The organism is Klebsiella sp. H-Nf2 (assembly GCF_002806645.1).
GTDB lineage: Bacteria > Pseudomonadota > Gammaproteobacteria > Enterobacterales > Enterobacteriaceae > Klebsiella > Klebsiella variicola.
The window spans coordinates 1-57428 of the sequence record NZ_PIBL01000007.1; the positions used below are offsets into that span (position 1 = coordinate 1).

50 protein-coding genes (1 of these 50 running past the window's edge) are annotated in these 57428 nt (G+C 61.6%); 21 read left to right on the forward strand and 29 right to left on the reverse strand.

What is annotated here, in order from left to right; translation table 11 throughout:
• Window positions 1-145 precede the first annotated feature (145 nt).
• The 5 genes from CWM58_RS17175 to CWM58_RS17195 form a co-directional block, all read right to left on the reverse strand.
• On the reverse strand, window positions 146-850 hold the full coding sequence (locus CWM58_RS17175) for an ABC transporter ATP-binding protein (RefSeq protein ID WP_100681415.1): 705 nt from the start codon (window positions 848-850) through the stop codon (window positions 146-148).
• A complete protein-coding gene (locus CWM58_RS17180; protein ID WP_100681416.1) occupies window positions 837-1673 on the reverse strand; it encodes an ABC transporter ATP-binding protein in 837 nt (278 codons plus the stop codon). The genes CWM58_RS17175 and CWM58_RS17180 overlap by 14 nt, the downstream gene beginning before the upstream one ends.
• A complete protein-coding gene (locus CWM58_RS17185; protein ID WP_100681417.1) occupies window positions 1666-2499 on the reverse strand; it encodes an ABC transporter permease in 834 nt (277 codons plus the stop codon). The genes CWM58_RS17180 and CWM58_RS17185 overlap by 8 nt, the downstream gene beginning before the upstream one ends.
• On the reverse strand, window positions 2499-3521 hold the full coding sequence (locus CWM58_RS17190; protein WP_100681418.1) for an ABC transporter permease: 1023 nt from the start codon (window positions 3519-3521) through the stop codon (window positions 2499-2501). Before CWM58_RS17190 ends, CWM58_RS17185 begins: the two co-directional genes overlap by 1 nt.
• A gap of 119 nt (window positions 3522-3640) precedes the next feature.
• The gene (locus tag CWM58_RS17195; protein WP_100681419.1) at window positions 3641-5209 is read right to left on the reverse strand and encodes an ABC transporter substrate-binding protein; all 1569 of its coding nucleotides are present in this window, start codon (window positions 5207-5209) and stop codon (window positions 3641-3643) included.
• 205 nt (window positions 5210-5414) lie between these two features.
• Between CWM58_RS17195 and CWM58_RS17200 the strand changes: the two genes are divergently transcribed.
• Window positions 5415-6110, forward strand: coding sequence for a GNAT family N-acetyltransferase (locus CWM58_RS17200; RefSeq protein ID WP_100681420.1), 696 nt, complete (start codon window positions 5415-5417; stop codon window positions 6108-6110).
• A 120-nt stretch (window positions 6111-6230) separates the two neighbouring features.
• On the opposite strand, the gene betA is transcribed toward CWM58_RS17200, so the two are convergent.
• From betA to betI, 3 genes are read right to left on the reverse strand one after another with little or no spacing between them, the layout of a single operon-like run.
• Entirely contained in the window at window positions 6231-7895 is a 1665-nt protein-coding gene (gene betA / locus CWM58_RS17205; protein WP_100681421.1) for a choline dehydrogenase, read from the reverse strand.
• A 13-nt stretch (window positions 7896-7908) separates the two neighbouring features.
• The gene (betB, locus tag CWM58_RS17210) at window positions 7909-9381 is read right to left on the reverse strand and encodes a betaine-aldehyde dehydrogenase (RefSeq protein WP_012542501.1); all 1473 of its coding nucleotides are present in this window, start codon (window positions 9379-9381) and stop codon (window positions 7909-7911) included.
• 13 nt (window positions 9382-9394) lie between these two features.
• Window positions 9395-9982 (reverse strand): transcriptional regulator BetI, encoded by a 588-nt coding sequence (gene betI, locus CWM58_RS17215; RefSeq protein ID WP_082227446.1) that lies wholly within the window; start codon window positions 9980-9982, stop codon window positions 9395-9397.
• Between the two features lie 128 nt (window positions 9983-10110).
• Here betI and betT point away from each other — a divergent pair, with 128 nt between their 5' ends.
• Entirely contained in the window at window positions 10111-12144 is a 2034-nt protein-coding gene (gene betT / locus CWM58_RS17225) for a choline BCCT transporter BetT (protein ID WP_022064797.1), read from the forward strand.
• Between the two features lie 46 nt (window positions 12145-12190).
• On the opposite strand, the gene ivy is transcribed toward betT, so the two are convergent.
• Window positions 12191-12637: an Ivy family C-type lysozyme inhibitor gene (gene ivy / locus CWM58_RS17230; RefSeq protein ID WP_008805565.1), complete on the reverse strand. Its 447-nt coding sequence runs from the start codon at window positions 12635-12637 to the stop codon at window positions 12191-12193.
• 224 nt (window positions 12638-12861) lie between these two features.
• Here ivy and CWM58_RS29565 point away from each other — a divergent pair, with 224 nt between their 5' ends.
• On the forward strand, window positions 12862-14118 hold the full coding sequence (locus tag CWM58_RS29565) for a mechanosensitive ion channel family protein (RefSeq protein WP_100681422.1): 1257 nt from the start codon (window positions 12862-12864) through the stop codon (window positions 14116-14118).
• Here CWM58_RS29565 and CWM58_RS17240 read toward each other — a convergent pair.
• On the reverse strand, window positions 14115-15008 hold the full coding sequence (locus CWM58_RS17240) for a LysR substrate-binding domain-containing protein (protein WP_100681423.1): 894 nt from the start codon (window positions 15006-15008) through the stop codon (window positions 14115-14117). The two genes, CWM58_RS29565 and CWM58_RS17240, sit on opposite strands and share 4 nt — an antisense overlap.
• A gap of 253 nt (window positions 15009-15261) precedes the next feature.
• Here CWM58_RS17240 and CWM58_RS17245 point away from each other — a divergent pair, with 253 nt between their 5' ends.
• Window positions 15262-15867 (forward strand): glutathione S-transferase, encoded by a 606-nt coding sequence (locus CWM58_RS17245; protein ID WP_100681424.1) that lies wholly within the window; start codon window positions 15262-15264, stop codon window positions 15865-15867.
• Window positions 15868-15919: 52 nt separating this feature from the next.
• Here CWM58_RS17245 and CWM58_RS17250 read toward each other — a convergent pair whose 3' ends face one another.
• The 8 genes from CWM58_RS17250 to CWM58_RS17285 form a co-directional block, all read right to left on the reverse strand.
• Window positions 15920-16705, reverse strand: a complete 786-nt coding sequence (locus CWM58_RS17250; RefSeq protein ID WP_100681425.1) for an SDR family oxidoreductase — start codon at window positions 16703-16705, stop codon at window positions 15920-15922.
• Window positions 16706-16903: 198 nt separating this feature from the next.
• Window positions 16904-17701 carry an SDR family oxidoreductase gene (locus CWM58_RS17255; RefSeq protein WP_100681426.1) on the reverse strand — a complete coding sequence of 266 codons (798 nt, stop codon included), beginning with the start codon at window positions 17699-17701 and terminating at the stop codon, window positions 16904-16906.
• A gap of 60 nt (window positions 17702-17761) precedes the next feature.
• Window positions 17762-18829 (reverse strand): ABC transporter permease, encoded by a 1068-nt coding sequence (locus CWM58_RS17260; protein ID WP_044649621.1) that lies wholly within the window; start codon window positions 18827-18829, stop codon window positions 17762-17764.
• 17 nt (window positions 18830-18846) lie between these two features.
• Window positions 18847-20391: a sugar ABC transporter ATP-binding protein gene (locus CWM58_RS17265; RefSeq protein WP_100681503.1), complete on the reverse strand. Its 1545-nt coding sequence runs from the start codon at window positions 20389-20391 to the stop codon at window positions 18847-18849.
• A 1-nt stretch (window position 20392) separates the two neighbouring features.
• Complete coding sequence (locus tag CWM58_RS17270; protein WP_100681427.1) at window positions 20393-21013, reverse strand: DUF2291 family protein; 621 nt, start codon at window positions 21011-21013, stop codon at window positions 20393-20395.
• Window positions 21014-21056: 43 nt separating this feature from the next.
• Window positions 21057-21992: a D-ribose ABC transporter substrate-binding protein gene (locus tag CWM58_RS17275; protein WP_004176926.1), complete on the reverse strand. Its 936-nt coding sequence runs from the start codon at window positions 21990-21992 to the stop codon at window positions 21057-21059.
• 159 nt (window positions 21993-22151) lie between these two features.
• Window positions 22152-23672: an FGGY family carbohydrate kinase gene (locus tag CWM58_RS17280; protein WP_100681428.1), complete on the reverse strand. Its 1521-nt coding sequence runs from the start codon at window positions 23670-23672 to the stop codon at window positions 22152-22154.
• Between the two features lie 349 nt (window positions 23673-24021).
• Window positions 24022-24972, reverse strand: coding sequence for a sugar-binding transcriptional regulator (locus CWM58_RS17285; protein WP_002893602.1), 951 nt, complete (start codon window positions 24970-24972; stop codon window positions 24022-24024).
• 374 nt (window positions 24973-25346) lie between these two features.
• On the opposite strand from CWM58_RS17285, the gene CWM58_RS17295 reads away from it, so the two are divergent.
• Window positions 25347-26177, forward strand: coding sequence for a transketolase (locus CWM58_RS17295; protein ID WP_008805574.1), 831 nt, complete (start codon window positions 25347-25349; stop codon window positions 26175-26177).
• Complete coding sequence (locus CWM58_RS17300; RefSeq protein WP_046622438.1) at window positions 26170-27105, forward strand: transketolase family protein; 936 nt, start codon at window positions 26170-26172, stop codon at window positions 27103-27105. The genes CWM58_RS17295 and CWM58_RS17300 overlap by 8 nt, the downstream gene beginning before the upstream one ends.
• 34 nt (window positions 27106-27139) lie before the next feature.
• Here CWM58_RS17300 and entD read toward each other — a convergent pair whose 3' ends face one another.
• Window positions 27140-27769 carry an enterobactin synthase subunit EntD gene (gene entD, locus CWM58_RS17305; RefSeq protein WP_100681429.1) on the reverse strand — a complete coding sequence of 210 codons (630 nt, stop codon included), beginning with the start codon at window positions 27767-27769 and terminating at the stop codon, window positions 27140-27142.
• Between the two features lie 66 nt (window positions 27770-27835).
• Window positions 27836-30064 carry a siderophore enterobactin receptor FepA gene (gene fepA / locus CWM58_RS17310; RefSeq protein ID WP_032729591.1) on the reverse strand — a complete coding sequence of 743 codons (2229 nt, stop codon included), beginning with the start codon at window positions 30062-30064 and terminating at the stop codon, window positions 27836-27838.
• Window positions 30065-30323: 259 nt separating this feature from the next.
• Here fepA and fes point away from each other — a divergent pair, with 259 nt between their 5' ends.
• Genes fes through entF form a run of 3 tightly spaced genes read left to right on the forward strand, consistent with a single transcriptional unit; the run spans window position 30324 to window position 35655 of the window.
• Window positions 30324-31532 (forward strand): enterochelin esterase, encoded by a 1209-nt coding sequence (gene fes / locus CWM58_RS17315; RefSeq protein WP_100681430.1) that lies wholly within the window; start codon window positions 30324-30326, stop codon window positions 31530-31532.
• Window positions 31533-31559: 27 nt separating this feature from the next.
• A complete protein-coding gene (locus CWM58_RS17320) occupies window positions 31560-31763 on the forward strand; it encodes an MbtH family protein (RefSeq protein WP_004178967.1) in 204 nt (67 codons plus the stop codon).
• A gap of 10 nt (window positions 31764-31773) precedes the next feature.
• A complete protein-coding gene (entF, locus tag CWM58_RS17325; protein WP_100681431.1) occupies window positions 31774-35655 on the forward strand; it encodes an enterobactin non-ribosomal peptide synthetase EntF in 3882 nt (1293 codons plus the stop codon).
• A 64-nt stretch (window positions 35656-35719) separates the two neighbouring features.
• Here the strand turns inward: entF and fepC are convergent, their stop codons facing one another.
• The 3 genes from fepC to fepD are packed head-to-tail and all read right to left on the reverse strand — an operon-like array spanning window position 35720 to window position 38507.
• Window positions 35720-36514, reverse strand: coding sequence for an iron-enterobactin ABC transporter ATP-binding protein (fepC, locus tag CWM58_RS17330; protein WP_002893737.1), 795 nt, complete (start codon window positions 36512-36514; stop codon window positions 35720-35722).
• Window positions 36511-37503, reverse strand: a complete 993-nt coding sequence (gene fepG, locus CWM58_RS17335) for an iron-enterobactin ABC transporter permease (protein WP_165785817.1) — start codon at window positions 37501-37503, stop codon at window positions 36511-36513. The genes fepC and fepG overlap by 4 nt, the downstream gene beginning before the upstream one ends.
• Window positions 37500-38507, reverse strand: a complete 1008-nt coding sequence (gene fepD / locus CWM58_RS17340; protein ID WP_004176917.1) for a Fe(3+)-siderophore ABC transporter permease — start codon at window positions 38505-38507, stop codon at window positions 37500-37502. The genes fepG and fepD overlap by 4 nt, the downstream gene beginning before the upstream one ends.
• Window positions 38508-38619: 112 nt before the next feature.
• Between fepD and entS the strand changes: the two genes are divergently transcribed.
• Entirely contained in the window at window positions 38620-39861 is a 1242-nt protein-coding gene (entS, locus tag CWM58_RS17345) for an enterobactin transporter EntS (protein ID WP_023282277.1), read from the forward strand.
• Between the two features lie 463 nt (window positions 39862-40324).
• Here entS and fepB read toward each other — a convergent pair whose 3' ends face one another.
• Window positions 40325-41284, reverse strand: a complete 960-nt coding sequence (gene fepB / locus CWM58_RS17350) for a Fe2+-enterobactin ABC transporter substrate-binding protein (RefSeq protein WP_012542488.1) — start codon at window positions 41282-41284, stop codon at window positions 40325-40327.
• A gap of 188 nt (window positions 41285-41472) precedes the next feature.
• On the opposite strand from fepB, the gene entC reads away from it, so the two are divergent.
• The 7 genes from entC to CWM58_RS17385 all read left to right on the forward strand — a co-directional run bounded on the left by entC (window position 41473) and on the right by CWM58_RS17385 (window position 49073).
• Window positions 41473-42648 (forward strand): isochorismate synthase EntC, encoded by a 1176-nt coding sequence (gene entC, locus CWM58_RS17355; protein WP_100681432.1) that lies wholly within the window; start codon window positions 41473-41475, stop codon window positions 42646-42648.
• A 9-nt stretch (window positions 42649-42657) separates the two neighbouring features.
• Window positions 42658-44265: a (2,3-dihydroxybenzoyl)adenylate synthase EntE gene (gene entE, locus CWM58_RS17360; RefSeq protein WP_100681433.1), complete on the forward strand. Its 1608-nt coding sequence runs from the start codon at window positions 42658-42660 to the stop codon at window positions 44263-44265.
• Between the two features lie 13 nt (window positions 44266-44278).
• Window positions 44279-45130 (forward strand): enterobactin biosynthesis bifunctional isochorismatase/aryl carrier protein EntB, encoded by an 852-nt coding sequence (gene entB / locus CWM58_RS17365; RefSeq protein WP_015367768.1) that lies wholly within the window; start codon window positions 44279-44281, stop codon window positions 45128-45130.
• The gene (gene entA, locus CWM58_RS17370) at window positions 45130-45885 is read left to right on the forward strand and encodes a 2,3-dihydro-2,3-dihydroxybenzoate dehydrogenase EntA (protein WP_087860262.1); all 756 of its coding nucleotides are present in this window, start codon (window positions 45130-45132) and stop codon (window positions 45883-45885) included. The genes entB and entA overlap by 1 nt, the downstream gene beginning before the upstream one ends.
• On the forward strand, window positions 45886-46299 hold the full coding sequence (gene entH, locus CWM58_RS17375) for a proofreading thioesterase EntH (protein ID WP_025714607.1): 414 nt from the start codon (window positions 45886-45888) through the stop codon (window positions 46297-46299).
• 378 nt (window positions 46300-46677) lie between these two features.
• Window positions 46678-48783, forward strand: coding sequence for a pyruvate/proton symporter CstA (gene cstA, locus CWM58_RS17380; RefSeq protein WP_100681434.1), 2106 nt, complete (start codon window positions 46678-46680; stop codon window positions 48781-48783).
• A gap of 92 nt (window positions 48784-48875) precedes the next feature.
• Window positions 48876-49073, forward strand: coding sequence for a YbdD/YjiX family protein (locus CWM58_RS17385; protein WP_002893903.1), 198 nt, complete (start codon window positions 48876-48878; stop codon window positions 49071-49073).
• On the opposite strand, the gene CWM58_RS17390 is transcribed toward CWM58_RS17385, so the two are convergent.
• The 4 genes from CWM58_RS17390 to CWM58_RS17405 form a co-directional block, all read right to left on the reverse strand.
• Window positions 49070-49474, reverse strand: coding sequence for a helix-turn-helix domain-containing protein (locus CWM58_RS17390; protein WP_002893905.1), 405 nt, complete (start codon window positions 49472-49474; stop codon window positions 49070-49072). The two genes, CWM58_RS17385 and CWM58_RS17390, sit on opposite strands and share 4 nt — an antisense overlap.
• Window positions 49449-49751 (reverse strand): type II toxin-antitoxin system RelE family toxin, encoded by a 303-nt coding sequence (locus CWM58_RS17395; protein ID WP_100681435.1) that lies wholly within the window; start codon window positions 49749-49751, stop codon window positions 49449-49451. Before CWM58_RS17395 ends, CWM58_RS17390 begins: the two co-directional genes overlap by 26 nt.
• A 183-nt stretch (window positions 49752-49934) precedes the next feature.
• Window positions 49935-50678, reverse strand: a complete 744-nt coding sequence (locus CWM58_RS17400; RefSeq protein WP_100681436.1) for an SDR family NAD(P)-dependent oxidoreductase — start codon at window positions 50676-50678, stop codon at window positions 49935-49937.
• A gap of 57 nt (window positions 50679-50735) precedes the next feature.
• Window positions 50736-51824: an oxidoreductase gene (locus CWM58_RS17405; RefSeq protein WP_100681437.1), complete on the reverse strand. Its 1089-nt coding sequence runs from the start codon at window positions 51822-51824 to the stop codon at window positions 50736-50738.
• Window positions 51825-51987: 163 nt separating this feature from the next.
• On the opposite strand from CWM58_RS17405, the gene CWM58_RS17410 reads away from it, so the two are divergent.
• The 4 genes from CWM58_RS17410 to CWM58_RS17425 all read left to right on the forward strand — a co-directional run bounded on the left by CWM58_RS17410 (window position 51988) and on the right by CWM58_RS17425 (window position 56914).
• Complete coding sequence (locus CWM58_RS17410; protein ID WP_012542480.1) at window positions 51988-53490, forward strand: sugar ABC transporter ATP-binding protein; 1503 nt, start codon at window positions 51988-51990, stop codon at window positions 53488-53490.
• Entirely contained in the window at window positions 53487-54485 is a 999-nt protein-coding gene (locus tag CWM58_RS17415) for an ABC transporter permease (RefSeq protein ID WP_012968720.1), read from the forward strand. Before CWM58_RS17410 ends, CWM58_RS17415 begins: the two co-directional genes overlap by 4 nt.
• Before the next feature lie 20 nt (window positions 54486-54505).
• Window positions 54506-55570, forward strand: coding sequence for a sugar ABC transporter substrate-binding protein (locus CWM58_RS17420; protein ID WP_008805596.1), 1065 nt, complete (start codon window positions 54506-54508; stop codon window positions 55568-55570).
• Window positions 55571-55672: 102 nt separating this feature from the next.
• The gene (locus CWM58_RS17425) at window positions 55673-56914 is read left to right on the forward strand and encodes an LVIVD repeat-containing protein (protein ID WP_012968719.1); all 1242 of its coding nucleotides are present in this window, start codon (window positions 55673-55675) and stop codon (window positions 56912-56914) included.
• 297 nt (window positions 56915-57211) lie between these two features.
• Here CWM58_RS17425 and mtnK read toward each other — a convergent pair whose 3' ends face one another.
• On the reverse strand, window positions 57212-57428 hold the 3' end of the coding sequence (gene mtnK / locus CWM58_RS17430) for an S-methyl-5-thioribose kinase (RefSeq protein WP_049155958.1). Its footprint extends 983 nt past the window's final position; only the last 217 of its 1200 coding nucleotides appear in the window; its start codon lies beyond the right edge, outside the window; its stop codon occupies window positions 57212-57214.

The following is a 57428-nucleotide window of genomic DNA, read 5'->3' on the forward strand; positions in this document are numbered from 1 at the left end:
CCTCACCCCGGCCCTCTCCCACAGGGAGAGGGGGAAAACCGGCAGTTTCAGTCGCCGCAAGTGGGTAAATTAACGGCAGGTCGCACGAATCGTAGGTCGGGTAAGCGAAGCGCCACCCGACAAAACAACGGCGCATCCGCTGACCTCACCTCATCCGGTGTTCTCCGTTGACCAGCGCTTCGCGATCGAAAAAGCGCTGGATCACGCCCTCCGCCATAAACGCCGCCCGATCGGACATATGGGCGATGACGTCGGCATCGTGGCTGACCAGCAGATAGGTCATGCCGTGCTCCTGTTTCAGGCGGTTAAGCAGATTGAGAATTTCCGCCTGCACCGACATATCCAGCGCCGAGGTCGGCTCATCCAGCAGCAGGATCTGCGGGCGCAGCAGCAGGGCACGGGCAATGGCTACGCGCTGCCGTTGCCCGCCAGAGAGCTGATGTGGATAGCGGCGCACGGCGTCGGCGGCCAGACCCACCTGCTCAAGGGCGGTGGTCACTCGGGGGGCAACGTCGCGGATGCCGTGGATCTGCAGCGGCTCCGCCAGGGTGCGCCACAGAGTATGGTTGGGATGCAGCGAGGCGTACGGATCCTGAAACACCATCTGCACGTTGCGCCGCAGCGCGCCCTGAAAGCGGGCGCCCGGCGCGATGCCCTGGCCCAGCAGTTCCACGCTGCCGCGCCATTCGCGCTGTAATCCGGCGAGCACGCGCAAAATCGTCGATTTGCCGCAGCCGGAGGCGCCGATCAGGCTGAAGGTTTCCCCAGTGTCGACACAGAAACTGGCGGCGGAGACCGCCGTCTTCGCGCCGAAAGTTACCTGCAAATCCTGAAGATTAACGATCGCCATGGGCCGTCTCCGTAAAGTCCTGGGTTCTGTCGAGGGTCGGCAGCATCTGGCCGTAAGTGTGCGCATTCGGCCGGCAGGTCCACAGGGTGCGGGTATAAGGGTGCGTCGCGCTCGGCAGCGCCCGCGCCGGCATCTCATCGACCTGTCTCCCCTGGTACATCACCAGCACGCGATCGCAATGCGCGGCCACCAGCGGCAGATCGTGGCTGATCAGTAACATGGCCATCTGCCGCTGCGCGCACTGCTCCACCAGCAGCTCGAGGATCTGGTTACGCAGGCGGGCGTCGAGGGCCGAGGTCGGCTCGTCGGCAATCAGCACTTTCGGGTTATTGAGCAGCGCGAGGGCGATCATTACCCGCTGCCCCATCCCGCCGGAGAGCTCGCCGGGATAGCGGCTGAGCACCGGCAGATCCAGACCGACGGCGGCGATGGCGTCTTTAACCGCCTCGGTGCGCGCGCGGCGGCTGAGACGCTGATGCAGGGTTAACGCCTCTTCCAGCTGCGTCTGAATGGACTGCACAGGATTTAGCGCATAGCGCGGATCCTGCAGCACCATAGCGATATCGTTGCCGCGCAGCGCGCGCCAGCCGCGGGCGCTGAGGGTTAGCACATCGCGCCCCAGCACCTCCAGCCGTTCGGCGCTCACCACCCCGGGCTTGCGCACCAGGCCCATCAGCGCCCGGGCGGTCATCGATTTGCCGGAGCCGGATTCGCCCACCAGCGCCAGCCGCTCGTTGCCGAGGGTGAAGCTGACGTTGTCCACCACCCGGGCGGTGGGGTAGTCGACGGCGAGTCCCTGCACGGCCAGTCGGATGTCAGTCATGTTGCGGCTCCATAATATCGCGCAGGCCATCGCCCAGCAGGTTAAACGCCAGGCTGGCGAGCAGGATCGCCGCGCCGGGGATGGCAGCGATCCACCACTGGTCGAAAATCACCTGCATCCCGTCAGCAATCATCGCTCCCCACTCCGCCATCGGCGGGCGGGCGCCAAGGCCGAGAAAGCCGAGCCCGGCGGCGGCGAGGATAATGCCCGCCAGATCGAGCGCCAGCCGGACAATCGCCGACGGCAGACACAGCGGCAGAATATGCCCAATCAGTAGCCGCCAGCCGCGGATGCCCAGCATCTCCGCCGCGGCGAGGTAGTCGCTATGGCGCAGGCGCTGAATTTCGCTGCGCGCCTGACGGGCGTAGGCCGGCCAGGTGGTCAGGGCTAACGCCAGCGCGCCGTTGACCAGCCCCGGGCCGAGCATCGCCACGAACGCGAAAGCGAGGATCAGGCGCGGCATCGACATCACCACGTCAGTAAACCGCATCAGTATCCGCTCCAGCCACCCGCCATAGTAACCGGAGAGGATACCCACCAGCAGCCCGACGGGCAGGGTAATGGCGGTCACCAGCGCCACCAGACCCAGCGCCGGGCGGGTGCCGTACAGCAGGCGCGACAGCAGGTCGCGTCCGTAGCTGTCGGTGCCGAGCCAGTGCCCCGCACCCGGCCCCTGCAGGCGGGCGGCGGCATCCTGCCAGTTGGGATCGTGCGGAGCCAGCCACGGGGCGAACAGCGCGGTCAGTACCAGCAGGATCACCAGGGTCAGGCCGCTGAAGGCGGCGGGTGAGCGGCGCAGACGGCGTAAAAACAGATAAGTCGGCATCAGCGCACCCTCGGATCGGTTAACCGCACCAGCAGGTCGGTCAGGTTATTGATCAGCACAAAACTCACGCCAATCAGCAGCGTGCCGCCCATGATCGCCGTGGTATCCCCGGCGAACAGCGCGGTGGTGAGATAGCGGCCGATCCCCGGCCACGAGAAGACGGTTTCGGTGAGCACCGCCCCTTCGAGCATTGAGGTCCAGGCGAGGGCGGTCACCGTCAGCAGGGTGCCGCGGATATTGGGCAGAACGTGGCGCAGCAAAATCGTCATCTCTCCGGCCCCTTTGGCCCGCGCCAGCAGAATGTACTCTTTGTTCATCTCGCTCAGGCAGGCGGAGCGGGTCAGGCGGGTGATGCTCGCCAGCGAGTAATAGGCCAGCACCAGCACCGGCAGCGCCAGATGGCCGATCGCATTTTTAAACGCCGCGGTATCGCCGGAGAGCCAGGTGTCGATCAGCGCAAAACCGCTGCGCGGCTCGACGGTGTACTGATAAATATCGTCGAGGCGACCCGGGCCCGGCGCCCACTGCAGCCGGGCGTAGAACAGGGCCAGCATCAGCAGGCCGAGCCAGAATATCGGCACCGAGTTGCCCAACAGGGTAAAGGTGCGCACCGTCAGATCCCACGGCGAACCGGCGTAACGCGCGCACAGCACCCCGGCGACAATGCCCAGTACTGCGCCGACGATCAGCGCCAGGGTCGCCAGCTCAAGGGTCGCCGGGAAGACCGCCAGCAGATCGTGGAGCACCGGCTGGCCGGTGGCGCTGGCGATACCGAGATCGCCATGGGCCAGGTTGACCAGATAGTGCCAGAACTGCACCGGCAGCGGCTGGTCGAGACCGAGCTGATGGCGAACCTGGTCATAGGTCGACTGGCTGGCATGGTCGCCGACGATCTGCAGTACGCGATCGACGGGCGACAGCGCGGAGAGCGAGAAGGTGACCAGCAACAGCCCGAACAGCGTGAGCAGCAGCGTCAACAGCCCCTGCAGCAGGCGGGTAAGGTGAGTGGAAAACGATGGCATGGAAAATGGAAATTCCTGGTATATCAGCATGGTGCCCGGCGGCGCGACGCCGACCGGGCCTGGGTGAGGAGTCGGTCATCCGGGCAGGTGAGGCCGCCGTACCCGGTGACAAAAACCGCTTACTTGGTGACGTTATCGTACCAGACCATATCGGCGTTCAGCCCCTGCTGATAGCCCTTCACGTTATCACGCACCACGATCTGGGTTTTCCCCTGGTCAATAAAGACGTACGGCGAATGCTGCAGCAGGGATTCCTGCATCGTTTTGTACAGGTCTAGGCGCTTCGCCGGGTCCGGCTCCGCCACCGCGGCGAGGGTGGCTTTATTCAGCTCAGGGATCTGCCAGCCGTTGAGCCCGGCCACGGTGCTGGATTTACCATCGTTCCAGGCAAAAGCGCTGGCGTTAGAGTGGGCATCAAAGTAGTCCGGGATCCACAGGCGGATCGCCGCCTGATGCTGTTTCGCGCGTACCCGGGCATAGACCTGGCTGCCGGCGGCCGGCAGTAGATCCACTTTCACCCCGCCCTGGGCAAAGCTGGCCTGCAGCGACTGGGCGATGGTGATAAACGGCGGTTTGTTCTCCACGTCGAGGGTGAAGTGGGCATCCTTAATACCCGCTTTATCGAGGATAGCCTTAGCTTTTTGCGGGTCGAAGGTGAACGGATTGGTCTCCAGCGCCCCCGGCAGGCCGGCCGGCAGGAAGCTTTGGTGAATAAAGTACTGGCCTTTCAGCAGATTTTTGGTGATGCCCTCATAATCGACCAGCCAGCGCGCCGCCTCCCAGAAAGCCGGGTTATTGAGCAGCGGGTTGGCGCTGTTGGCGGTATTAAACACCAGATAGTTCTGCTCGGCGGATGGGATGCTCAGCACCTTCACGCCGGGTTTATCCTGCAGGGCGGCAATCTGGTCAGCGCCGAGATCGCGCGCCACGTCGGCATCCCCCTGCTGGATCAGCAGGCGGCGGGAAGCCGGGTCGGGGACGTTTTTAATAATGATGCTCTTGATCTTCGGCGCGCCGGTGGGGGAGCTGGCGTTGGCTTCCAGCACGATGGCCTGATGCGGCTGGTAGACGCGCATTTTATAGGCCCCACTGCCCGCCGAGTGCATCTTCAGCCAGTCGTTGCCGAAGTCATTATTTTTCGCGTTCGGCGCCACCTGTTTTTCATCGACGATGGAGGCGATAGGGGTGGAGAGAATATTCAGCGCCACCGCCGGGCTGACGTCGGCGGTCCAGTGCAGCGTCAGGGTATGGTCATCAATCTTTTTCAGCTGGCTGGCGATGTTGTCCGGCTGCCAGCCGAGCACGTTGAGAATAAACGCCGGCGATTTATTCAGCGTCACCGCACGGGTGTATGAGAAAATCACATCTTCCGGGCGCAGCGGATTACCGGAGGCGAATGTGGCATCCGGCTTCAGTTTGATGGTCAGGGTTTTCGCCGCCGGATCGGCCTGCCAGCTTTCGGCGAGGATCGGTACGATTTTTTCAGGGTTGTTGCGGTCCGGCTGCACCAGACGCTGATAGAGGCTGGGGACCGTCTGAATGCTGGAGAGTTCGTTCGCTTCCGCCGGGTCGAGGCTGACGATATCGTCGAGACCCTGGGCGACCACCAGCGTGTTGGGCGGCGTAGCGGCATGCGCGGCGGCGGTGAGCGCCGTCAGTACCATTAAAGGCAACAGTTTTTTGGTCATGTGCAATCCCTGAAAAATGGTTGTTTTAATTTTTTATGCCTCGCTACGTTAGGCCGCTTGCCAAAAGGCGTAAAGTCAAAATAAGGATATCCTTATGCTAAAAACGCATATTCAAGAACGACAGGTTATTGCCGGTCGCGCAGAAGCGCCTTTCTCCGCTTCTGGCTTCTTGCTATAACAAATTGTCTATTGCAAGGAGGTGGGTGTGCCGGAAATCAATGAGTTTGGCCAGCAGGTGAACGACCTTGTTCCTGGCTGGCAGGGGGCGCAAGTCCTGCGGCGGACGGCGTTAAATGGCCGTTTTTGCCGACTGGAGCCGCTGGACGTTGACCGTCATGCGGCGGATCTGTTTGCCGCCTATGCGCTCGGCGATAACAGCGACTGGACGTGGCTGGCGTCTACGCGGCCGGAGAGCGTGGCGGCGACCGCGCGCTGGATCGCGGGCAAGGTGAATGAAGATGCTCTGGTGCCGTATGCGGTGGTTGACCTGCGTAGCGAGCAGGCGGTGGGCATCGTCAGCTATCTGGCGATCGAGCGGGAAATGGGCACGGTTGAGATCGGCCATGTCACCTGGTCGCGACGGATGAAAAACACCCCGCTGGGTACCGAAGCGGTCTGGTTGTTGCTGAAGAACGGCTTTGACCATGGCTACCGTCGGCTGGAGTGGAAATGCGATTCGATGAATGTCGCCTCGCGCCGGGCCGCCGAGCGGCTGGGCTTTAGCTGGGAAGGACGTCTGCGGCAGAGGCTGGTGCGTAAAGGGCGGACGCGCGACAGCGATATGCTGTCCATCATCGACGGCGAGTGGCCTGCGCGCGATACGGCGCTGCGGGCATGGCTGGCGGCGGAGAACTTTACTGCCGACGGGCAGCAGATCAAACGCCTGGAGGCATTTCGCTAACATCAACCTATGTGGTCAAACCCCGGAACGGCACCCCGGTCGCGCTGCGCTTACCGGGGCTACGTTACATTGCCTCAGGGTAGGCCGGGCAAGGCGTAGCCGCCGCCCGGCATTGACCCGTTAACGGCGAACCGGCGCGTCGCCAGCGACATAATACGTCGCGGTGCTGCGCGGTAGCGGCTGGCGGCCACGGATAGCGTCAGCCATCTTCTCGCCGATCATAATGGTGGTGGCGTTGAGGTTGCCGGTGATGATCTGCGGCATAATCGAGGCATCGACCACCCGCACGCCTTCCAGACCGTGGACGCGGCCCTCGCCATCGACCACCGCCATCTCGTCGTAACCCATCTTACAGGTCCCGCACGGGTGGAACGCGGTCTCGGCGTGGTTGCGCACAAACTCATCCAGCTCGGCATCGCTCTGGCATTCTGTTCCCGGACTGATTTCGCGGCCGCGATACTTATCCAGCGCCGGCTGGTTCATGATTTCGCGGGTAATGCGGATGGCGTCGCGGAACTCCTGCCAGTCCTGCTCATGGGACATATAGTTAAACAGGATCGCCGGATGGGCGTGCGGGTCGCGCGACTTCAGGCGCACGTGGCCGCGGCTGGGCGAACGCATTGAACCGACGTGGCACTGGAAGCCGTGCTCTTTCACCGCGTTGGAGCCATTGTAGTTAATCGCCACCGGCAGGAAGTGGTACTGAATGTTCGGCCAGGCGAACTCTGCGCGGCTGCGGATAAAACCGCCTGCTTCGAACTGGTTGCTGGCGCCGATGCCGGTGCCGCCGAACAGCCACTCGGCGCCGATCTTCGGCTGGTTCCACCACTGCAGCGCCGGGTAGAGCGACACCGGCTCTTTGCATTCATATTGCAAATACATCTCCAGATGGTCCTGCAGGTTCTCACCCACGCCGGGGAGATCGTGCACCACCGGGATATCGAACTGCCTGAGCAGCTCCGGGTTACCCACGCCGGAGCGCTGCAGGATCTGCGGCGAGGCAATCGCCCCGGCGCACAGCAGCACCTCTTTGTTGGCCGTCGCTTTGGACGGGATCGTGCTTTCTCCCTCCAGCCACTCGACGCCCACTGCGCGCTTGCCGGCAAAAATAATGTGATCGGTCAGCGCATGGGTGCGGATGGTCAGGTTCGGGCGCCCTCGCACCTGGTCGAGATAGCCGCGGGCGGTGCTGGCGCGACGGCCCTGCGGCGTCACGGTGCGGTCCATCGGGCCAAAGCCTTCCTGCTGGTAGCCGTTGAGATCGTCGGTACGCGGATAACCCGCCTGCACCCCGGCGGTGACCATCGCCTCGAAGAGGGGATTATTACCCGGCTTCGGCGTCGTCACACTCACCGGGCCATTGCCGCCGTGGTAGTCGTTAGGCCCGATATCGCGGGTTTCCGCTTTCCGGTAGTAGGGCAGGCAGTTGAGATAGCTCCAGTGCTCCAGACCCGGCTCTTTGGCCCAGTTGTCCAGATCCATCGCGTTACCGCGGATGTAGCACATGCCGTTGATCAGCGACGAGCCGCCGAGCCCTTTGCCGCGTCCGCACTCCATGCGGCGGTGATTCATGTACGGCTCAGGTTCGGTCTCGTAGGCCCAGTTGTAGCGCTTGCCCTGCAGCGGGTAAGCCAGCGCGGCGGGCATCTGGGTGCGGAAATCGAACCGGTAGTCCGGGCCGCCGGCTTCCAGCAGCAGGACGGTGGTGTGTGGATCTTCAGTCAGTCGTGTTGCCAGAACATTGCCGGCGGAGCCGGCACCAATAATGATGTAGTCAAATTGCAAAAAAACCTCCCGGTTAAAATATGGACTGGAATTTACCCATCTCAACCTGGATGGACTTCACCTGGGTGTAACTCTGCAGCGTCATGACGCCATTCTCGCGGCCAATGCCGGAGTGCTTATAGCCGCCAACCGGCATCTCCGCCGGGGATTCACCCCAGCTGTTGATCCAGCAGATGCCGGCTTCCAGCTGGTGGATAAGACGGTGGGCACGGTTGAGGTTGGGCGTCACCACGCCGGCGGCGAGGCCGTATTCGGTGGCGTTGGCGCGGCGAATGACCTCCGCTTCGTCGGTATAGCTGAGGATCGACATCACCGGGCCGAAGATCTCTTCGCGCACGATAGTCATCTCGTCGCTACAGTCGGTAAACACCGTCGGGGCGACCCACGCGCCGTTATCGAAACCGTCGCCTTTCAGCGCCTCGCCGCCGCACAGCAGGCGCGCGCCTTCGCGTTTGCCGCTCTCGATATAGCGCAGAACGTTGTCGCGATGGGGGAAGCTGACCAGCGGGCCGAAGTTGGTGTCATCGGCAAACAGATCGCCGGGGCGGATGCGGCCCACGCGTTCGAGGATCTTGTGCTCGAATTCCGCCTTCTGTTTCGCCGGGACAAACACCCGGGTGCCGTTGGTGCACACCTGACCGGAGCTGTAGAAGTTGGCCATCATGGCGATATCGGCGGCGAGGTCGAGGTCGGCATCGTCCGCGATAATCAGCGGCGATTTACCGCCCAGCTCCATGGTGACCTCTTTCAGCGACGAGGCCGCGGAGTTGGCCATCACTTTTTTGCCGCTGGCGACGCCGCCGGTGAAGGAGATTTTGGCGATACCCGGATGTTCGGTCAGATACTGGCCGGTCTCCGCGCCGATCCCCGGCAGGACGTTAAACACCCCGTCCGGCAGGCCCGCTTCGCTGTAAATTTCCGCCAGCTTGAGGGCGGTGAGCGGGGTGACCTCGCTCGGTTTGAAAATCATCGCATTGCCGGCGGCCAGCGCTGGCGCCGATTTCCACAGGGCGATCTGGATCGGGTAGTTCCACGCGCCGATCCCGGCTACCACCCCCAGCGGTTCGCGACGGGTATAGACGAAGGAACTGTCGCGCAGCGGGATCTGGCTACCTTCCAGCGCCGGGATCAAGCCAGCGTAATACTCCAGCACGTCGGCGCCGGTGACGATATCGACGGCGGCGGTTTCGCTGAGGGGTTTCCCGGTATCCAGCGTCTCCAGCCGCGCCAGCTCATCGTTGCGCTGGCGCAGAAGGTCGACGGCGCGACGCAGGATGCGCGAGCGTTCCATGGCGGTCATCGCCGCCCAGATTTTTTGCCCACGCTGCGCGCTTTCAACGGCGCGGTCGACATCCTCGCGTCCGGCAGCCTGAACGGTCGCCAGCACCTCGCCAGTGGCAGGGTTGATGGTCTCGAAGGTGCGACCGCTGGTGGCCGATGTATAACCACCATTAATATAAAGCTGCTGTTCTGCCATTCGGGACATAACGCCTCCTCGGTTATGGGTTCGGTAAATGCTGACGAATAAAGTGGCTGGTCAGCGACTGCGCCAGCGTCTTATCCAGCGGTTTGCCGCTGAGCGCCGCCCGCAGCCACAGGCCGTCTATCAGCGCCGCCAGCCCGTAGCCGGCCTCCTGCGCCTGCTCACGCGGCAGCTCGCGGCGGAATTCGTACACCAGGTTCGACAGCAGGCGACGGCTGCTGACCTGCTGTAACCGATAAAGCATCGGCTGGTGCATGCTGCTGGCCCAGAAGGCCAGCCAGGCCTTCATCGCCGCGCTGCTGATCTGCGTCTCATCAAAGTTGCCGCCGACAATCGCCTGCAGGCGCTGGCTGGCGCTGCCGTCCGGCAGGGCGTGCAGACGGTTGAGCACCGCGTTGCGCAGCTGGCTGGTGATGTCGCGCATGGTCGCCTCCAGCAGACCATTTTTATCTTTGAAATAGTGACTGATGATCCCCGTCGATACGCCCGCCCGTCGGGCGATCTGCGCGATGGTCGCGTCGTGCATTCCGACTTCATTTATTGCGTCCAGCGTGGCGTCGATCAGTTGCCTGCGCCGGATTGGCTGCATCCCCAGTTTGGGCATTTTTGCCACTCCATTCATCAGCGTTGGTTAACTATTAAAGCGGTTTTTGATTGGACGTTCAATATAAAATGTGTCTTAATTGTTACGTTATTGAATTTTAATAGTTACAAAAACAGTGGGGATACTGGATGACAGATCTTTCGCAAAACAGAGAAAAGGACAAAATCAATCCGGTGGTTTTTTATACCTCGGCCGGACTGATTTTGTTGTTTTCCCTGATGACGATCTTTTTTCGCGATTTTTCTGCCGAGTGGATTGGGCGCACCCTCAACTGGGTGTCGAAAACCTTCGGCTGGTACTATCTGCTGGCGGCGACGCTGTATATCGTCTTCGTCGTCTGCATTGCCTGCTCGCGCTTCGGCTCGGTGAAGCTCGGCCCGGAGCAGTCAAAGCCCGAGTTCAGCCTGCTGAGCTGGGCGGCGATGCTGTTTGCCGCCGGGATCGGTATCGACCTGATGTTCTTCTCGGTCGCCGAGCCGGTGACGCAATATATGCAGCCGCCGGAAGGGGCGGGGCAGACCATCGAGGCGGCGCGCCAGGCGATGGTATGGACGCTGTTTCACTATGGCTTAACCGGTTGGTCAATGTATGCCCTGATGGGCATGGCGCTGGGATACTTTAGCTATCGTTATAATTTGCCGCTCACCATCCGCTCGGCGCTGTACCCGATTTTTGGCAAACGGATCAATGGGCCCATCGGCCACAGCGTCGATATTGCGGCGGTGATCGGCACCATCTTCGGCATCGCCACCACCCTCGGTATCGGCGTCGTGCAGCTCAACTACGGTCTGAGCGTGCTGTTCGATATTCCGGACTCGCTGGCGGCGAAAGCGGCGCTGATTGCGCTGTCGGTGATCATCGCCACCATCTCCGTCACCTCCGGGGTGGACAAGGGCATCCGCGTGCTCTCCGAGCTGAACGTCGCCCTCGCGCTGGGGCTGATCCTGTTCGTGCTGTTCATGGGCGATACCTCCTTCCTGCTCAATGCGTTAGTGCTGAACGTCGGCGACTACGTCAATCGCTTTATGGGGATGACGCTGAACAGCTTCGCCTTCGACCGCCCTGTGGAGTGGATGAATAACTGGACGCTCTTTTTCTGGGCGTGGTGGGTGGCCTGGTCGCCGTTTGTGGGCCTGTTCCTGGCGCGCATTTCGCGCGGACGCACCATCCGCCAGTTTGTGATGGGCACCCTGATTATTCCGTTCACCTTTACCCTGCTGTGGCTGTCGGTGTTCGGCAACAGCGCGCTGTATGAGATTATTCACGGCGACGCGGCCTTTGCCGAGGAGGCGATGCTCCACCCGGAACGCGGATTCTACAGCCTGCTGGCGCAGTACCCGGCGTTTACCTTTAGCGCGTCGGTGGCGACCATTACCGGTCTGCTGTTCTACGTCACCTCCGCCGACTCCGGCGCGCTGGTGCTGGGGAACTTCACCTCGAAGCTGAAGGACATCAACAGCGACGCCCCGAACTGGCTGCGCATCTTCTGGTCGGTGGCCATCGGTCTGTTGACCCTCGGGATGCTGATGACCAACGGCATCTCGGCGCTGCAGAACACCACGGTGATCATGGGTCTGCCGTTCAGCTTTGTGATTTTCTTCGTGATGGCCGGACTGTATAAATCCCTGAAAGTGGAAGATTACCGCCGGGTCAGCGCCAGTCGCGACACCGCCCCGCGTCCGATGGGCCTCCAGGATCGTCTGAGCTGGAAGAAGCGCCTGTCGCGGCTGATGAATTACCCGGGCACGCGCTATACCAAACAGATGATGGAGACGGTGTGCTACCCGGCGATGGAAGAGGTAGCCCAGGAGCTGCGGCTGCGCGGCGCCGCAGTGGAACTGAAGAGCCTGCCGCCGGAAGAGGGCGAGAACCTGGGCCACCTCGATCTGCTGGTGCACATGGGCGACGAGCAGAACTTTATCTACAAGATCTGGCCGCAGCAGTACTCGGTCCCGGGCTTTACCTATCGGGCGCGCAGCGGGAAATCCACCTATTACCGGCTGGAGACCTTCCTGCTGGAGGGCAGTCAGGGTAACGACCTGATGGACTACAGCAAAGAGCAGGTGATCACCGATATTCTCGACCAGTACGAACGGCACCTGAACTTTATCCATCTGCATCGGGAAGCGCCGGGGAACAGCGTGATGTTCCCGGATGGCTAATCAGGGGAGCCCCCGTCGGGGAAAGGCTGACGGGGGCGACGGGCGGTTACGGGTAGTTAAAGGCGTCCGGATGGTTGTCGAGGCTGCCGCTGAGGGCGGCAAACAGCACGGTTTTGCCATCGATGGACAGGGCATCGCTGACGTTAAGCCAGGTCAGCTTCTCCTGGTCGGTTTTTTCATCGACCACCGAGTAAACGCCGGACATCTGTTGGCTTTTCTCGGACCAGATCACCGCGATACGCTCGTGGCCGCAGTCGTGGGGTTTGCAGGCGCTTAACACCTGCCAGGATTCGCTACCCAGTTTCACCGTCTGCGCCGGTGAACCGGTGCCGCCGGTGGTTACCCAGGCGGGCAGCTGATGGCCTTTGACCATCTGGTTAAACGACGCCCGGGTGGCGGCATCGTGGGCCAGACTGTTCAACGTGACATCGCCTTGCGCCATGACGCTGGCGGAGGCGGCTAAGGTGATGATAGCGGTAAGCGCTTTAAACATGTTTCCTCCTGGACTTATTCCGTCCTCATAACAAGCCTCTTTATAGTGAGCGTAGGGAATGATTAATGCAAACTCTGACATATTTTCTGTGAATGATTAGGAGCGGTGCGCGCATGGACGTTACGCTAAGCGATATGCCATGATGCGGATTGATTTATTTTCCAAATATATGCCCTTGTGATAAAGCAGTCAGCGAAATGGCATAGTTATTCAGGCGATATAGCATGGCGTATGTGAATCATCTACTGACGTTTATTGAGAGTAATCCGGCGCTGGCGGTGGGGTTTAATCTTATTCTGCTGCTGGTCTCCGGCATATTTGCCCATCTTTTATGCAAGTTCTTGCTGATTAAAGTGGTGCGTAAGGTCTTCTTTAGTAGCCACAAACAGGATGTGCCGCTGGAGAAGGATCGACGCATCGCCGAAAAACTGTCCAATTTCATTCCGGTTATTATCGTCTATTACGTCCTGCAGTTTATGCCAGCGATGCCGGCATCGCTGGTGACGGCGATTAATACCATCTGCGGGATCTTGTTTTTTATTTTTATGTCGGTGTTTTTCAACGAGATGCTGGATATTGTCAACAGCTCTTATCTGCGAAAGACCAAACGTAAAAATCATTCCATTAAGGGCTATATCCAGATAGGCAAAATCTTAGTCCACATCCTGGCGGCGATTATGATCCTCGCCGTGATGTCGAACAAATCGCCGATCATTATTATCTCCAGTCTGGGGGCGGTGGCGGCGGTGCTGATGATCGTGTTCCAGCATACCTTGCTGTCGCTGGTGGCGAACGTTCAGCTGTCGTCCAACGACGTGCTCCAGTTGGGGGACTGGATTGAAATGCCTGACAAGAACCTCAGCGGTGAGGTGACGGATATCGCGCTGCACACCATTACCATCCGCAACTGGGACAATACCATCTCCCGCATCCCGACCAAGAATTTCCTCACCGAGACCTATACCAACTGGCAGGCGATGTTCTCCTCCGGGGCGCGGCGGATCATGCGCAGTATCGCCATCGATCAGCATTCGGTGCGTTTTCTCGACCAGGAGATGCTGGCTTCGATGCTGTCCATCCGCGGAGTGAGTGAGCCTTTGAGCACGCTGCTTGATGGCAGGGATCCTGGCGGCGTGGCCGACCGCTGGTTTGTCGATAACGGGCTGACCAACCTGACCCTGTTTCGCCACTATCTGATGCACTATCTCGCCGAGCGACCGGATATTATTAAGGAGATGTACATTGTGGCGAGAACGCTGAAACCGTCGCCGTCGGGCATCCCGCTGGAGATTTACTGCTTCACCTCCTCAACGCTGTGGAAAGACTACGAAAACACCCAGTCGGCGATATTTGAGTACATTACCGCGGTGGCCGGGCAGTTCTCCCTGCGCCTCTATCAGTATCCCGCCGGGCACGATTTCTGGCGTCTTTCCCAGGAGCATGCCGCCCGGACAGGGCTGCCGCCGTCGGCTGAAGGCTAAGCAGTGATTTGCTGGCGCCAGAGGGCGATCTCCTCCTCCAGCCAGGCGATGAACCGGGCGACTTCCGGCCGGTTCTCCGCCTGCGGGGAGAGGCTCAACCAGTAGTGCCAGGGGTAGGGGACGGTGACGGCGGTGAGCTGCACCAGCTCGCCGCGGGCTATCGCCCCCGCCACCAGGGAGCGCCGCTCCAGCGCTACGCCGGCCCCCAGGCGGACCGCCTCCAGCACCAGATTGGAGTCGTTCAGACGCAGGCCCGCGGGGACGATCGGCTTTTCCAGTCCCGCCTGGCTGCACCAGGCATGCCAGGACTCCATGGAAAAAATAATATCGCTGGCGGCGATCGCCTGCGGGGTGGTCGGCAGGTCGCCGCTGCGATAGTGCGGCGCGGCCACCACCAGTTGTTCATCGGCAAACAGATGCCGGCTTTCCATCCCCTCCCAGTCGCCTTGCCCCATGCGAATGGCCAGATCGATACCCTCCTGTTGCAGGTTAACCACCGCCAGGCTGGTCAGCAGGCGCACCGCGATCTGCGGATGCCGCGCCTGAAAGCGCGCCAGTCGCGGCAGCAGCCAGTGGCAACCAAAGGAGGGGAGCGTCGCCAGGGTCACTTCCAGGGTGCGGGGTTTGATCTGCACCATGCGCGTGGCGTCGGCGATGTGCTGTAACGCCTCGCGGATTTGCAGGGCATAGAGCCGTCCTTCTTCCGTGATGCGCACCCCGCGGCCGTGGCGGATAAACAGTGTGACGCCGACCAGCGCTTCCAGCTGTTTGATATGCTGGCTGACCGCCGAATGGGTCACGCTCATCTCGTGGGCGGCCTGCGTCACGCTGCCGAGGCGCGCCACCGCCTCAAAGCTGCGCAGGCTGGCGACAGGGGGGAAATCTGCCATGGTGATCTCTCTGTCAGTGAGTCGATACGTTAACGTTACTACCGGGTTAGCGGGTTTTAACGCCGCTGCGAACAGGCTGAAAAGGGGATGTATGCTGTCTCAGTCGGTATAGCACAGGGGGGACAGGAGGGCTACCGCGAATCGCCAATCTGTTAGTTTGACTAACCATTGCGGTAAGTATCCCGTGATATTCGCGGCCTCGGTTTTCCAGTAAGGTAAAGCCGCAACCCCTTTATCGCAGGCAGGAGTGACGATGAAACTCATTGGTATGATGGATTCACCTTATGTAAGACGCGTGGCGGTTTCTCTGGCGCTCTATGGCGTGGAATTCGAGAGCCTGCCGCTCTCGGTCTTTAGCGGCTTTGACGAATTTTCCCGTATTAATCCGGTGGTCAAGGCGCCGACGGTGGTGCTCGATAACGGGACGCAGCTGATGGACTCCTCCCTGATCCTCCACTATTTCGAAACGACCAATCCCACCGGGCGCCGGCTGCTTCCCGCGCACCCTGACGCGCTGGCCCGCGATCTGCACCTGCTGGGGGTGATCCTCGCCGCCAGTGAAAAAGCGGTCCAGCATGTTTATGAGCACCGTCTGCGGCCGGAGGAAAAGCAGCATCAGCCGTGGATAGCCCGGGTGACCGGCCAGTTGCTCGCCGCCTGTCGGGAATGGGACGCCCGGCTGGCAGACCGCGCCGCCGCCGCGCAGCCGGACCAGGTGATGGTCACCAGCACGGTGGTCTGGTCCTTTATCCAGTTGATGATCCCGGCGGTGGTGTCGGCAGCGGCGTTTGCGCATATCCGTGCGCTGGCGGAGCAGGGGGAGGCGCTGCCGGCGTTTCAACAGTATCCGCTGGGTTAACGGCAGGGATGGAGAGGGGCGCCGCAGCGTGGCGCCCTGAAGCCGGAGAGGATCACCAGCAGACAAACCCGCCGTCGACCACCAGGTCTACGCCGGTGCAGAACGAGGCGGCGTCGCTGGCGAGGAACAGCGCCGGGCCAGCCATCTCTTCCACCTTCGCCATCCGCTGCATTGGCGTCTGGCTTTCAAACTCGCGGGTCTGGTGCACCATCTCCGGACGGGTATTCATCGGCGTGGCGGTATAGCCCGGGCTGATGGAATTGACGCGGATCCCTTTGCCCACCCACTCCATCGCCAGGCTTTTCGACAGATGGATCACGCCGGCTTTGGAGCAGTTGTAATGCGCCTGGTCGAGGCCGCGGTTAACGATAATCCCCGACATAGAGGCGATATTGATAATCGACCCGCCGCCGGACTCCAGCATCAGTTCCGCTTCCGCTTTGCAGGAGTTCCATACGCCGGTGAGATTGATATCGATCACCCGCTGCCATTGCTCGCTCTCCATCTCCAGCGCCGGATTGGCGTTGGCGATCCCGGCGGCGTTGACGGCGATGTCGAGGCGGCCAAAGCGGCTTTTGGCCAGCGCGACGGCGGCGCGCAGGTCGGCAATCTGGCGGACATCGCCGGTATAAGAACAAGCCTGACCGCCGATGGATTCAATCTGGCTGACCGTTTCCGCCAGCCCGCCGTCGTCGCGAAGATCAAAACAGACTACCCGCGCACCCGCGCTGGCGAGGCTGCAGGCGATGGTCTGGCCGATGCCGCTGCCGGCGCCGGTGACGAAGGCGACGCGCCCCTGCAGGTTAAACAGCTGCTGTGCAAAGTCTTTACCGATCATAGTGTTTACTCTCTTCAATATAGTGTCGAACGTCGGGAGCCCTGTTTCCCGGATGGCGGCGCGTAGCGCCTTATCCGGGCTACCCTCCGGCGGTGTTACGTAGCCCCGGTAAGCGAAGCGCCACCGGGGGCCGTCCCGCAGTGGTGGCGCCAATGGGGACGCCTTATTCGGGCGATGGGGCCCGCTAACCTGCGGGGATTACGACATAATCAAACCGCCATCGATATTGATGGTCTGCCCGGTGAGATAGCGCGCGTCGTCGGAGGCGAGGAAGGCCACCAGCCCGGCCACGTCTTCCGGTTTACCGGCGCGCTTCATCGGAATGCCCTCGACCCACTCGGCCATCAGTTCGCCCTTGCCGTAGCGTTTCTGCTCGGTGCTGAGAATTTCGCCCCACACGCGATCGTTGTAATCCCACATTTCGCTTTCAATAATGCCCGGGCAGAAGGCGTTGACGGTGATGTTCCACGGCGCCAGCTCGTGGGCCAGGCTTTGGGTAATGCCGATCACGCCCATTTTGCTGGCGGCGTAGTGTGGCGTGTAGATAAAGCCCTGTCGCCCCTGGCCGGAAGAGGTGTTGATCAGGCTGCCGTGATTCTGTTTCACCATATATTTGGCCGCCTCGCGGCAGCACAGCCACACGCCGGTGGTGTTGACCGCCAGCACTTTTTCGAAATCAGCTTTTGGCATCCGGTCGTAGTAATCGATGGTGATCACCCCGGCGTTCTGAATGGAGACGTCGATGGTGCCGAAGCGCGCGGCGGCCTGCTCATACAGCGACTGCACCTGCGCTTCGTCGGTGACATCGACCTGCAGAGATAAAATATCCGCCTGATAGCGCTGACGCAGGGTTTCGGCGGTCTCGTGAACGCGCTCGGCGATGGAGACCATCACCAGATTCGCGCCGTCGCGGGCAAAGCGCTCCGCAATACCTGCGCCGATGCCGCGGCAGGCGCCGGTGATCACCACCGTTTTGTTCTGGAAATCTCGTTGCATATTTTTTCCCTTTCGCTGAGCCGGGCACCAGGCCCGGCGGAAGATGTGAATCGTTGCCGGTTAGCTGGAGGTGGCGCCGTTGGGGGGAATGGCGGCCAGTTTTTCCTCGTGGCGGCGCATCAGGATGACCTTGCTCTGCAGCTTCTGCTGGAACTGGTCGACGACCACAGCGGTGACGATCACCACGCCTTTAATCACCATCTGCCAGAAGTCGCTAACGCCCATCATCACCATGCCGTCGGCAAGGAAGACGATGACGAAGGCGCCGATAATGGACCCGGTCACCCGACCGCGGCCGCCGGCCAGCGCGGTGCCGCCGAGCACGGTGGCGCCGATGGCGTCCATCTCGAACATGTTGCCGGTCATCGGGTGCGCGGTTTGCAGCTGTGATGCGACGATCAGGCCAACAAACGCCGCGCACAGGCCGGAGAAGGCATAGACGAATATTTTCGCTTTCACGATCGGCACGCCGGCGAGGCGGGCGGCGGATTCGTTACCGCCGATAGCGTAGATGTAGCGGCCAAGCGGCGTTTTGGTGGTCAGCCAGTAGCCCAATACCAGGAAGCCGATCATCAGCCAGATCGGCAGGTAGACGCCGAGCAGAGTGCCGGAGCCGAGGGTGGCGAAACCGGTGTTGCCCAGCGCTTCCATGCCGTTGAGATTCGGGTAGGTGCTCCCGTCGTTAAACAGCAGCGCGGAGCCACGGGCGACGTACATCATGCCTAAGGTGCAGATAAACGGCGCCACGCCGAAGCGGGTGATCACCGCGCCGTTCACCAGGCCGACCAGCACGCCGAAGATCGCCACGCAGAGGATCACCTCCGGGACGTTAAAGAAAATAACATCGCCGTTCCACAGCGGCAGGCCGTTGGTCAGCAACGCGCCCGCCACCATGCCGCAGATCCCCGCCACCGCGCCGACGGACAAATCAATGCCGCCGGTGAGAATGACCAGCGTCATGCCGATGGCCAGCAGGCCGGTGATCGCCACGTGCTGGGTCATGATCAGCAGGTTAGAGGCGGTCAGGAAGTTGGGTACCATCACGCTGAAGAACGCGATCACCAGCAGGAGGGCGATAAAGGTGCGGGCCTTCAGCAGGTACATATAAATCATATATTTCTGGTTCATGATGGATTCCAGCCTGATTAATCTTGAGGTGTTGAAGCCGCGATTAACTGTTCGCGGGTCACCGTGTGACGCGGTAGATCGGCGGTAATGCGGCCATCGGCCATCACCAGGATGCGGTCGGCCAGGGCCATCACCTCATCCAGCTCTGAAGATGAAAACATTACCGCCAGCCCCTGCTGGGCCATTTTGCCGATCAGGTGATAGACGTCGGTTTTCGCGCCGACGTCGATGCCGCGCGTCGGTTCGTCGAGGAACACCACCTGTGGCTGAGTCATCAGCGCTTTACCCAGCACCACTTTTTGTTGATTGCCGCCGCTCAGCGAGGTGATCGGCAAATTAGCGTCGCTGACCTTGATCGCCAGCTGCTGGATCATCTCTTTCACACAGGTCTCTTCTTTTTGCGGGTTCAACCAGCGCCAGGCGCGGCGGAACCCCTGCAGGCTGAAATCAGAGAGCGTCATGTTGGCCTGAATCGACATCATCTGCACTACGCCTTCGCCCTGACGGTCCTCTGGCACCAGTGCCAACCCCTTTTTCAGCCGTTGCTGAAAGCGCGTTTTGCCGATGCTTTCGCTATTGAGATGTACCTCGCCGCGCTGACAGGGCATCAGGCCGACCAGCCCTTTAAACAGCTCGGTGCGTCCGGCCCCCAGCAGGCCGTAAATACCGATCACTTCGCCTTTACTGAGGGTGAAGGTGACGTCATTGAGCTTGTAGCCGCCGCTCGGATGCAGCGCGGTCAGCCCCTTGACGTCAAGCACTGCGTTGCCTTTTGGCGCCGGTTGATAATCAAAGTGTTTTTTCTTATCACCGACCATCTGCTCAATGATCCACGGTACGCTGGCGTCGCTGACGTGCCGTTCGCTGATAAAACGGCCGTCGCGGAAAATGGTGATGTTGTCGCCGATCTCCATCAGCTCTTCGAGGCGATGCGAGATATAGATGATGGTCACACCGCGGCGCTTAAGCTGCGCGATCACCTTGAACAGCACTTTGACCTCAGACTGGCTCAGCGCCGAGGTGGGCTCGTCCATGATCAGCACCCGGGTGTCTTTCGACAGCGCGCGGGCAATCTCGACTAACTGCTGGTGGCCGATACCGAGTTCACCGAGCGGGGTGTAGGGATCGACATCCAGCTCCAGCCGTTCCAGCAGCGATTTGGCCAGCGCGTACTGGTATTTTTCGTTAATGCGTCCTTTCTGAAAGAATTCATTCGCCATGAAGATGTTGTCCATCACATTCATATTGGGAAATAAATTCAGTTCCTGGAAAATAATACTGATGCCCAGTTTTTCTGCCTGATGCGTCGACGGTAATGAAACCGCTTCGCCATCAAGAATAATTTGCCCGGAAGAGGGCGTTTCCACACCGGCAAGCATTTTCATCATGGTGGATTTACCCGCACCATTTTCTCCGATCAGCACGTTGACTTTATTTCGATAGACCCGGTAATTGACATTATCCAGGGCGGTCACGCCGGGATAGACGCGCGACAGGCCGCGGGTTTCGATAATCACTTCGGACTCAACGGGCTGGGGAGCGACGAGATCGTGCGGCGCCATATTATTGTCCCCCCGCATGAATGATTTTCGCCGGGGTAATTTCCGGGAGAGTTTGCGGAATATCCCAGGCCGAGAAGACGCCGTACACCTCCACGCTATCGCCGGTTTTGACGTTGGCTGTCTGAATCATTTTGACCGCCTGACTGTTGATATTCTTGCTGTACTCGCCGAACAGCACCTGGTCATTAAAGTCCTGATAGCTGGCGCCGCTGTAGCCGTCGCGCAGCTGGGTGCCGCGCAGGGTAGGGCCAATCTGCACCGTCACATTGCCGACGCTGGCGTCGGACAGGGTCATTTTGCCGCTGCGCGAGGCGGTATCGAGTTTGCTGACAGTGCCTGAAGCCTTGACGTAGAAGATGCAGGGGTTTTCGTCCTGCGCACGGTAGCCGAGGGTTTTGCAGGCGCTATCAATGTCTTTTGCCGCCTTGAGCGCGCTCATCAGTTCCGCCGCCGGGCGCGCTTTCGACACCACCTGCGGTACGATGCTCTGCTGCCAGGTTTTATCCATATTCGCCATATGCGGGTTGGGCGGGGATTTCAGGTCTGCCAGCTCCTGCTGCGAGACGATGCGACAGCCCCCTAGCGCCAGTACGGCCAGCGTCAGACAGGTTTTCTTAAACATAATGCTCTCCTCTGCGCCCCCGCAGGGGCGCAACCACCCGAACTCAGGACTTAATGTTGAAATCCTGGACTTTATCGGCGTTATCCTGGGTAATCAGAATGCCGCGGAACATCACGCGCTGCTTCGCTGGCTTCTCGCCTTTTTGCAGGTAGTTATCCAGATCGGTGACGCCCTGAGCGGCGATGGCCTGCGCCTGCAGCATCACGGTTGCCTGCAGGGTGCCGGCTTTTACGGCGTCGCGCTCATCGTTGCTGCCGTCGATGCCGACGACGATCACATCGCTACGGTTGGCCGCTTTCAGCGCCGCAATCGCGCCAAGGGCTACCGGCCCGTTGCCACAGATGACGCCTTTCACGTCGGGGTGCGCCTGCAGGATGCTGTCCATGATGCGTTTGCCGTCGATCAGGGTGCCTTTGGCATCCTGTTTCGCCACGCTGACCATATCCGGATACTGGTCAATGACCTGATGGAAAGATTTAGAACGGGTGACGCAGTTATTATCGGCGAGGTTGCAGGTCAGCTCGGCGTATTTGCCTTTCTCCGCCATTTTCTCCACGAAGACGTTGGCGACCTCAGAGCCGGCCTGGAAGTTATTGTGGGTAATTTGTTCCAGCGCCACATCATCAACCGGAATTTCACGGTTAATTAAGACCACCGGAATGCCGGCTTTTTTGGCTTTTTCAATGGCGGCGACGCTGGCGGTGGAATCAGCGTTATCGAGAATAATGCCCTGCACTTTTTTACCAATCGCGGTGTCGATAAGCTCATTCTGCTTTTTGACATCTTCGCCATGCGACAGCACGGTGGTTTTATAGCCGAGCGCCTGGGCTTTTTCGCTGGCGCCTTTGGCTTCCGAGGCGTAATACGGGTTATCCAGCGAGTTGACCATGATCATAATGGTGCCTTTCTCCGCGGCGTGCGCGGCAAAGGAGAAGGCGGTCAGGGTAGCAGCGGTTAAAAGGGTTATACGTAATTTCATGACTCTGTTCCTGTATTTTTATATTCGAACAAATGAGCCCCTGAGCGGGCAGGCTTTTACGGTCTGAAATTTCCCCTGATGTATTTGGGGATAGCGATATCGTTATGGGCCGGGTTTCTCCTGTGATAAGTGAATGCGTGTCGTCGCGCAGTCTGGCGGTCAGGCTGGCGAGTCCGGTTTCCATAATGTTCGGTCGACCGCATGGCGCCACTCCTGCCAGCGCGTTTGTAAGCGCTGGTGGCGGGCCATGTCGGGCTGAAAGGTGCTGTGTTCGGTTAAGAAGGCCTGCAGATCGGCGGTCGACCCCGGATGGAGCGCTTTGCGCGCCAGCAACGCCGCGCCGATGGCGGACAGCTCCGGCACGTCGCTGCGCATCACCGGGCAGCCGAGCAGATCGGCCTGGTATTGCATCAGCCAGTCATTGTTGGTCGGCCCGCCGTCCACCATCAACGCCGTCAGGGTGAACTCCTCATGCTGACGCATCGCCACCACCACGTCGGCTATCTGATAGGTGATGGACTCCAGCGCCGCACGGATCAGATGCGCGCGTTTCACCCCGCGACTCAGGCCGCAAATCACGCCGCGGGCGCTGTCGTCCCACCAGGGCGCGCCGAGACCGGTCAGCGCCGGCACGAAGTAGACCCCGAGGGTTGAGTCGACGGAGGCGGGGAGGGTATTCAGCTCATGGGCCAGCTCGGCGGCAGAGAGTTCGCTCAGTCCGGTGCTGTCCGCCATCCAGGCGACGGCATCGCCGGTGTGAGGAATATTCCCTTCCAGGCCCCACACCAGCTGGTCGCCATCGTGCCAGGCGACAGTGGTCGCCAGCGCGTCGATATCGCACTGGGCCGATTTGACCGGGGCCATGACCGAAGAGCCGGTGCCGTAGGTGGCTTTGACGCAGCCTGCCTCGCCGAGCGCGTGGCCGAACAGTGCGGCGTGGGAGTCGCCGATCATCGCCATGATCGGAATACCGTCCGGAATGGCGGCCAGTCCTTTGGTATGGCCGAAGAGGCTGCTCGACGGTTTAATGTCCGGCAACGCCGCGCGCGGAATGCCGAACAGCGTCAGCATCTCGTCGTCCCACTCGCCGCGGTGCAGGTTCAGCAGCTGGGTGCGGGCGGCATTGGAGTAGTCGCAGCAGAAGGCTTCTCCAGCGGTCAGATTCCACAGCAGCCAGCTGTCGATGGTGCCGAGGCAAATCTCACCGCGTTCAGCACGCAGGTGGCCATCGACAGTCGCATCCAGCAGCCAGCGCATTTTGGAGGCCGAGAACAGCGGGGCGATTGGCAGGCCGGTGGCACGCTTAATGTGCTGTTCCTGGCGATCGTGACGCAGTGTGTCGCAGAACGCGGCGCTGCGGGTGCATTGCCAGGTGATCGCCGCGTTAATCGGTTCGCCGCTGTCGCGATACCAGCCGATGGCGGTTTCCCGCTGGTTGCTGATGGCCAGCGCGGCGACGTTTTCCGCGCCAACGTGGGCCACCGCGCTGGCGATCACCGCCAGCGAGGCGGTAACCAGCGCTTCGCCCGATTGCTCCACCCAGCCGTCGCGCGGCGTTTGGATCGCCAGCGGCTGCGAGAATTTGACGATAACTTTGCCCCGGCTATCCAGCACCACCGCTTTGGCGTTGGTGGTGCCTTCATCCAGGGCAATGATGAACTCTTTTGCTGTCGCCTGCATCGTGCTCTCCTCGGTCACTCAGTGTCCTGGAACCGCGAAGACGAGGAATATCTCCCACCGTCTCCTGCGTCTGTGCAGGCCATGTTGTGACATTTCGTTATCATCTTTTTAATCACTGAATATATATTCGATAGTGATTATTTATTTGATACCTTAAGCCACAAACCCGGTGACGGGCTACCGGAAAAATCATCAATTGTGCTGGCAATCACATTTCGCCGATCGGCGAAAGCGGCAGTTGGCGGCTGGAGTGGTTGATTAACTGATTGAATTTAAATGCATTAACAGAGCCAGCCCTGAAGTTAAAAAAGCACGTCAGGGCGGCAGAAAGGAAAAGCAGCGCGGCAGGTTAGTCGCTAACCAGCATGCGGGCGGTAGGGTAATCGGTGATTAAAACGTCGATATAGCCGCCGGTGAGGGCGCCTTTGATGGCCGCGACTTTGTCGGTACCGCCGGCCAGCGCGACCACGTTCGGGCATTTTTTGACCTTCTCCAGCGCCATACCGATCACCGGATCTTCATCATCGCGTAACACCGGATGGCCGTTTTTATCGTAGTAGTGCAGGCAGATATCACCCACCGCGCCGCGCGCCGCCAGCACCTGCAGCATATCTTCGTGATAGTAGTTACCGGAGGTTTTCAGCAGTTGAGAGGGTTCGAGAATGCCGATGCCGACGATGGCGATATCCACTTCATCAAAGCGCGACACCACGTCAGCGACGTCTTTGCTGGCCAGCAGCCGATTGCGCTCCTCCATGGATCCCTCGATGCTCTGTGACGGCAGCAGCCAGGCGTCGCAGTTCAGGCGCTGGGCGAGGGTCTGGGTAAGAATCGTCGCCTGCACGTTACCGTTTGGCCCGACGCCGCCGAGCAGCTGGATCACGCCGCTGGCTTTCAGGTTTTGCGCATGAACTTCATCGACCATCGCGCGAATGGTTGAGCTCCACGAGGAGACGCCAATCAGATCTTTTGGCCGCAGCCGGGTTTCCAGATAGTGGGCGGCAGCGGAGCCAATCGCCCGCTTGATGGTATGATCGCTGGCCTCTTCCTCGGTATCCACCACCACCGCCTGCTTAAGGCCGTAGCGATCCTCAAGCCCTTTTTCGAGCTTCAGAAAGATGTTGGACGGCTGAACGACGCTGATCTTGACGACGCCTTCTTTCTGGCAGCGAGTAATGGCGCGGGAGACAAATGACTGAGACAGCGAGAGAAGTTGGGCGATATCAGACTGCTTTCGTCCTTCCAGATAGTAAAGCGTGGCAATCTTAACCAATAGCCGTTGTTCATCCTGCTTAGCCATATTAATCCTCGAAAATCATTTATCGCCTTTCTTCAGGCGGTTAGCTGCAGCCATTATCGTAGTGACTTTTATCATACGCGAAAAAAAATCAGACTTAAGTGTGACAGGCGTCTAACTTTTGCCAATCCTCAAAATCGACTATGGACAAAAACAAAACAGCCAGGTCATAATCGAATAAAGAATCATTATTGAATATATATTCAAGGCGATTTCGAGTCAACGTGTTTATCCGGGCTTCGCCTGGAGCGGGAGGCAGAATGTTCCTGAGTAGGGCGCTGTGGCAGAAGGCTTACCACCCGGCATGGGGATATCTGGTTTTTTTAGTCCTTGCTGGAATAAATATTCCATGCTGAAAATAAATTCAGAGGTGTGAAATGAATCCCTACAGATATGATATTCAGACGCTGGAGCGTAAAGCCCGCGCGGTGCGGCGCCATATTGTGCGCTTAAACGCCAATAGTCCGGCCGGCGGCCACACCGGGGCAGACCTTTCGCAGGTCGAACTGTTAACCGCGCTCTATTTCCGCGTCCTTAACGTCGCGCCGGACCGGCTCGACGACCCGCAGCGCGATATCTACATCCAGTCGAAAGGCCACGCGGTGGGCTGCTACTACTGCGTCCTGGCGGAAGCGGGATTCTTCCCGGTTGAGTGGCTGGAGACCTACCAGCATGCCAACTCCCATCTCCCTGGCCACCCGGTGCGGCAGAAAACGCCGGGCATCGAGCTGAACACCGGCGCGCTGGGTCACGGTTTGCCTGTTGCGGTGGGGCTGGCGCTGGCCGCGAAGAAAAGCAACAGCACCCGCCGCATTTTTTTGATCACTGGCGACGGCGAGCTGGCGGAGGGGAGCAACTGGGAAGCCGCCCTGGCGGCGGCGCACTACGGTCTGGATAACCTGGTCATTATTAATGATAAGAACAACCTCCAGCTGGCCGGGCCGACGCGCGAAATCATGAATACCGATCCGCTGGCCGATAAATGGCGCGCCTTCGGTATGGAAGTCAGCGAATGCCAGGGTAACGACATGGCCTCGGTGGTCGCGGCCATCGAGGGGCTACAGCAGAACGGTAAACCGAACGTTATTATTGCCAACACCACGAAAGGCGCGGGGATCTCCTTTATCCAGGGGCGCCCGGAGTGGCACCACCGGGTGCCGAAAGGCGAAGAGATCGCTCTGGCGCTGGAGGAACTGAAAGATGAGTAATACAGAACACCTGGCTAACGTCATGGTCGAGGCCTTTATTGCTGCCGTAGAAAACGGCGTCGATCTGGTGCCGGTGGTGGCCGATTCCACGTCGACGGCTAAAATCGCCCCCTTTATTAAGCAGTTTCCTGGTCGGCTGGTGAACGTCGGCATCGCTGAGCAGAGCATGGTCGGCACCGCCGCGGGGCTGGCGCTGGGCGGCAAAGTGGCAGTGACCTGTAACGCCGCGCCGTTTCTTATCTCGCGGGCCAATGAGCAAATCAAAGTGGATGTCTGCTACAACAACACCAACGTTAAGCTGTTCGGCCTTAACGCCGGGGCCAGCTACGGCCCGCTGGCCAGCACCCACCATGCCATTGACGATCTGGCGGTGATGCGCGGCTTTGGCAATATCCAGATCTTCGCCCCCTCCACGCCGCGCGAATGTCGGCAGATCATCGACTATGCCCTTGCTTATCAGGGCCCGGTCTATATTCGTCTCGATGGCAAGGCGCTGCCGGAGTTGCTTGACGAGTCGTATCGCTTTGTTCCGGGCGCCGTGCTGACCCTGCGCGAAGGTGAGGACGTCGCGCTGGTGGCCACCGGATCGACGGTGCATGAGGTGGTGGAGGCGGCGCAGCAGCTTGCCGACCTCGGTATCCAGGCGAAAGTGGTCAGCGTGCCGTCGATCCGCCCCTGCGATACCGCTGCGCTGCTGGCGGCGCTCCGGCCGTGTGGTTCGGTGATCACCGTCGAAGAGCATAACGTCAACGGCGGGTTGGGTAGCCTGGTGGCGGAGGTGCTGGCGGAAGCGGGGGTGGGCATTGCTCTGCAGCGGTTGGGGATCCCGGACGGGGAGTACGCCGCCGCCGCCGATCGCGGCTGGATGCGCCAGTACCACGGGTTTGATGCCGCCGCCATCGTTGCCCTGGTGCAAAAAAGAGACTGATGGCCTGAACGCCCGTTGCGTGAAGCGCGGGCGTTTACTGCTGCAATGCACAAAGCGTGATGACCTGATCCTCCGACGCTATCCAGTGCAAGGGATAGCGTTGCTCCGCAAACTCAAGCGCTAAGGTGCTTGCCGTTATGTCCACGATCTGAAAATCGGCGAATCCCAGCGCGCACTGATTTGCCACAGGCGTTGCCTTAAACCCACTCTCTTTTGCCGAAAACGCCAGGGTCAGCGCCAGCGGGAAGGGCAGGCCGCTGTGCAGCAGCACCGTTTTTTCCGCCGGACTGATAATGCTGCTCTCCAGCTCCGCCGCCAGATGTGGGGGAAACTGGCGCTCAATATCGACACCCACCGGCCGATCGGCGATCACCGCCAGCGCGCGCTGGCCGCAGTGGCTGATGCTGCCGAACCAGGGCGTGGGCCACAGCGGCTGGCGCTGGTCGCCGATGGCGGGAGGCTGTTTCTCCCCCACCTCGCGCAGGGCGTACACCGCGGCGATGCGCCCGGCCAGGTGCTCCGCCTGCCGCTTGCGGCCCCAGCCGCTCAGACTGGCGTGATAGGGCAGCCAGAACAGATCTTCAGGCTGGAAAGTCGCCGGGTCGAAGTCGATCTGCTGCAGCGTATAGCCGGCCAGCGGCAGCGTGGCGTGATGGATGCGCATAGGACAAGGTTACCGCGGTTATCCCCGCCCTTTATCCTGCAAGGGCGGGGGAGGGAGAACCCGCTATCAGAAGTGGGTGTTGACGCTCATATACCAGGTGCGGCCCGATTCGTTATAGGTCTCGGCACCGGCGCCATACATATAGCCGGTGGTGCCCCCGGTGGTCTGGGCGTTGCCCGCGCGCCAGTGACGCTTGTCGAAGACGTTATCCACGCCGCCGGTCAGACTGACGTATTTGGTGACGTCCCAGGTCGCGCTCAGGCCGAGGATGCTGTAGGGGCTGACCTCGTTCTTCTCGCTGCCGGTAACCGGTTGACCCTTATAGTTGTACTTCTTCGGCTCCTGCTTGCCGTACCAGGTAAAGGTTGACTGCAGCGAAACGTCATCGCGTACCTGCCAGCTCAGCGTAGAGTTCAGCGTATATTCCGGGATAATCGACAGACGATCGCCGGTCTCTTTGTTCTTACTCTGCAGCATGTAGGTGATGTTGTTGGTCCAGTTGACGGTCTCGCTCACCGGCACGTTCAACGTCCCTTCCAGGCCTTCCACCACCGCTTTTGGTACGTTTTCCCATTGGTAGAGGTCGGTGCCGCTGCCGTTGGTATAGACCGGGGCATAGCCCGCTTCAATCTTGTTGCGGTAGTCGTTGCGGAACCAGGTGACGCCCGCCAGCCAGCCGTCGCGTTTAAACTCGAGGCCAATCTCTTTGTTGATGCTGGTTTCGGCTTTTAAGTCGTCGTTACCCTGCAGATAGCAGCCGGATTTACTGGCATAGCAACCCTGGCCTTTGCTGTAGAGAATGTAGTTCGGGTTGGTCTGATACAGGCTCGGCGCTTTATAGGCGCGGGCGATACCCATCTTCAGTGTGAAGTCGTCCCACAGGCCCTGCGACAGGTTGAGGGACGGGCTCCAGTTATTGCCGACGATGCTGTGATGATCGAAACGCAGCGCCGGGGTCAGCATGGTGGTGTCGGTCAGCTCCATGTTGTTCTCAGCGAACAGCGAGAAGATTTCCGCCTGCGAGTACGGGCTGCGGCCGGTGCTGTCGTAGCCCGGGATGCTGCCGCCCGACAGCGCCTGGGTGTTGGAGGCGTTATCCTTCATCCGCTGCTGGTTCCACTCGCTGCCCAGCGTCAGGTTCTGATTAACCAGATAGTCGAAGGGAATGCTGACTTCACTGTGCAGCATCACATCCGACAGATCGATATCCGAGAACTGATTACTGTTAAAGATCCCCTCGGTGCCCCCGGCCAGGCCTTCGCCTTTGCGCGAGTTGCGGGTGCGCTCGTACTGCGCCCAGTTGCTGGTGGTCACCCCGTTGTCCCAGGCGCCGTTCCAGGTGACCGAGTAGGTGTTGCGATACAGACGGTTGGTCTCTTTACCGTAGTTTTCTTTCACCAGGTCGTTGGTGTTGGTGTTCTGGGTGTCGCCGGCGTAGAGGTTGCCCTGGCGGCTGTAGCCGGCTTCAAACTCCAGCGACTGCATCGGGGCGAATTCCCAGCGCACCAGACCATCGATGTTTTTATTTTGTACCCCTTCGCGCCCGGCAGGCAGGGTGTCGGCATAGATCCCGGTACGTTCGGACTGATGGCCCTGGTTGATATCCCAGGCGTCGGCCTGCGTTTTGTCGAGGTTACCGAACAGGCGGAAGCTGAAATCGCCGCCCAGCGGGCCGCTGAGGCTGAAGTTAGTGCGTTTGGTGGAGCCTTCATCCTTGTGCTCCGGGGCGTTCATATAGGTGTTCCATGAGCCGTGCCACTCATCGCCGGTTTTTTTGGTGATGATATTCACCACCCCGCCGGCGGCGCCGTTGCCGTAGCGGGCGGCGGCCGGGCCGCGAATCACTTCGATGCGTTCGATCATCTCCGGCGGCACCCAGCTGGTGTCGCCGCGGGTATCGCGCTCGCCACGCCAGCCGAGGCGCACGGAGTTGCGGCTGGTGACCGGCTTGCCATCGATCAGGATCAGGGTGTTTTCCGGACCCATGCCGCGGATATCAATCTGGCGGTTATTGCCGCGCTGGCCGCTGGTGGAGTTGCCGGTCAGGTTGACCCCCGGCATGGTGCGAATGATCTCCGAGACGTCGCGCGCTGGCGGGCGTTTGCGGATCTCATCGGCGGTGATGGTGGAGACGCCTGGCGCCTGCAGATTCTGCTCGGCGGCGGTGACCACCATGGTCTCTTCAGCCGCGCTGTTTTTATCGTCGGTGGCGGTTTCCGCTGCGCTTAACGGAAAAGCAACCCCGTAAATTCCCAGATTGACCAGCAAGGCCAGGGATTTGATCCTGTTATTCATTGTTATTCCTGCTCTTTAGTCGCCACGTTCCCCAAACGCCCCTTCCCACCGGGAGGGGAGGCGGCATAAATGTTGCCGGAAGAGGGCAAAGGCACTCCGTCGCTAGCTGAATAAGCTCTCTTCGACATGTTTTGTGAAAGACGCGCTTCCCACGGCGCGCTAATACGCTATTGCAAATGCAAATAGTTATCAATAATATTATCAATAAAGAATTACAATTAATTAAAAAAGTCACGCTATACATAGGGTTAATGACAGAATGTTAAGGACAGGAAGCGAGGAGTGGTGGCAAACCCTGCAGGGGCCGCAGTGCCGCGCAGTGGATGACGCCATCGAGGTGACGTTCTGGTGGCGGGATCCGGCGGGGGACGAAACGCACTCTCCGCGCCGTCGGGTATGGCTCTATATCACCGGGGTGACCGACCACCATCAGAATGCGCGGCCGCAATCGCTGACGCGTCTGCCCGGGACCGACGCCTGGTCCTGGCGAACCACGCTGTCGCCGACCTGGCGCGGCAGCTACTGTTTTATTCCCTCCGACCGTGACGATGATTTTTCCCCTGAGGTGTTCAGCGCTGACGCGCCCGACCGCGCGCTGCTGCGCGAAGGCTGGCGCAAACTGCTGCCGCGGGCGATAGCCGATCCGCTGAACCCGCACAGCTGGCAGGGCGGACGCGGCCATGGCGTGTCCGCCCTGGAGATGCCGCAGGCGCCCGCGCAGCCCGGCTGGGACCAGTTTAATGAGGCGCATCCTCCCGCCCGTTGCCTTGAGTGGCGCAGCGCGCGTCTGGGCAACCATCGCCGGGTCTGGATCTACACCCCCGGCGAGGCCGTCGACCCGCAAACGCGGCCCCTGGCGATCCTGCTCGACGGCCAGTTCTGGGCCGAGAGCATGCCGGTGTGGTCGCCGCTGGCCGCACTGACCCGCGAGGGGAGACTGCCGCCGGCGGTCTACCTGCTGATCGACGCGATCGACAACCAGCGCCGCGGGGTTGAGCTGCCCTGTCACCGCGATTTCTGGCTGGCGGTGCAGGAGGAGCTCCTGCCGCTGGTCCGCAGCCATGCCCCGTTCAGCGACCGCCCGGAGCGAACCGTGGTGGCCGGGCAAAGCTTCGGCGGCCTGGCGGCGATGTTCGCCGCCCTCAACTGGCCGCAGCGCTTTGGCTGCGTACTCAGCCAGTCAGGCTCCTACTGGTGGCCGCATCGCGACGGCCGCGGGACGGGCTTTATCGGCGAATGTCTCCGCCTGGGCGAGGTGTCCCCCGCCGGGCTGCGCATCTGGCTGGAAGCGGGCCAACGCGAACCCATTATTTTTCGCGCTAACCAGGCGCTGTTGGCGCAACTCACTACGACACAGCAGACGATTTTCTGGCGTCAGGTTGACGGCGGGCATGATGCGCTTTGCTGGCGCGGCGGGCTGACGGCAGGGCTTATCCAGCTCTGGCAGCCTCTGCTGTCGCACCCTTAGCACCGCGCTTTACGACAGGAGTTTGATATGCAATTCAGTAACCCCTTCGACAATCCGCAAGGGCAGTTTTACATTCTGCGCAATGACCAGCAGCAGTACAGCCTGTGGCCGGCGCACTGCGACCTGCCTGCCGGCTGGGCGGTGGTGTGCCCCCCGCAGTCGGCCGAGGCCTGCAACGCCTGGCTGGCGGCCAACTGGTCAACCCTGACCCCCGCCCATCATGCGTCATAAGGAGCTGACAATGACCACTCGTTTACCGCTGGTTGCCGCGCAGCCGGGGATCTGGATGGCCGAGCGCCTCTCCACTCTGCCAGGCGCCTGGAGCGTGGCCCACTATGTTGAACTGCGCGGCGCGCTCGACCCGACGCTGCTGGGAAAAGCGATTGTCGCCGGTCTGCAGCAGGCGGACACCCTCAGCCTGCGCTTTCAGGAAGAGGAGGGGGAAGTCTGGCAGTGTGTGGCGGCCGACCGCACCTTTGGCGAACCGTCGCTCATTGACCTGCGTACGGCGCCGGATCCGCATCGCGCCGCCACGGAGCGGATGCAGGCGGACCTGGCGCAGGATCTGCGTGTCGACGGCGGCAACCCGCTGGTGTGCCATCAGTTGCTGCGCGTCGGCGACGACCGCTGGTACTGGTATCAGCGCTATCACCACTTGCTGGTGGATGGCTTCAGTTTCCCGGCGATAACCCGGCAGATCGCCGCCATTTACCGCGCCTGGCAGCGTGGGGGAGCCACTCCTGAGTCGCCTTTCACCCCCTTCGCCGAGGTGGTGGACGAGTACCAGCGCTACGCCGGCAGCGAGGCCTGGCAGCGGGATAAAGCCTTCTGGCAGGCCCAGCGCCAGGCGTTACCGGCGCCTGCCTCACTCTCTGCCGCGCCGCTGGGCGGACGCGCCGCCGGGTGCGATATCTGGCGGATGAAGCTGGAGATGAACGCCGACGCCTTCCGCCGCCTGGCCGGCCATGCGCCGCAGTGTCAGCCCGCTGACCTGGCGCTGGCGCTCACCACGCTGTGGCTGGGCCGCCTGTGCAACCGGATGGACTACGCGGCGGGCTTTATCTTTATGCGCCGGATGGGCTCAGCCGCGCTGACCTCGACGGGGCCGGTGCTCAATGTCCTGCCTCTGGCGGTGCATATTGACGCCCAGGAGACGCTGGCGGACCTGGCGATGCGCCTCGCCGGCCAGTTGAAAAAGATGCGCCGCCATCAGCGCTATGACGCCGAACAGATCGTTCGCGACAGCGGCAAAGCGGCAGGGGACGAACCGCTGTTCGGCCCGGTGCTGAACGTCAAAGTCTTTGATTACCAGCTGGATATCGATGGTGTGCAGGCACTGACCCACACCCTCGCCACCGGCCCGGTCAACGATCTCGAGCTGGCGCTGTTCCCGGATGAGACCGGCGGGCTGTCGCTGGAGATCCTCGCCAACAAGGCCCGGTACGACGAAGCCGAGCTCCGTTGTCACATGGTACGACTGACCGCGCTGCTGGCGCAGTTCGCCGCCGATCCGGCGCTGCGCTGCGGCGACGCGGAGATGCTCTCCGCCGACGAGCTGGCCCGGCTGGCGGCGGTCAACGATACCGCTGTGCCGCTGCCTGCCACCACCCTCAGCGCGCTGGTGGCCGACCAGGCGCGGAAGACCCCGGATGCCCCGGCGCTGGCGGACGCCCGCAGGCAGTTCAGCTATCGCGAGATGCGTCAGCAGGTGGTGGCGCTCGCGCAACTGCTGCGTCAGCGCGGCGTGAAGCCGGGCGACAGCGTGGCGGTGGCCCTGCCGCGCTCGGTGTTCCTGACCCTGGCGCTGCACGGCATTGTCGAAGCGGGGGCCGCCTGGCTGCCGCTGGACACCGGCTACCCGGACGACCGCCTGCGGATGATGCTGGAAGACGCCCGGCCGTCGCTGCTGATCACCTCGGAGGATCAGCTGGCCCGCTTCAGCGATATCCCGGGGCTGGAAAGCCTCTGCTACCAGCAGCCGCTGGCCGCCGGGGATGACGAGCCGCTGGCGCTGTCAAAACCGGAGCATACCGCCTACATCATCTTTACCTCTGGCTCCACCGGGCGGCCGAAAGGGGTGATGGTCGGCCAGGCCGCCATCGTCAACCGCCTGCTGTGGATGCAGGATCGCTATCCGTTATCTGCCGACGACGTGGTGGCGCAGAAAACGCCGTGCAGTTTCGACGTGTCGGTGTGGGAGTTCTGGTGGCCGTTTATCGCCGGCGCGCAGCTGGTGATGGCCGAGCCGGAGGCGCACCGCGACCCGCAGGCGATGCAGCAGTTCTTCGCCCACTACGGCGTGACCACCACCCACTTTGTGCCGTCGATGCTGGCGGCGTTTGTCGCCTCGCTGGATGCCGACAGCGTCGCCGCCTGCCGCACGCTGCGGCGGGTATTCTGCAGCGGCGAAGCGCTGCCGACGGAATTGTGCCGTGAGTGGGAGCGCTTAACCGGCGCGCCGCTGCATAACCTGTACGGCCCGACGGAGGCGGCGGTGGACGTCAGCTGGTATCCGGCCTGCGGGCCTGAGCTGGCGGCGGTGACCGGCAGCAGCGTGCCGATTGGCTGGCCGGTGTGGAACACCGGGCTGCACATTCTCGATGCCGCGATGCGCCCGGTGCCGCCGGGCGTGGCGGGGGATCTTTATCTCACCGGCATCCAGCTGGCGCAGGGCTATCTGGGGCGTCCGGATCTCACCGCCAGCCGCTTTATCGCCGACCCGTTTGCCCCCGGCGAGCGGATGTATCGCACCGGTGACGTGGCGCGCTGGCTGACGAACGGCGCGGTGGAGTACCTTGGCCGCAGCGACGATCAGCTGAAGATCCGCGGGCAGCGCATCGAGCTTGGCGAGATTGACCGGGTGATGTCGGCCCTGCCGGATGTGGCGCAGGCGGTGAGTCACGCCTGCGTCTTCAATCAGGCGGCGGCGACCGGCGGCGATGCCCGGCAGCTGGTGGGCTATCTGGTCTCTGACTCCGGCCTGCCGCTGGATACCGCGGCGCTGAAAGCGCGGCTGGCGGAACAGCTGCCGCCGCATATGGTGCCGGTGGTGCTGATGCAGCTCGCTGAGCTGCCGCTTAGCGCCAACGGCAAACTGGACCGCAAAGCGCTGCCGCTGCCGACCCTCGGCGGGGAGCGCAGCGGCCGGCCGCCGGAGCCCGGGATGGAAACCCTTGTCGCCACGGCCTTCAGCCAGCTGCTGGGCTGCGAGGTGAACGATATCGACGCCGATTTCTTCGCCCTCGGCGGTCATTCGCTGCTGGCGATGCGTCTGGCGGCACAGCTCAGCCGCCAGCTGGCGCGGCAGGTGACCCCGGGGCAGGTGATGGTGGCCTCGACGGTGGGCAAACTGAGCGCGCTGCTGGCTGCCGATCTCAGCGATGAGCAGGCCCGGCGCCTGGGGCTGGATACGCTTCTGCCGCTGCGCGAGAGCGACGGCCCGACGCTGTTCTGCTTCCATCCCGCCTCCGGCTTTGCCTGGCAGTTCAGCGTGCTGGCGCGCTATCTCAGCCCGCGCTGGTCAATAACCGGTATTCAGTCGCCGCGCCCGCAGGGGCCGATGGTCACCGCCGCCAGCCTCGACGAGGTGTGCGAGCACCATCTGCGCACGCTGCTGGCGCAGCAGCCGCACGGCCCTTATTACCTGTTTGGGTATTCGCTGGGCGGCACCTTAGCCCAGGGCATTGCCGCCCGGTTGCGCCAGCGCGGCGAAGCGGTGGCCTTCCTCGGCCTGCTGGATACCTGGCCGCCGGAGACGCAAAACTGGGCAGAGAAAGAGGCCAACGGGCTGGATCCCGAGGTACTGGCGGAGATCGACCGCGAGCGCGAGGCGTTCCTCGCCGCCCAGCAGGGGCAAGCCTCCGGCGAGCTGTTCAGCGCTATCGAAGGTAACTATGCCGATGCGGTGCGGCTGTTAACCACCGCCCACAGCGCGAAGTTTGACGGCAAGGCGACGCTGTTCGTGGCGGAGAAGACGCGGCAGGCGGGGATGGATCCGCAGGTCGTATGGGGCCCGTGGGTGGGGGAACTGGAGGTGTTCAGCCAGAACTGCGCCCACGTCGACATTATCTCCCCGCAGGCCTTTGAGGCCATCGGCCCGGTGGTCAGGGAGATTCTGGGGTAACGGTTGAGTTCGGGCTACAGCAGGTAGCCCGGCTCAGCGTAGCGCAAGCCGGGGAAAGAGGAGATTACCGGCGGCCCAGCGGCACCACCAGCGGCGTATGCGCCACCGGATCCTCAATGATCGTGCAGCGCAGGCCGTAAATCCGTTCAATCAGATCGGCGGTGACGATCTCCTTCGGCGCCCCCTCGGCGACGATCCTGCCGTCGCGCAGGGCGATCAGGTGGGTGGCGTAGCGGCAGGCCTGGTTAAGATCGTGCAGCACCGCCGCCAGGGTATAGCCCTTCTCGCGATTCAGCTCACTCAATAGCTCCAGCAGGTCGATCTGATGGCTGATGTCCAGCCAGGTGGTTGGCTCATCCAGCAGCATAATCGCCGTCTCCTGGGCCAGCACCATCGCAATCCACGCCCGCTGCCGCTGGCCGCCGGAAAGCGTATCGACGCTCTGCAGCGCCAGATCGCTGATCCCGGTCGCCCGCATCGCCTTGTTCACCGCTTCTTCATCTTCTTTGCGCCAGCGGGTAAACAGCGGCTGGTGCGGATAGCGCCCGCGGGCCACCAGCTCCTGCACCGTGATATCGCCAGGGGTGGTGGCATTCTGCGCCAGCAGCCCGATACGGCGGGCAACCTCTTTACTGGCGTACTGCTGGATCTGCGCGCCGTCGAGCCAGACGTGGCCGCTGGCCGGCGTCATCAGGCGACTGAGGGTGCGCAATAGCGTCGACTTGCCGCAGCCGTTGGGGCCGATAATGGCGGTGAAGTGACCGTCAGGGATGGTCACGTTCAGCGACTCGGCGATGGTCTTGTTACCGTAGGCCAGGGTTAACTGCTCGCCGCGCAAACGGGAGGGGACAGCACTCATTTTTTGCGGGACTCCTGAATCAACAATGCAATAAGGTAAATACCGCCGAGGCTGACGGTTAACACGCCAACCGGCAGCTGCCACGGCATAAACAGCCGCTGGGCGCCGTAATCGGCCAGCGCCAGCAGCAGCGCGCCGCACAGGGCCGATTGGGTCAGTCCCCAGCGGGCCGTGCCGCTCAGGCGGCGGGCGATATGCGGCGCCACCAGCGCAATAAATGAGATCGGCCCGGCCAGCGCCGTCGAGGCGGCGGTGAGCACCACCGCCACCAGCATCAGCAGCAGGCGCGAACGCTCGACCTGCACACCCAGCGCGCAGGCGGTATCGTCGCCCATCTCCAGCAGTCGCATCCGGCGAACCAGCAGGGCGCTGCCCACCAGCATCAACAGGATCAGCGGCGCCGACGGCCAGGTTTTACCCCAGGTCAGGCCGTTAAGCGATCCGGCGTTCCACAGGCCCGCAGAAAGGGCGGTCTCCAGCGAGGCGCGCAGCAGCAGCCAGGTGTTGAATGCCACCAGCATGGCGCGCACGCCGATGCCGATAATGATCAGGCGGAAGGTCTCGATCCCGTTGCGCCAGGCCAGCAGCCAGACCACCAGCGAGGTCAACACCCCGCCGGCCATCGCCGCCAGAGCAATCGCCGTCAGGTTCTGGCCGAAGAGGACCATCGCCACCAGCACGCCGCTCCAGGCGCCGGTGTTAAAGCCCATCACGTCCGGGCTGCCGAGCGGGTTGCGGGTCAGCGACTGGAAAATGGCGCCGCTGACGCCGAGTGCGGCGCCAATCAACAGCGCCATTAACACCCGCGGCAGCCGCCATTCGTTCACCACCATCGCGACGTTGCGCGGCGCATCGCTGAACAGCGCCGAGAACACCTGGTCAATCGTCAGGGGCACCGGGCCTTGCGCCAGTCCGAGCAGGGAAATCAGCAGGCTGGCGGCCATCAACAGCAAGCAACTGGCTATCAGGCGGCGGGACGGGGCAATCACAGGCCACCTCCCCGCGGCTGGCGGCGCACCAGCCAGATCAGCACCGGCGCGCCGAGAAAGGCGCTCACCACCGATACCCGCAGTTCGCCGGGCACCAGCAGGCGGCCAATCACGTCGGCAAACAGCAGCAGGGCCGGGGTGGCGAGCAGGGTGACCGGTAGCGACCAGCGATGATCGGCCCCCACCAGCCAGCGCGCCATATGCGGCATCATCAGGCCGATAAAGGCGATCGGGCCGACGACGGCGGTGGCGCTGCCGCACAGGACGGTGATGACGATCAGGCCGATCAGTTGGGTGCGGGCGACGCGGCTGCCGAGGGCGGTGGCGGTATCGTTGCCCAGGCTCAGGCTGTTAAGCGCCCGGCTCAGCAGCAGGGCGGCGATCCCCGCCACCACCACCGGCAGCAGGACAATTTTCAGGGTTTGCAGGGTGCGGATATCCAGCGAACCGGCCTGCCAGAAGCGCAGCTGATCGTAGACGTCCGGGTTGAGCAGGGCGATGCCGTTGGACAGCCCCTCCAGCACCGCCGCGAGGGCGACCCCAGCGAGGGTGAGGCGCACCGGGCTCAGCTGGCCGCCGCCCTGGCTGCCGGTGAAGGCCACCAGCAGCGAGGCGCAGAGCGCGCCGCAAAACGCCAGCAGCAGTTGCTCCTGCGGGGAGGTGATCCCGAACAGCGCCGCGCCGAGGACGATGGCGAAGCTGGCGCCGGAGTTGACCCCCAGCAGGCCGGGGTCGGCCAGTGGGTTACGGGTGAGCGTTTGCATCAGCGCGCCGGCGAGACCGAGAGCGACGCCAGCCAGCAGACCGGCCAGGGTACGCGGCAGGCGCGCGTCCAGCACGATGGTGCAGTCGGCGCTTTGACAGGTTCCGCTGAAGGCGGTGAATACCGTGCCGATCGGCAACGATTTGGCGCCGATGGTCAGGCTAAGCGCGGCGGCTAAGGCGAGTAATAGCAACAATCCGGGCACGGCGACAGAGCGTACCGCGGTCGTAGAAAACGACATAACTGACATCCCTGATATGATAATGATAGTAATTATCGTTATCGATTTTATTCAGCTATGGTAGCATGACCCACAGTAAAAAGGGTATTAAAAATAACGACAAGGCGCTGTAATGAACCGACAATCCTGGCTGCTCAATCTCAGCCTGCTGAAAACTCACCCGGCGTTTCGCGCCGTTTTTATCGCTCGCTTTATCTCTATTCTGTCGCTTGGCCTGCTGGGCGTGGCCATTCCGGTGCAGATCCAGATGATGACCCATTCGACCTGGCAGGTCGGGTTGTCGGTGACGCTGACCGGTGCGTCGATGTTTGTTGGTCTGATGGTGGGGGGCGTGCTGGCTGACCGCTATGAACGTAAACGCCTGATCCTGCTGGCGCGCGGCACCTGCGGCGTGGGCTTTGTCGGCCTGTGTCTGAACGCCCTGCTGCCGGAGCCGTCGCTGGCGGCGATCTACCTGCTGGGGATCTGGGACGGGTTCTTCGCGTCGTTGGGGGTGACCGCGCTGTTGGCGGCGACCCCGGCGCTGGTGGGGCGGGAAAACCTGATGCAAGCCGGGGCCATCACTATGCTGACGGTGCGCCTTGGCTCGGTGATTTCGCCGATGATCGGCGGCCTGCTGCTAGCCACCGGCGGCGTGGCCTGGAACTTTGGCCTGGCGGCGGCGGGGACCTTTATCACTACCTTAACCCTGCTGCGTCTGCCGCAGCTGCCGCCACCTCCGCAGCCGCGTGAGCATCCGCTGCGATCCCTGCTGGCGGGGCTGACCTTCCTCTGCCAGAGCCCGCTTATCGGCGGGATTGCGCTGCTCGGCGGTCTGCTGACCATGGCCAGCGCGGTGCGGGTGCTCTATCCGGCGCTGGCCGGTAGCTGGCAGATGTCGGCCGGACAGATTGGCCTGCTGTACGCCGCTATTCCGCTCGGTGCGGCGCTGGGGGCGTTGACCAGCGGCCAGCTGGCCCAGACGGTGCGGCCCGGCGCGCTGATGCTGGCGACCACGGTGGGATCGTTTGTCGCCATTGCGCTGTTCAGCCTGATGCCGCACTGGGCGTTGGGCGCGCTGTGCCTGGCGCTGTTTGGCTGGCTGAGCGCCATCAGTTCGCTGCTGCAGTACACCCTGATCCAGACTCAGACGCCGGAACATATGCTCGGGCGGATTAATGGTCTGTGGACCGCGCAAAACGTCACCGGCGACGCCATCGGCGCGGCCCTGCTCGGCGGATTAGGGGCGGTGATGACCCCGGCGGCATCCGCCAGCGCCAGCGGCTGGGCGCTGGCGCTCGTCGGCGTGCTGTTGGTGGGGCTGCTACGCGAGCTGCGCCGTTTCCAGCGACCGGAAATCGTCAACGAAAGTTAAGTAGGGTGCGATTGCCCGGTGGCGGCTGCGCCTTACCGGGCCTACGGTCTGGCCTGGGGGGCGCTGGCATTGTAGGCCGGTGCAAGCGCAGCGCCGCCCGGCAAGGTGTTCAGGCCGCGTACCCGTCCTGATACCCGGTGGCGGCTACGCCTTACCGGGCCTACAGTCTCGGGCATTGTAGGCCGGTGCAAGCGCCGCGCCGCCCGGCAAAGAGTTCAGGTTGCGTACCCGTCATGATGCCCGGTGGCGGCTGCGCCTTACCGGGCCTACGGTCTCGGGCATTGTAGGCCGGTGCAAGCGCAGCGCCGCCCGGCAAAGAGTTCAGGCTACGTTCCCGTCCTGATGCCCGGTGGCGGCTGCGCCTTACCGGGCCTACGGTCTCGGGCATTGTAGGCCGGTGCAAGCGCCGCGCCGCCCGGCAAGGTGTTCAGGCCGCATTCCCGTCCTGATGGCACAGCCCGCGTTAGCCGAACAGGCTGGAGAGACGCTGGAGCACCAGCAGGGCGCTGTAGTAGTCAAGACGGAAGGTCTCGGTGCCCAGCGGGTAGACGCGTTTGCCTGCGACCGCCGGGAGATGCGCCAGCAGCGGGTTGGCGTAGATGGCATCCGCATCTTTCTGGTCGCCGGCGAACAGGAACAGGCTCTGGCCGTTCAGACCGGCCGCGAGGTTCTCCCCGCCCAGCTGCACGATATCGTGGCGTTTACCCTGGCTATGGCTGGCGGGCAGGCCGCCCGGCAGCGTCGCCAGGCTAAAGCCCAGCTGTTCGAGCATCTGCCCCTGGGCCGATGCCGGCGTCCAGATATTGGCGCTGTGCGCGGCGGCGGTATAGACCAGGGCGGTCACCGGCTGCGGCGGCAGCTTCATTTTTTCTTTTAACGAAACGAGCTGTTTATTGAAGTCGGCAATGCGCGCGCTGGCCTGCTGCTCATGGCCGGTGATCTGCCCCAACTGGGTGAGCAGAGTTTGCCAGCTTTTATCGTCATAGTTGATGACCAGCGTCGGGGCGATCGTTTTGAGCTGATCGTACAGCGGCAGGGCGGAGTCGCCGCCGGTGGCGCTCACCAGGATCAGATCCGGCATCTGGGCGGCCACCGCTTCCGCGCTTGGTTCGCCGATGTACAGCCGTGCCAGCTTGCGGGCTTTGGCGACCTCGCTCCACTGGCGCAGAAATCCCTGGCTATCGGCGACGCGGTTGTTCGGCGTGGTGGCGCCGCTGGCGACCACCGGAGCGTCAATCGCCAGCAGCGAGCCGGTGAGGGTCACGCTGGTGGAGACAATGCGCAGCGGCTGGCTCGGCAGGGTGTGCGTCCCGTAGCTGTCGGTGACCTGGCGCGGCCAGTCCGCCGCCTGGGCTGAGGTAATTCCTAAAAGCAACAGCATGCCGGTCAGCGCACCGCGGCGGCAGAAAGAAAAGAAGTTCACGTCATCGCATCCTGATTCGAAAGGTAATAAATGCGTCTCATTTTCAACTTTGCGTCAGCAGGATGCAAGCCAAAGTGGCGGCGCAATGACGTAACGCGGTTGACATGGCGGGCAATACCTTTTAGGTTAGCCAACCAAAATACAAATGATAATTATTCGTAATATATTTATCGTTTTTGGAGGATGATATGGAAACGTCACTGGCTGAGGATGTACAGAAACACACCCAGACCCTGTCTCCGGACAGCTTCTTCTTTATGTCGCCGTACCGCAGTTTTAGCACCTCCGGCTGCTTCCGCCGCTTCTCACAGCCCGCTGTCGGCGGCGATGCGCTGAACGGCGAGTTCCAGCAGCAGCTGGCCGCCGCTTTTGCCGAGGCCCGCGCGGCGGGGATCCGCAAGCCGGTGATGGTGGGGGCTATCCCGTTCGACACCTGTCAGCCTTCCGAGCTCTATATCCCCGAGCGCTGGGAAGCGTTCTCTCGTCCGGAAAAACAGCGTTCCGCCCGCTACGCCGCGCCGCTGGAGACAATGGAAGTGGTGGAGCGCCGGGAGATCCCGGAGCAGGACGCGTTTTTAGCCATGGTGGAACGCGCTGCCGCGCTGACCGCCACCCCGGAAGTGGACAAGGTGGTGCTCTCAAGGCTTATCGATATTACCACCCGCGACCGCGTCGACAGCGGCGCGCTGATGGAGCGGCTGATTGCCCAGAACCCGGCTAGCTTTAATTTCCATGTCCCGCTGTCAGACGGCGGGGTACTGCTGGGCGCCAGCCCGGAACTCCTGCTGCGTAAAGAAGGGCTGCATTTCAGTTCGCTGCCGCTGGCCGGCTCTGCCCGCCGCCAGCCTGACGACGTGCTGGACCGCGAAGCAGGCAATAAATTGCTGGCCTCCGGTAAAGATCGCCATGAGCACGAGCTGGTGACCCAGGCGATGAAGAGCGTGCTTGGCCCGCGCAGTAGCCAGCTGTCGCTGCCGGCATCGCCGCAGTTGATTACCACGCCAACCTTATGGCACCTGGCGACGCCGATCGAAGGTACGGCTCTGGCGGAAGAAAACGCCATGTCACTGGCCTGCCTGCTGCACCCGACCCCGGCGCTGAGCGGTTTCCCGCACCAGGTGGCGAAGCGCCTGATTGCCGAGCTCGAACCGTTCGATCGCCAGCTGTTTGGCGGCATTGTCGGCTGGTGCGATGACGAAGGCAACGGCGAATGGGTGGTGACCATCCGCTGCGCGCGCCTACATCAACGCTCGCTGCGCCTGTTTGCCGGCGCGGGGATCGTCCCGGCCTCCTCGCCGCTGGGCGAATGGCGCGAAACCGGCGTCAAACTCACCACCATGCTTAACGTATTTGGCTTGAATTAAGAGGCAAGGATGATTGCATTTACCCGTTGGCCGGAAGAGTTTGCGGCCCGCTATCGTCAAAAAGGCTACTGGCAGGATCTGCCGTTAACCAATCTGATTACTCGTCATGCGGAAAATGACGCCGTGGCGATTATCGACGGCGAGCGGCAAATTAGCTTCCGCCAGTTTAACCTGCTGGTGGATAACCTCGCGTCTTCCCTGCAGCATCAGGGACTTAAGCGCGGAGAAACCGCGCTGGTGCAGCTTGGTAACGTCGCCGAGTTCTACATTACCTTCTTTGCGCTGCTGCGCATCGGCGTCGCTCCGGTTAACGCCTTGTTTAGCCACCAGCGTAGCGAACTCAACGCCTACGCCGCGCAGATTAAACCCTCGCTGCTGATTGCCGACCGCGAACACGCGCTGTTTGCTGACGATAGCTTCCTCAATGGTTTTATCGCTGAGCATCCTTCACTGCGCGTCGCGCTGCTGCGTAACGATGGCGGCGAGCGCGACCTGGCGACGGAAATTAACCGTACGGCGGATAACTTTGTCGCCAATCCGACCCCGGCTGACGAAGTGGCTTTTTTCCAGCTCTCTGGCGGCAGCACCGGGACGCCGAAGCTTATCCCGCGTACCCATAACGATTACGATTACAGTATCCGCCGCAGCAACGAGATCTGCGGTATTAACGCCGATACGCGCTATCTCAACGCGCTGCCGGCGGCGCACAACTATGCGATGAGCTCGCCGGGCTCACTGGGCGTCTTCCTCGCCGGCGGCCGGGTGATCCTCGCCGCCGACCCGAGCGCCACGCTCTGTTTCCCGCTGATCGAAAAACATCAGATTAACGTCGCGTCGCTGGTGCCGCCGGCGGTCAGCCTGTGGCTGCAGGCTATTCATGAATGGGGCAGCAACGCGCAACTGCAATCGCTGCAGTTACTGCAGGTTGGCGGAGCGCGCCTGTCCGCGACGCTCGCCGCGCGCATTCCGGCGGAAATCGGCTGCCAGCTGCAGCAGGTGTTCGGCATGGCGGAGGGGCTGGTTAACTACACCCGCCTCAACGATAGCCCGGAGCGGATTATCAATACCCAGGGTTGCCCGATGTGCCCTGACGACGAAGTGTGGGTGGCGGATGCCGATGGCAACCCGCTGCCGCGCGGCGAAGTGGGCCGTCTGATGACCCGCGGTCCTTATACCTTCCGCGGCTACTACAACAGCCCGCAACATAACGCGGAAGCCTTTGATGCCGATGGATTTTACTGCTCCGGCGATCTGATTTCGATCGATGAAGATGGCTATATCACCGTCCAGGGCCGGGAAAAAGATCAGATCAACCGCGGCGGCGAGAAGATCGCCGCTGAAGAGATAGAAAACCTGCTGCTGCGCCATGAGGCGGTGATCCACGCCGCGCTGGTTAGCATTGAAGACAATCTGCTGGGCGAGAAGAGCTGCGCTTATCTGGTGGTGACATCGCCGCTGCGCGCCGTCGCGGTGCGCCGCTTCCTGCGCGAGCAGGGCGTGGCGGAATTTAAATTGCCGGATCGCGTGGAGTGCGTTGCCGCGCTGCCGCTGACGCCGGTGGGCAAAGTCGATAAAAAACAATTACGTCAGTGGCTGGCCGAAGGCAAGCTGGGCTGAAGGAGAACAGAAAATGGCAATCCCTAAATTACAGGCTTACGCGCTGCCGGAAGCCAGCGATATTCCGGCCAACAAAGTTAACTGGGCCTTTGAGCCGTCGCGCGCCGCGCTGCTGATCCATGATATGCAGGAGTATTTCCTCAACTTCTGGGGCGAAAACAGCGCGATGATGGAAAAAGTGGTGGCCAATATCGCCGCCCTGCGCGACTTCTGCAAACAAAACGGTATTCCGGTGTACTACACCGCCCAGCCGAAAGAGCAGAGCGATGAAGACCGCGCCCTGCTGAATGATATGTGGGGGCCGGGGTTAACTCGCTCGCCGGAACAGCAACAGGTGATTGCCGCGCTGGCGCCGGATGAACAGGATACGGTGCTGGTGAAATGGCGCTACAGCGCGTTTCATCGCTCGCCGCTTGAAGAAATGCTGAAAGAGACCGGCCGCGACCAGCTGATCATCACCGGCGTTTACGCCCATATCGGCTGCATGACTACCGCCACCGACGCTTTTATGCGCGATATCAAACCGTTCTTTGTCGCCGATGCGCTGGCGGACTTCAGCCGCGAAGAGCATTTGATGGCGCTGAAATACGTCGCCGGCCGTTCCGGACGGGTGGTGATGACCGAAGAACTGCTGCCGCTGCCAGCCTCCAAAGCGGCCCTGCGCGCACTAATTCTGCCGCTGCTCGACGAATCCGACGAACCGCTGGATGATGAAAACCTGATCGACTACGGGCTGGATTCGGTGCGTATGATGGCGCTGGCCGCCCGCTGGCGCAAAGTGCACGGCGATATCGACTTCGTGATGCTGGCGAAAAACCCGACCATCGACGCCTGGTGGGCGCTGCTTTCCCGCGAGGTGAAATAATGGCGGCGCTGGATTTTCACGGCCAGACCGTGTGGGTGACCGGCGCAGGTAAAGGCATTGGCTATGCCACCGCGCTGGCTTTCGTCGAGGCCGGGGCCAACGTCACCGGTTTCGACCTTGCCTTTGACGGCGAAAGCTACCCGTTTGCCACCGAAATGCTGGACGTCGCCGATGCCGACCAGGTACGCGACGTTTGCGCGCGTCTGCTCAACGATATCGAACGACTGGACGTGCTGGTGAATGCGGCCGGGATCCTGCGCATGGGGGCGACCGATCAATTGAGCGCGGAGGACTGGCAGCAGACCTTCGCGGTGAACGTCGGCGGCGCGTTTAATCTGTTTCAGCAGACGATGGCGCAGTTCCGCCGTCAGCAGGGCGGGGCGATCGTCACCGTCGCCTCCGATGCCGCGCATACGCCGCGTATCGGCATGAGCGCCTATGGCGCCTCGAAAGCGGCGCTGAAAAGCCTGGCGTTGACCGTCGGGCTTGAGCTGGCAGGCAGCGGCGTGCGTTGTAATCTGGTATCGCCGGGCTCCACCGACACCGATATGCAACGTACCCTGTGGGTCAATGAAGATGCTGAACAGCAGCGGATCCGCGGATTTGGCGAGCAGTTTAAGCTTGGGATCCCGCTGGGCAAAATCGCCCGTCCGCAGGAGATCGCCAATACTATTTTGTTCCTCGCCTCTTCTCACGCCAGCCATATTACGCTACAGGATATTGTGGTTGATGGCGGCTCGACGCTGGGGGCGTAAATGGCCTGGAAGCGAGAGCTCACGCTGGCGGCGCTGAACGCCAGCAGCGAAAACACCATGGTGGCGCATCTTGGTATAGTCTACACCCGGCTCGAAGCGGGGCTGCTGGAGGCGGAGATGCCGGTGGATGCGCGCACCCATCAGCCGTTTGGCCTGCTGCACGGCGGCGCCTCCGCGGCGCTGGCGGAGACGCTGGGCTCGATGGCCGGCTGGCTGATGACCGAAGAAGGGCAGTGCGTGGTGGGCACCGAGCTTAACGCCAGCCATCACCGGGCAGTCTCCAGCGGGAAAGTGCGCGGTGAATGCCGACCGCTGCATCTTGGCCGCCAGAGCCAGAGCTGGGAGATAGTGGTGTATGACGAGAAGGGGCGACGTTGCTGCACCTGTCGCCTGGGCACCGCGGTGCTGGGCTAAGGAGCCGCTGTTTCCCGGCTTGCGCTGCGCTGAGCCGGGCTACGTATCGGCGCAATGAGTAGCCCGGATAAGGCGCAGCGCGCCGCCATCCGGGAATTTCCCTGGGCCAGGAAGCCGCTATTTCCCCGGCTTGCGCTACGCTGAGCCGGGCTACGGATCTGTAGGCCGGGTAAGGCGTTAGCCGCCACCCGGCAAAAAAACGGCACCGTTCACGGTAATCCTTTCATTTATTTTCCTGCCTTAAGTGATCTCGCTAGCAATGTGAGACAAATCTCTGTGGGCGTACGGCATCTGCGCTGTTTCGATGTTGTTAAATTCTGCGTTGTGATCTAGAAACAAAATGTAACATCCTGATTACCCTACCGGTGGACCACAACAATGAATAATTCAGGGAAATACCTCATCTGGACATTGCTCTCCGTGATCGGCGCCTTTGCCCTCGGCTATATCGCCTTAAACCGGGGTGAGCAGATCAACGCGCTGTGGATTGTCGTCGCCGCGGTCTGCGTCTATCTGATCGCGTATCGTTTCTATGGTCTGTATATCGCCAAAACCGTGCTCGGCGTTGACCCGACGCGGATGACGCCGGCGGTGCGGCATAACGATGGCCTCGACTACGTTCCAACCGACAAGAAAGTGCTGTTCGGTCACCATTTTGCGGCGATTGCCGGGGCAGGACCGCTGGTGGGCCCGGTGCTTGCCGCGCAGATGGGCTACCTGCCGGGGATGATCTGGATCCTCGCCGGCGTGGTGCTGGCCGGCGCCGTACAGGACTTTATGGTGCTGTTTGTTTCGACCCGTCGCGATGGCCGCTCGCTTGGCGAACTGGTTAAAGAGGAGATGGGGCCAACCGCTGGCGTCCTGGCGCTGGTGGCCTGCTTTATGATCATGGTCATCATCCTCGCGGTCCTGGCGATGATCGTGGTGAAAGCGTTGACCCACAGTCCGTGGGGGACATACACCGTCGCCTTTACCATCCCGCTGGCGATCTTTATGGGTATCTATATTCGCTACCTGCGCCCGGGGCGCATCGGCGAGGTGTCGGTGATCGGCCTGGTGATGCTGGTGTTCGCCATCATCTCCGGCGGTTGGGTGGCGGAAAGCCCGACCTGGGCGCCGTGGTTTGATTACACCGGCGTACAGCTGACCTGGATCCTGGTGGGCTACGGCTTTATTGCCGCGGTACTGCCGGTCTGGCTGCTGCTGGCCCCGCGCGACTACCTCTCCACCTTCCTGAAAATCGGCACCATTGTTGGGCTGGCGATTGGCATTCTGATTATGCGCCCGACCCTGACCATGCCGGCGCTGACCAAGTTCGTCGACGGTACCGGCCCGGTGTGGAGCGGCAACCTGTTCCCGTTCCTGTTTATCACCATCGCCTGCGGCGCGGTCTCCGGCTTCCACGCGCTGATCTCCTCCGGCACCACGCCGAAAATGTTGGCCAACGAAGGCCAGGCCTGCTTTATCGGCTACGGCGGCATGTTGATGGAATCCTTCGTCGCGATTATGGCGCTGGTGGCGGCCTGTATTATCGATCCGGGCGTCTACTTTGCGATGAACAGCCCGATGGCGGTGCTGGCGCCGGCGGGAACCACCGATGTCGTCGCCTCGGCAGCGCAGGTGGTGAGCGGCTGGGGCTTTAGCATTACCCCGGATACGCTGCATCAGATCGCCAGCGAGGTGGGTGAACAGTCGATTATCTCCCGCGCCGGCGGCGCGCCAACGCTGGCGGTGGGGATGGCCTACATCCTGCACGGCTCGCTGGGCGGGCTGATGGATGTCTCTTTCTGGTACCACTTCGCCATTCTGTTTGAGGCGTTGTTTATCCTGACGGCGGTTGATGCTGGCACCCGTGCGGCGCGCTTTATGCTGCAGGATCTGCTGGGGGTGGTCAGCCCGGGGCTGAAAAAAACCAGCTCGCTGCCGGCCAACCTGCTGGCGACTGCGCTGTGCGTCCTGGCGTGGGGCTACTTCCTGCATCAGGGGGTAGTGGATCCGCTGGGCGGGATTAACACCCTGTGGCCGCTGTTCGGTATCGCCAACCAGATGCTGGCGGGGATGGCGCTGATGCTCTGCGCGGTGGTCCTGTTCAAGATGAAGCGCCAGCGCTACGCGTGGGTGGCGCTGCTGCCGACCAGCTGGCTGCTGATCTGTACCCTGACCGCTGGCTGGCAGAAGTCGTTCAGCCCGGACACTAAAGTCGGTTTCCTGGCGATCGCTAATAAATTCCAGGCGATGATCGACAGCGGCACCATTCCGCCGCAATATACCGAATCACAGCTGGCGCAGCTGGTGTTTAACAACCGTCTCGATGCCGGGCTGACCATCTTCTTTATGATTGTGGTGGTGGTGCTGGCGCTGTTCTCGATTAAAACCGCGCTGGCGGCGCTGAAAGAGGACAAACCGACGGCGAAAGAGACGCCGTATGAGCCAATGCCTGAAAACCTGGGCGCGATTGAGACCCAGGCGAAAGGGGCGCATTAACCGGTGTGCCGGGTGGCGGCTTCGCCTTACCCGGCCTACATTTCTGATCCTCCTTCTCCCTTTGGGAGAGGGAAACAAAAGAGAAATGACTTATGTTCGACACCCTCTCCAAAGCGGGAAAATATTTAGGCCAGGCGGCGAAGATGATGATCGGCGTGCCGGATTACGATAACTACGTCGAGCACATGCGAATAACCCACCCGGATCAGACGCCGATGACCTATGAAGAGTTCTTTCGCGAGCGCCAGGACGCGCGCTACGGCGGCAAGGGCGGGGCGAAGTGCTGTTAGCCCTCTTTGGGAAGATAGAGGCTGATTTGCTCCTGGGTACAGCCGTAAATCGCCGCCAGCTTCTCGCGGGTGCGCTTCTGCGGACGGGAGTCCAGCGCTTCCAGCTGCGACACGGCGGACTGGCTGATGCCGAGTTTAGCCGCGACCTCCTGCTGGGATAGCCCGCGCAGGATGCGCCACGCGGCCTGCAGGCTGACGTTTTCTTTATGCATCACGTCGCATACTTCGCCAGGCAGCATGACGTTATCATAGATGTCTGATTCATAAGGAATATCTTCCCAATCGTTTTCATCCTCGTCGTCGTACTCCAGCAGCGCCAGGCGCATACGAAAGTAATCACTGTAAGGAATGACGACATACTGGTCTTTTCCTTCTTCATCCTTGATGTACTGAATAGTCATATTCGGTATGTTCCTCATGAAGGTAGGTGGTGGTGGTTCGGCGTTTAACCGCCACGACGTAGCAGGTATCGCCCGGCGGATCCCCAAAGGTGTAGATGACTCTGTAATCACCTAATCGCAGCCGGTAGTGGTTTTCGGGAGAGGACAATTTTTTGATATCCGAGATAGGTGAAGCTTTATCATCCATCTTCTCCAGGCTGGATTTAATGCGGCTCTTATACCGATTATCGATTTTAGAAAATGGCTTATCTGCCGTTTTTGACCAGACAATCTTCATCTGTACCTCCACTGTACGCCCACACAAAATATAAGGAAATAATAAGACTATTAGATAAATTCCGAATTTCTTATGGGGTACTGTAGAGCGGAGAAAAAACGCAGGTAAGAGGCAAAACGCAACCCGTCGAGGCGGCGCGGGAAGGCCTCTGCCGGGCGACAGAGGCTTGCAGAAAATGTGCGATCAGGCGTTCAAACCGCCATCCACGTCCAGCCCCGTACCGGAGATCTGCCCGGCGGCCGGGCTGGCGAGGAAGGTGACCGCCGCGGCGATGTCTTCCGGCTGGCCGTAGTGACCGACCGCAATCATCTGGCGCTGGGCTTCCGCCTGTTCCCCGTCTTCCGGGTTCATATCGCTGTTGGTCGGCCCTGGATGGACAAGGTTAACGGTGATCCCGCGAGGGCCTAAATCACGCGCCAGGCCACGGGTCAGGGAGTTGAGGGCGGACTTGGTCATGGCGTAAACCGCGATGCCCGGCATGGCCACGCGATTAGCCAGACAGCTGCCGATGTTGATGATCCGTCCGCCATCGGACATATGCACCAGCGCTTCCTGGATGGCGATGACCACCCCACGAATATTGACGTTGATAAGCGCGTCAATGTCCGCCAGCGTCATGGATTCCAGTGGGCCGCCGCGGGCGATCCCGGCATTGTTGACCAGAATATCCAGCCCGCCGAGGGACCGGGCCGCATGGGTGACGGCATCCTGAATAGCCTGCGCGCTGGCGCTGTCGGCCTGCACCGCCTCGCCGTGCCGACCCAGCGCCTTTATTTCATCGGCGACTGCCTGGGCTTTATCGGCCGATTTTTCATACGTAATAACCACATCGGCACCGGCGCGTGCCAGCGACAGCGCGATTGCGCGACCCAACCCACGGCTGGCGCCGGTAACCAGCGCCTTCTTACCTGTAAAATCGATCTGCATGATGACCTCGTTGCGAGAGTGGTGAGAATCATCATTAGGTATAGACGGTCGGGGTGATTAACGGCTGAAGTATTCCACCTTCTCAAACGCCGCGCGCAGAACCTCAGGGGTTAACGTCACTGGTAAATAATGAATCGACTCGCCCGGGCGCAGGGTATGGGCAATGACCCGGTCCAGCTCTGTGCGGTTATTGATATCGACCTCCAGCGCCGCCAGGGTGGTCGGCAGGTTAAAGCGCTGATACGCCTGTACTAACTGCGCCAGTACATCGTTCTGACCAAGCAGGGCGCTCTGTACCAGAATGCCGTAGGCGACTTTGGTACCGTGGAGGAATTTATCCGTCTGCGGCAGCACCGTCAGTCCGTTGTGCACCGCATGGGCGGCGGCGACCCGGGTGTAACGTTCCCCCAGCCCGCCAACCATCCCGCCGCCGGCGATAATCGCATCTACCACATCGCGAAACGCCTGAGTCAGATCGCCGCGGCTCTGGTCCGCCAGCGCCGTTTCGCTGCTGGCCAGCAGCACGTCGCGGATCGCCAGCGCGCCGTTAATCCCCAGCCGCACGGTGAGCGGCAGCGCCTCCGGCTGCGGCGCCAGCACCACGGCCTCATACCATTTGGCTAAGGTGTCGCCAATGCCCGCCAGCAGGTACTCCGCCGGGGCGTTGAGAATGATGCGCGGCTCGACCAGCACCAGGAAGTTGGCGTCATCGAAGATCTCAAAATTCAGGGCCTGTCCGGCGTCGCTATACCACACCGACAGCGGCGTCCACGCCGCGCAGGTAGCGGCGATAGTCGGGATGGCCACCAGCGGTACCCCCAGGCGGCGGGCCAGCACTTTCGCGCTGTCGAGCAGCGCGCCGCCGCCGACGCCAATCACTACCGCCCGATCGTCACCGGAGGCCTGCACCAGCGCCGCCACGTCGCGTTCGCTGCAGTGGCCGGTAAAGCGGATCTTTTTTGCCTCCGGCAGGTGGAAGGCCGCCGGCAGAAAAGGTTCGGCGCCGGCCAGGGCGCGCTCGCCATAGACCCACACCGCCCGCGAGAGCTGGTCGGCGCTGAAAAAATCGCTCAGCCGCTCAAGGCTGCCAAGGTGGGAGAAATAGTTGGCCGGGCCGGGTACGACGCGGATATCGCTGTTGCTCATGGAAGCTGTCCTTATAGGTGTTGGGCTAAACTGATGTTATGTCTGGACATCCAGATGGCTAATATTATTTCGTTGTATCTTATGCTTTTTACGCAGTTGTCAGCCAGCGGCTGCTATGAAAAATTCGTTAAATCAGAAGATTAATTACCGCACGGGAACAGTGATGAGCGCGAACCGCCTTGAGATGCATAACATTAGCCTGGCCTTCTCCGGCTTTCAGGCACTGAACAAGGTGGACTTTACCCTTCATGGCGGGTCGGTGCATGCCCTGACCGGGGCCAACGGCGCGGGTAAGTCGACGTTGATGGCCGTGCTGTGCGGGACGCATGCTCACTATCAGGGCGAGGTGACGATCAACGATCAGCCGGTCACCATTCGTTCGCCGCGGGATGCTAAACAGCTGGGGATCCACCTGGTGCAGCAGGAGGTGGATGTGGCGCTGGTACCGGGCCTGAGCATTGCGGAAAACATCATGCTGGACAGGCTGGCAGAGCCGGGCATGGCGTTTCGCTGGTCGCGGGTTCGGCAGCTGGCGCGCGAGGCGCTGGCGCAGCTGGACGTGGCGCTGGACGTCAGGCGCTCCATTGACAGCTGCACGCTCGCCGAAAAACAGCAAATCCTGCTGGCCCGTGCTCTGTCGCACCATTGCCGCTTTTTGATCCTCGATGAGCCCACCGCGCCGCTGGATCAGCATGAAAGTGAGCGCCTGTTTGCGGTAGTACGCCGTCTGCAGCAGCAGGGGATCGGGGTGGTGTTTATTTCGCATCGTATCCATGAACTGAAGGCAATCTGCGACACCCTGACGGTGCTGCGCGACGGGCGGCTGATTGAAAGCGGCCCAATGGCGCCGCTGAGCGGCGAACAGATTGTCGAAAAGATGCTGGGCCACGAGCTGAGCGATATCTTCCCGCCGCCGCGCCCGCCGCACGGCGAAGAGGTGCTGCTGCAGATTGACGGTTTGCATGATGAGGCGCTGCTGCAGGATATTTCGCTGCGCCTGCGGAAGGGGGAAATTCTGGGTATCGCCGGGCTGGCCGGCGCGGGCAAAACCGAGCTGTGCAAAGCGCTGTTCGGCGCCAGCAAAAGCCGGGTGCAGCGAGGCGAGCTGAACGGCCAGCCGTGGCGACCGCGCGATCCAGCCGACTCGGTGGGGCGCGGCCTGGCGCTGGTCCCGGAGGAGCGGCGCAAAGAGGGCATTTTCATCGAAGAGCCGATCGCGATGAACCTGGCGGTCAGCGCCGATAACAGCTTTTCGCGCTGGAGCCTGTTTGGCCATCGGCAGGCCTGGCGCTGGGCGGAGGAGGTGATTGCCCGCCTCGGCGTGCGCGCCACTGGCCCGGGGCAGATGCTGCGCCGTCTTTCCGGCGGCAATCAGCAGAAGGTGGCCATTGGCAAATGGCTGCGCAGTCATGCCAATGTTTTGATTTTTGACGAACCGACCAAAGGGGTCGATGTGAAAGCGAAAACCGATCTGTTCATGCTGATCGATGGTCTGGCGCGGGAAGGCAAAGGGGTGATTTATGCCTCGGGTGAATTCGCCGAGCTGGTCGGTTTATGCGACCGCATCTGCGTGCTATGGGACGGACGGATTGTGGCGGAGATCCCCGGCGCGGAAGCCCGGGAAGAGACGTTGCTTTATTATTCAACCGGAGGAGCGGCAGCGTGAGCAAGGCCCTGGCAGTAAACGCGACGGTATCGGGCCGTCAGCGATTTTTTGATTTTCTCTATAAGTGGGGCATGTTGCTGACCGTGGTGCTACTGGTGGCGGTCTTTGGCCTCGCCTCGGACAACTTCCTTGATCCGTTCAACATCATCAACATTCTGCGCTCGATCGCGATTGTCACGGTGATTGCCATCGGGGTATCGATTTCTCTCACCATTGGCGGCTTTGATCTGTCGGTGGGATCGACGGCATCGCTGGCTAACGCGCTGGTGATTTCCCTGTTTGTCTGGCATGGCCTGGGGACCACCGAAGCGATTCTGATCACCCTCGCGCTCTGCACCCTGGTGGGGCTGTTTAACGCCTTTCTGATCGTGGTGCTGCGCATTCCTGACATGCTCGCCACCCTGGCCAGCCTGTTTGTGATTCAGGGCGTGGCGATGACCTACAGCTACGGCGGTTCGATTACTGAAAACATGGTGCTGCCGAGCGGCGAGATGGCGGAAGGCACTATCCCGGCGGGCTTTGGCGCGCTGGGGCAGGTGCCGACCATCGTCATCATCATGCTGGTGGTGACGCTGGTCGCCCAGCTGGCGCTGTCGTTCACCACCCACGGACGGCGGATGTACGCCATCGGCGGCAACCCGGAGGCCGCGCGGCTCTCCGGCCTGCGGATCACTCGTTACAAAGTCGCAGCATACGTGATTGCCTCGCTGCTGGCCGGACTGGGCGGCATTCTGCTGGCCTCGCGTATCGGATCCTCGCAGGTCAACGCCGGCGGCGGCTATCTGATGGACGCGGTGGCGGCGGCATGGATCGGCTTTTCGCTGGCGGGCTCCGGTAAACCGAACGCCCTGGGGACGCTGGTGGGGGCGGTGATCCTCGGCGTGCTCTCCAACGGGCTGGTGATGCTCTCGGTGCCGTATTACGCGATGGACATTATTAAAGGGTTGGTCCTGGCTGGCGCGCTGGCACTGACCTATTTTCAGCGCCGTACTTAACATTTTACAGGGTAAACAGCATGAAAAAGATCGCACTCTCTCTGATGACGCTGGGTCTGCTGCAGTCGACGGCGGCGCTGGCCACTGCCCCGACGCCGGTGCCGGCGGCGATTGCCGAGCACAGCGGCCCGATCCGTATTGCGGTGATCCGCAACCTGGGGTCTGACGATAACACCACCCAGTTTGTCTCCGGGGCGCTGCAGGAAGGCAAAAAGCTCGGTTTCAAAATCAGCACCTTCCTGAGCAACGGCGATGACGCCAAATTCCAGGACTTCGTCAACCAGGCCATCAGCCAGAAATACGATGGCATTATTCTCTCCCAGGGGCGTGACCCGTATTCCACCGCCCTGGTGAAGAAGGCGGTGGATGCCGGGATCAAAGTGGCGGTGTTCGATACCGCGGTGAGCGGTGAGATCCCCGGGGTGACGGTCAGTCAGCAGGATGACGCGTCGCTGACCGAGCTCTCTTTTGGCCAGCTGGTGAAAGACTTCAACGGCAAGGCCAACATCGTCAAGTTGTGGGTGGCGGGCTTCCCGCCGATGGAGCGCCGTCAGGCGGCTTACCAGACGCTGCTGAAGCAAAATCCGGGGATTAAAGAGCTGGAGTCGATCGGCGCCGTGTCATCCGATGTGCAGGGCGACACTGCCAACAAGGTGGGGGCGATCCTCGCCAAGTATCCGAAAGGGAAAATCGACGCGATCTGGGGCACCTGGGATGCCTTTAGCCAGGGGGCCTATAAAGCGCTGAAAGAGAATGGCCGCACCGAGATCAAACTCTACAGCATTGATATTTCCAACCAGGATCTGCAGCTGATGCGCGAAGCCGGCAGCCCATGGAAGGTGAGCGTGGCGGTGGATCCGAAGCTTATCGGCGCGACCAACGTGCGGCTGATCGCCAATAAGATCGCCGGCGAGCCGACGCCAGCCACCTACGACTTCAAGGCGGCGGCGATCCCGCAGGCGCTGCTGGCGGCCCAGCCGGGGGCGGTGAACGTGGCGTCGCTGGGGAAAATTATCCCTGGCTGGGGCCAGACCGAAGACTTTATCGCGCCGTGGTTCGCGACGCTGGAAGCGAAAAACAAATAAAATCAAGCCGGGTGGCGGTGGGCGGCGGCCTGGTGCCCTCACCCCGGCCCTCTTCCGCAGGGAGAGGGGGAAAACCATGCCACCGGGCGAGAGGGATCCCCTATGTCAGCATTACCTTCCCCCGAATACAGCCGCAATATGCGGCTGATTGGTCATAGCGATCAGGGCGGTCGTCCGGACGGCGTGCAGCTGATGGTGCATCGCGGATTCGCCTATATCGGCCATATGGTGTCGCAGGGCTTTTCCGTGGTCGATGTTCGCGATCCGACCCGGCCCACCACCGTCAACTATATTGCCGCGCCGCCGGGCACCTGGAACGTGCATCTGCAGGCGCATGACGATCTGCTGCTGGTGATCAACGCCCGGGATCTGTTTGCCGACGCCCGTTTTGCTGATGAGAAGGTCTACTACACCCGCTCGGTGGGCGACACGGTCAGCGATGTGCAGGACAAGGGCTGGAGCGCCGGGCTGCGCATCTTTGATATTTCCACTCCCGCGCAGCCGCGGGAAATCAGTTTCCTGTCGCTTAACGGCATCGGTATTCACCGCATCTGGTACGTCGGCGGGCGCTGGGCGTATGTGTCCGCGCTGATTGACGGTTTTACCGACTACATCTTCCTGACCATCGATCTGGCCGACCCACGTAAGCCCGAGGTGGCCGGGCGCTGGTGGCTACCGGGGATGCACCAGGCGGGCGGTGAAACACCGGACTGGCCGCAGGGCAAACGCTATGCGCTGCATCACGCCATTATTGCCGGGGATACCGCCTACGGCAGCTGGCGCGACGGCGGCCTGACGCTGCTGGATGTCAAAGACCGTACCCAGCCGACGCTGATTAGCCATCGCAACTGGAGCCCGCCGTTCGGCGGCGGGACGCATACCGCGCTGCCGCTACCGGATCGTGACCTGCTGGTGGTGCTGGATGAAGCGGTGCTCGACAATCAGGAGGACGGTGAGAAGCTGATCTGGCTGTTTGATATCCGCGAGCCGTCAAACCCGGTGAGCATCGCCACGTTCCCGCCGCCGGATGAAATCGACTATGTGGCGAAAGGGGCGCATTTCGGTCCGCACAACCTGCATGAGAATCGTCCCGGCAGCTTTGTCAGCTCAACGCTGATTTTTGCCACTTATCAGAATGCCGGCGTGCGGGCTTACGATATATCTAACCCGTATCGTCCGCTGGAGACCGGGGCGCTGGTGCCGGCGGCGCCAAAGACGATGATGGATACCCGTCCCGGCCGCCCGCAGGTGATCCAGTCCTGCGATGTGTTTGTCGATGCGCAGGGCATTATCTACAGCACCGATTACAACGGCGGGCTGTCGGTGATTGAGTATCTGGGATGAGGACAAGGTAAACGCAAAATGGTGCTCGCATGTCTGCCGGGTGGCGGCTTTCGCCTTACCCGGCCTACAAAAGACTGCAAGATCAAACCGTCATGCGGTTATCTGTAGGCCCGCGCAAGCGCAGCGCCGCCGGGCAATCCCTGATGATTGCACTTTTTTAGGGTTTGCTCCCTCTCCCTGTGGGAGAGGGTTGGGGTGAGGGCAAGGTAAACGCAAAAAGGCAATGACAATGGCCTTTTTTAGGGTGTGCTCCCTCTCCCTATGGGAGAGGGCCGGGGTGAGGGAAAACAGGCGCACTCAGCTGTACTGGCGTACCCGCGCCAGCAGCTCGTCGACGCTGTCGATACGCTCGGCCAGCACAATCAGCGCTTTGCCGAGGGTAATGGCGTGGCGCAGGCATTCATGGCGCATGGCGTCGTCCCGGATAGTGTCGATATCCGCGACGTGCGACAGCCCGACGCTGCGGCGGATCAGTTCGCTGCCGCAGAAGCCAACCGCGTCGGCCCAGACTTTC

What these genes read in the sequence shown, in the direction of transcription:
- CWM58_RS17175 (WP_100681415.1), bottom strand. Translation starts at nt 850, where the DNA reads ATGGCGATCGTTAATCTTCAGGATTTGCAGGTAACTTTCGGCGCGAAG.
- CWM58_RS17180 (WP_100681416.1), bottom strand. Translation starts at nt 1,673, where the DNA reads ATGACTGACATCCGACTGGCCGTGCAGGGACTCGCCGTCGACTACCCC.
- CWM58_RS17185 (WP_100681417.1), bottom strand. Translation starts at nt 2,499, where the DNA reads ATGCCGACTTATCTGTTTTTACGCCGTCTGCGCCGCTCACCCGCCGCC.
- CWM58_RS17190 (WP_100681418.1), bottom strand. Translation starts at nt 3,521, where the DNA reads ATGCCATCGTTTTCCACTCACCTTACCCGCCTGCTGCAGGGGCTGTTG.
- CWM58_RS17195 (WP_100681419.1), bottom strand. Translation starts at nt 5,209, where the DNA reads ATGACCAAAAAACTGTTGCCTTTAATGGTACTGACGGCGCTCACCGCC.
- betB (WP_012542501.1), bottom strand. Translation starts at nt 9,381, where the DNA reads ATGTCCCGAATGGCAGAACAGCAGCTTTATATTAATGGTGGTTATACA.
- betI (WP_082227446.1), bottom strand. Translation starts at nt 9,982, where the DNA reads ATGCCCAAACTGGGGATGCAGCCAATCCGGCGCAGGCAACTGATCGAC.
- betT (WP_022064797.1), top strand. Translation starts at nt 10,111, where the DNA reads ATGACAGATCTTTCGCAAAACAGAGAAAAGGACAAAATCAATCCGGTG.
- ivy (WP_008805565.1), bottom strand. Translation starts at nt 12,637, where the DNA reads ATGTTTAAAGCGCTTACCGCTATCATCACCTTAGCCGCCTCCGCCAGC.
- CWM58_RS29565 (WP_100681422.1), top strand. Translation starts at nt 12,862, where the DNA reads ATGGCGTATGTGAATCATCTACTGACGTTTATTGAGAGTAATCCGGCG.
- CWM58_RS17240 (WP_100681423.1), bottom strand. Translation starts at nt 15,008, where the DNA reads ATGGCAGATTTCCCCCCTGTCGCCAGCCTGCGCAGCTTTGAGGCGGTG.
- CWM58_RS17245 (WP_100681424.1), top strand. Translation starts at nt 15,262, where the DNA reads ATGAAACTCATTGGTATGATGGATTCACCTTATGTAAGACGCGTGGCG.
- CWM58_RS17250 (WP_100681425.1), bottom strand. Translation starts at nt 16,705, where the DNA reads ATGATCGGTAAAGACTTTGCACAGCAGCTGTTTAACCTGCAGGGGCGC.
- CWM58_RS17255 (WP_100681426.1), bottom strand. Translation starts at nt 17,701, where the DNA reads ATGCAACGAGATTTCCAGAACAAAACGGTGGTGATCACCGGCGCCTGC.
- CWM58_RS17260 (WP_044649621.1), bottom strand. Translation starts at nt 18,829, where the DNA reads ATGAACCAGAAATATATGATTTATATGTACCTGCTGAAGGCCCGCACC.
- CWM58_RS17265 (WP_100681503.1), bottom strand. Translation starts at nt 20,391, where the DNA reads ATGGCGCCGCACGATCTCGTCGCTCCCCAGCCCGTTGAGTCCGAAGTG.
- CWM58_RS17270 (WP_100681427.1), bottom strand. Translation starts at nt 21,013, where the DNA reads ATGTTTAAGAAAACCTGTCTGACGCTGGCCGTACTGGCGCTAGGGGGC.
- CWM58_RS17275 (WP_004176926.1), bottom strand. Translation starts at nt 21,992, where the DNA reads ATGAAATTACGTATAACCCTTTTAACCGCTGCTACCCTGACCGCCTTC.
- CWM58_RS17280 (WP_100681428.1), bottom strand. Translation starts at nt 23,672, where the DNA reads ATGCAGGCGACAGCAAAAGAGTTCATCATTGCCCTGGATGAAGGCACC.
- CWM58_RS17285 (WP_002893602.1), bottom strand. Translation starts at nt 24,972, where the DNA reads ATGGCTAAGCAGGATGAACAACGGCTATTGGTTAAGATTGCCACGCTT.
- CWM58_RS17295 (WP_008805574.1), top strand. Translation starts at nt 25,347, where the DNA reads ATGAATCCCTACAGATATGATATTCAGACGCTGGAGCGTAAAGCCCGC.
- CWM58_RS17300 (WP_046622438.1), top strand. Translation starts at nt 26,170, where the DNA reads ATGAGTAATACAGAACACCTGGCTAACGTCATGGTCGAGGCCTTTATT.
- entD (WP_100681429.1), bottom strand. Translation starts at nt 27,769, where the DNA reads ATGCGCATCCATCACGCCACGCTGCCGCTGGCCGGCTATACGCTGCAG.
- fepA (WP_032729591.1), bottom strand. Translation starts at nt 30,064, where the DNA reads ATGAATAACAGGATCAAATCCCTGGCCTTGCTGGTCAATCTGGGAATT.
- fes (WP_100681430.1), top strand. Translation starts at nt 30,324, where the DNA reads ATGTTAAGGACAGGAAGCGAGGAGTGGTGGCAAACCCTGCAGGGGCCG.
- CWM58_RS17320 (WP_004178967.1), top strand. Translation starts at nt 31,560, where the DNA reads ATGCAATTCAGTAACCCCTTCGACAATCCGCAAGGGCAGTTTTACATT.
- entF (WP_100681431.1), top strand. Translation starts at nt 31,774, where the DNA reads ATGACCACTCGTTTACCGCTGGTTGCCGCGCAGCCGGGGATCTGGATG.
- fepC (WP_002893737.1), bottom strand. Translation starts at nt 36,514, where the DNA reads ATGAGTGCTGTCCCCTCCCGTTTGCGCGGCGAGCAGTTAACCCTGGCC.
- fepD (WP_004176917.1), bottom strand. Translation starts at nt 38,507, where the DNA reads ATGTCGTTTTCTACGACCGCGGTACGCTCTGTCGCCGTGCCCGGATTG.
- entS (WP_023282277.1), top strand. Translation starts at nt 38,620, where the DNA reads ATGAACCGACAATCCTGGCTGCTCAATCTCAGCCTGCTGAAAACTCAC.
- entC (WP_100681432.1), top strand. Translation starts at nt 41,473, where the DNA reads ATGGAAACGTCACTGGCTGAGGATGTACAGAAACACACCCAGACCCTG.
- entE (WP_100681433.1), top strand. Translation starts at nt 42,658, where the DNA reads ATGATTGCATTTACCCGTTGGCCGGAAGAGTTTGCGGCCCGCTATCGT.
- entB (WP_015367768.1), top strand. Translation starts at nt 44,279, where the DNA reads ATGGCAATCCCTAAATTACAGGCTTACGCGCTGCCGGAAGCCAGCGAT.
- entA (WP_087860262.1), top strand. Translation starts at nt 45,130, where the DNA reads ATGGCGGCGCTGGATTTTCACGGCCAGACCGTGTGGGTGACCGGCGCA.
- entH (WP_025714607.1), top strand. Translation starts at nt 45,886, where the DNA reads ATGGCCTGGAAGCGAGAGCTCACGCTGGCGGCGCTGAACGCCAGCAGC.
- cstA (WP_100681434.1), top strand. Translation starts at nt 46,678, where the DNA reads ATGAATAATTCAGGGAAATACCTCATCTGGACATTGCTCTCCGTGATC.
- CWM58_RS17385 (WP_002893903.1), top strand. Translation starts at nt 48,876, where the DNA reads ATGTTCGACACCCTCTCCAAAGCGGGAAAATATTTAGGCCAGGCGGCG.
- CWM58_RS17390 (WP_002893905.1), bottom strand. Translation starts at nt 49,474, where the DNA reads ATGACTATTCAGTACATCAAGGATGAAGAAGGAAAAGACCAGTATGTC.
- CWM58_RS17395 (WP_100681435.1), bottom strand. Translation starts at nt 49,751, where the DNA reads ATGAAGATTGTCTGGTCAAAAACGGCAGATAAGCCATTTTCTAAAATC.
- CWM58_RS17400 (WP_100681436.1), bottom strand. Translation starts at nt 50,678, where the DNA reads ATGCAGATCGATTTTACAGGTAAGAAGGCGCTGGTTACCGGCGCCAGC.
- CWM58_RS17405 (WP_100681437.1), bottom strand. Translation starts at nt 51,824, where the DNA reads ATGAGCAACAGCGATATCCGCGTCGTACCCGGCCCGGCCAACTATTTC.
- CWM58_RS17410 (WP_012542480.1), top strand. Translation starts at nt 51,988, where the DNA reads ATGAGCGCGAACCGCCTTGAGATGCATAACATTAGCCTGGCCTTCTCC.
- CWM58_RS17420 (WP_008805596.1), top strand. Translation starts at nt 54,506, where the DNA reads ATGAAAAAGATCGCACTCTCTCTGATGACGCTGGGTCTGCTGCAGTCG.
- CWM58_RS17425 (WP_012968719.1), top strand. Translation starts at nt 55,673, where the DNA reads ATGTCAGCATTACCTTCCCCCGAATACAGCCGCAATATGCGGCTGATT.